Annotated in this window: 42 protein-coding genes and 1 pseudogene (1 of these 43 cut by a window edge); 39 read left to right on the forward strand and 4 right to left on the reverse strand. The window is 28.9% G+C overall.

The features are described 5' to 3' along the window. On the forward strand, positions 1-46 hold the end of the coding sequence (locus L3B96_RS14150) for a TetR/AcrR family transcriptional regulator (RefSeq protein ID WP_017211688.1). Its footprint begins 560 nt before the window's first position; only the last 46 of its 606 coding nucleotides appear in the window; the start codon falls outside the window, past its left edge; the stop codon is at positions 44-46. Positions 47-112: 66 nt separating this feature from the next. On the opposite strand, the gene L3B96_RS14155 is transcribed toward L3B96_RS14150, so the two are convergent. Both L3B96_RS14155 and L3B96_RS14160 read right to left on the reverse strand, forming a co-directional pair. Next, entirely contained in the window at positions 113-502 is a 390-nt protein-coding gene (locus L3B96_RS14155; RefSeq protein WP_238861493.1) for a thioesterase family protein, read from the reverse strand. A 373-nt stretch (positions 503-875) separates the two neighbouring features. Then, positions 876-1,025, reverse strand: coding sequence for a hypothetical protein (locus tag L3B96_RS14160; protein ID WP_017211686.1), 150 nt, complete (start codon positions 1,023-1,025; stop codon positions 876-878). Between the two features lie 431 nt (positions 1,026-1,456). Between L3B96_RS14160 and L3B96_RS14165 the strand changes: the two genes are divergently transcribed. The 14 genes and pseudogenes from L3B96_RS14165 to L3B96_RS14230 all read left to right on the forward strand — a co-directional run bounded on the left by L3B96_RS14165 (position 1,457) and on the right by L3B96_RS14230 (position 18,323). Further along, the gene (locus tag L3B96_RS14165; RefSeq protein WP_238861495.1) at positions 1,457-2,917 is read left to right on the forward strand and encodes a GH25 family lysozyme; all 1,461 of its coding nucleotides are present in this window, start codon (positions 1,457-1,459) and stop codon (positions 2,915-2,917) included. A gap of 411 nt (positions 2,918-3,328) precedes the next feature. Beyond that, positions 3,329-4,030: a hypothetical protein gene (locus tag L3B96_RS14170; protein ID WP_238861497.1), complete on the forward strand. Its 702-nt coding sequence runs from the start codon at positions 3,329-3,331 to the stop codon at positions 4,028-4,030. Between the two features lie 199 nt (positions 4,031-4,229). Then, complete coding sequence (locus L3B96_RS14175; protein WP_238861498.1) at positions 4,230-5,483, forward strand: hypothetical protein; 1,254 nt, start codon at positions 4,230-4,232, stop codon at positions 5,481-5,483. Positions 5,484-5,494: 11 nt separating this feature from the next. Then, positions 5,495-6,181 carry a response regulator transcription factor gene (locus L3B96_RS14180; RefSeq protein WP_017211682.1) on the forward strand — a complete coding sequence of 229 codons (687 nt, stop codon included), beginning with the start codon at positions 5,495-5,497 and terminating at the stop codon, positions 6,179-6,181. Between the two features lie 4 nt (positions 6,182-6,185). After that, on the forward strand, positions 6,186-7,577 hold the full coding sequence (locus L3B96_RS14185; RefSeq protein WP_238861499.1) for a HAMP domain-containing sensor histidine kinase: 1,392 nt from the start codon (positions 6,186-6,188) through the stop codon (positions 7,575-7,577). Between the two features lie 296 nt (positions 7,578-7,873). Continuing rightward, a complete protein-coding gene (locus L3B96_RS14190; protein WP_238861500.1) occupies positions 7,874-8,671 on the forward strand; it encodes a ribonuclease H in 798 nt (265 codons plus the stop codon). 193 nt (positions 8,672-8,864) lie between these two features. After that, positions 8,865-10,676 (forward strand): SEC-C metal-binding domain-containing protein, encoded by a 1,812-nt coding sequence (locus L3B96_RS27460; RefSeq protein ID WP_238861501.1) that lies wholly within the window; start codon positions 8,865-8,867, stop codon positions 10,674-10,676. Positions 10,677-10,941: 265 nt separating this feature from the next. Then, positions 10,942-11,250 (forward strand): GNAT family N-acetyltransferase, encoded by a 309-nt coding sequence (locus L3B96_RS14200; RefSeq protein WP_274603569.1) that lies wholly within the window; start codon positions 10,942-10,944, stop codon positions 11,248-11,250. A 20-nt stretch (positions 11,251-11,270) separates the two neighbouring features. Beyond that, on the forward strand, positions 11,271-12,188 hold the full coding sequence (locus tag L3B96_RS14205; protein WP_238861502.1) for a DUF523 domain-containing protein: 918 nt from the start codon (positions 11,271-11,273) through the stop codon (positions 12,186-12,188). Positions 12,189-12,339: 151 nt separating this feature from the next. After that, positions 12,340-12,882: an NADH peroxidase gene (locus tag L3B96_RS14210; protein WP_012058703.1), complete on the forward strand. Its 543-nt coding sequence runs from the start codon at positions 12,340-12,342 to the stop codon at positions 12,880-12,882. Between the two features lie 419 nt (positions 12,883-13,301). Next, complete coding sequence (locus tag L3B96_RS27465; protein WP_343073096.1) at positions 13,302-15,755, forward strand: EAL domain-containing protein; 2,454 nt, start codon at positions 13,302-13,304, stop codon at positions 15,753-15,755. A 141-nt stretch (positions 15,756-15,896) separates the two neighbouring features. Then, positions 15,897-16,658 carry an EFR1 family ferrodoxin gene (locus L3B96_RS14220; protein ID WP_238861504.1) on the forward strand — a complete coding sequence of 254 codons (762 nt, stop codon included), beginning with the start codon at positions 15,897-15,899 and terminating at the stop codon, positions 16,656-16,658. A gap of 2 nt (positions 16,659-16,660) precedes the next feature. Then, positions 16,661-16,998: pseudogene (locus L3B96_RS14225) on the forward strand (class I SAM-dependent methyltransferase); the annotation flags it as partial. Positions 16,999-17,255: 257 nt separating this feature from the next. Beyond that, entirely contained in the window at positions 17,256-18,323 is a 1,068-nt protein-coding gene (locus tag L3B96_RS14230; RefSeq protein WP_238861505.1) for a galactose ABC transporter substrate-binding protein, read from the forward strand. Positions 18,324-18,454: 131 nt separating this feature from the next. On the opposite strand, the gene larA is transcribed toward L3B96_RS14230, so the two are convergent. After that, complete coding sequence (gene larA, locus L3B96_RS14235; protein WP_012058707.1) at positions 18,455-19,729, reverse strand: nickel-dependent lactate racemase; 1,275 nt, start codon at positions 19,727-19,729, stop codon at positions 18,455-18,457. 296 nt (positions 19,730-20,025) lie between these two features. Here larA and L3B96_RS14240 point away from each other — a divergent pair, with 296 nt between their 5' ends. The 22 genes from L3B96_RS14240 to L3B96_RS14340 all read left to right on the forward strand — a co-directional run bounded on the left by L3B96_RS14240 (position 20,026) and on the right by L3B96_RS14340 (position 46,136). Further along, a complete protein-coding gene (locus L3B96_RS14240; RefSeq protein WP_012058708.1) occupies positions 20,026-20,634 on the forward strand; it encodes a copper homeostasis protein CutC in 609 nt (202 codons plus the stop codon). A gap of 296 nt (positions 20,635-20,930) precedes the next feature. After that, positions 20,931-23,918, forward strand: coding sequence for a sigma 54-interacting transcriptional regulator (locus L3B96_RS14245; protein WP_238861507.1), 2,988 nt, complete (start codon positions 20,931-20,933; stop codon positions 23,916-23,918). 423 nt (positions 23,919-24,341) lie between these two features. After that, complete coding sequence (locus L3B96_RS14250) at positions 24,342-24,818, forward strand: PTS sugar transporter subunit IIA (protein ID WP_012058710.1); 477 nt, start codon at positions 24,342-24,344, stop codon at positions 24,816-24,818. A 51-nt stretch (positions 24,819-24,869) separates the two neighbouring features. Continuing rightward, a complete protein-coding gene (locus L3B96_RS14255; RefSeq protein ID WP_077841045.1) occupies positions 24,870-25,154 on the forward strand; it encodes a PTS sugar transporter subunit IIB in 285 nt (94 codons plus the stop codon). A 221-nt stretch (positions 25,155-25,375) separates the two neighbouring features. Continuing rightward, the gene (locus L3B96_RS14260; protein ID WP_012058712.1) at positions 25,376-26,650 is read left to right on the forward strand and encodes a PTS galactitol transporter subunit IIC; all 1,275 of its coding nucleotides are present in this window, start codon (positions 25,376-25,378) and stop codon (positions 26,648-26,650) included. Positions 26,651-26,855: 205 nt separating this feature from the next. Further along, positions 26,856-28,235, forward strand: a complete 1,380-nt coding sequence (locus L3B96_RS14265; protein ID WP_238861519.1) for a sn-glycerol-1-phosphate dehydrogenase — start codon at positions 26,856-26,858, stop codon at positions 28,233-28,235. 172 nt (positions 28,236-28,407) lie between these two features. Then, complete coding sequence (locus tag L3B96_RS14270; RefSeq protein ID WP_238861508.1) at positions 28,408-29,223, forward strand: HAD-IIA family hydrolase; 816 nt, start codon at positions 28,408-28,410, stop codon at positions 29,221-29,223. A 135-nt stretch (positions 29,224-29,358) separates the two neighbouring features. Next, the gene (locus L3B96_RS14275) at positions 29,359-30,405 is read left to right on the forward strand and encodes a glycerol-3-phosphate dehydrogenase (protein ID WP_238861509.1); all 1,047 of its coding nucleotides are present in this window, start codon (positions 29,359-29,361) and stop codon (positions 30,403-30,405) included. Positions 30,406-30,943: 538 nt separating this feature from the next. After that, complete coding sequence (locus tag L3B96_RS14280) at positions 30,944-32,386, forward strand: ATP-binding protein (RefSeq protein WP_238861510.1); 1,443 nt, start codon at positions 30,944-30,946, stop codon at positions 32,384-32,386. A gap of 81 nt (positions 32,387-32,467) precedes the next feature. Beyond that, a complete protein-coding gene (locus L3B96_RS27280) occupies positions 32,468-32,596 on the forward strand; it encodes a hypothetical protein (protein ID WP_017211662.1) in 129 nt (42 codons plus the stop codon). Positions 32,597-32,777: 181 nt separating this feature from the next. Then, the gene (locus tag L3B96_RS14285) at positions 32,778-33,830 is read left to right on the forward strand and encodes a galactose ABC transporter substrate-binding protein (RefSeq protein WP_238861511.1); all 1,053 of its coding nucleotides are present in this window, start codon (positions 32,778-32,780) and stop codon (positions 33,828-33,830) included. 294 nt (positions 33,831-34,124) lie between these two features. Then, positions 34,125-34,424: a hypothetical protein gene (locus L3B96_RS14290; protein WP_012058718.1), complete on the forward strand. Its 300-nt coding sequence runs from the start codon at positions 34,125-34,127 to the stop codon at positions 34,422-34,424. 378 nt (positions 34,425-34,802) lie between these two features. After that, entirely contained in the window at positions 34,803-36,275 is a 1,473-nt protein-coding gene (locus L3B96_RS14295) for a YdiU family protein (RefSeq protein WP_238861513.1), read from the forward strand. A 299-nt stretch (positions 36,276-36,574) separates the two neighbouring features. Continuing rightward, complete coding sequence (locus tag L3B96_RS14300; protein WP_041897086.1) at positions 36,575-36,997, forward strand: 3D domain-containing protein; 423 nt, start codon at positions 36,575-36,577, stop codon at positions 36,995-36,997. Positions 36,998-37,561: 564 nt separating this feature from the next. Next, entirely contained in the window at positions 37,562-38,227 is a 666-nt protein-coding gene (locus L3B96_RS14305; RefSeq protein ID WP_017211658.1) for an amino acid ABC transporter permease, read from the forward strand. Further along, the gene (locus L3B96_RS14310) at positions 38,208-38,885 is read left to right on the forward strand and encodes an amino acid ABC transporter permease (RefSeq protein WP_012058722.1); all 678 of its coding nucleotides are present in this window, start codon (positions 38,208-38,210) and stop codon (positions 38,883-38,885) included. Before L3B96_RS14305 ends, L3B96_RS14310 begins: the two co-directional genes overlap by 20 nt. 11 nt (positions 38,886-38,896) lie before the next feature. Then, the gene (locus L3B96_RS14315; protein WP_275297178.1) at positions 38,897-39,646 is read left to right on the forward strand and encodes an amino acid ABC transporter ATP-binding protein; all 750 of its coding nucleotides are present in this window, start codon (positions 38,897-38,899) and stop codon (positions 39,644-39,646) included. A 23-nt stretch (positions 39,647-39,669) separates the two neighbouring features. Then, positions 39,670-40,542 (forward strand): cysteine ABC transporter substrate-binding protein, encoded by an 873-nt coding sequence (locus tag L3B96_RS14320; protein WP_238861515.1) that lies wholly within the window; start codon positions 39,670-39,672, stop codon positions 40,540-40,542. 444 nt (positions 40,543-40,986) lie between these two features. Next, positions 40,987-42,057 carry an HD domain-containing phosphohydrolase gene (locus L3B96_RS14325; protein WP_077839251.1) on the forward strand — a complete coding sequence of 357 codons (1,071 nt, stop codon included), beginning with the start codon at positions 40,987-40,989 and terminating at the stop codon, positions 42,055-42,057. Positions 42,058-42,072: 15 nt separating this feature from the next. Beyond that, a complete protein-coding gene (locus tag L3B96_RS14330) occupies positions 42,073-44,928 on the forward strand; it encodes a response regulator (RefSeq protein WP_238861516.1) in 2,856 nt (951 codons plus the stop codon). 51 nt (positions 44,929-44,979) lie between these two features. Then, positions 44,980-45,342, forward strand: coding sequence for a response regulator (locus tag L3B96_RS14335; protein WP_012058727.1), 363 nt, complete (start codon positions 44,980-44,982; stop codon positions 45,340-45,342). A gap of 431 nt (positions 45,343-45,773) precedes the next feature. Continuing rightward, positions 45,774-46,136 carry a TSUP family transporter gene (locus L3B96_RS14340; RefSeq protein WP_012058728.1) on the forward strand — a complete coding sequence of 121 codons (363 nt, stop codon included), beginning with the start codon at positions 45,774-45,776 and terminating at the stop codon, positions 46,134-46,136. A gap of 405 nt (positions 46,137-46,541) precedes the next feature. Here the strand turns inward: L3B96_RS14340 and L3B96_RS14345 are convergent, their stop codons facing one another. Further along, positions 46,542-47,174, reverse strand: a complete 633-nt coding sequence (locus L3B96_RS14345; RefSeq protein ID WP_012058729.1) for an aldehyde dehydrogenase family protein — start codon at positions 47,172-47,174, stop codon at positions 46,542-46,544. 444 nt (positions 47,175-47,618) lie between these two features. On the opposite strand from L3B96_RS14345, the gene L3B96_RS14350 reads away from it, so the two are divergent. Both L3B96_RS14350 and L3B96_RS14355 read left to right on the forward strand, forming a co-directional pair. Next, entirely contained in the window at positions 47,619-48,023 is a 405-nt protein-coding gene (locus tag L3B96_RS14350) for a hypothetical protein (protein WP_238861517.1), read from the forward strand. A gap of 140 nt (positions 48,024-48,163) precedes the next feature. Further along, the gene (locus L3B96_RS14355) at positions 48,164-48,295 is read left to right on the forward strand and encodes a helix-turn-helix domain-containing protein (RefSeq protein WP_238861518.1); all 132 of its coding nucleotides are present in this window, start codon (positions 48,164-48,166) and stop codon (positions 48,293-48,295) included. The last annotated feature ends 71 nt before the right edge of the window (positions 48,296-48,366 follow it).

Here is a 48,366-nt window from a genome sequence, read left to right on the forward strand (position 1 = left end):
TAATTTTAAATATTTATGGAAAAGTATCGGAGTAAGTCCAATTTAAAGCAATTTTAAAGCAATAACTATATTTAAAGAGAGAATCTCTTTAAATATAGTTATTATCATTTATTTAGCAATTTTTAGTTTTTCTCATAAAATCTTCTGAGTTTACAATAAACCTTATATGAGAACCTTTTCCGATAGTACCTTGGTCATCACTTGCTTCCACATCAAAAAATAATTTTTTTCCATCTACTTTTGTAAGGGTAGATTTGCATTTTATATTTGCGCCAATTGGAGATGATTTAATATGTTTGACACTCATGTCAATTCCAACTGTAGTATAGCCACTTGGAAGTTCCTCTATTACTAAACTTTTTGATGCATTTTCCATTAGAGCAATCATAGCAGGGGTTGCATAGACTTCTAGATCACCTGATCCCATTTTTATAGCTGTTTCATTTTCTGTAACTTTAAACTCTTTGACATATGAAGTACCTTCATTTAAATTAAATTCCATCGAACAAATTTCTCCTCTCAATAAATATAGATTCTTTATTAGATATATTACATTAATAATAATTTTATAGTACTAAATATTTTCGTATTTTTCAAGAATAATAAAAATTGGTAAGGATTAAGAAAAAGATTGTGTTTTTTTAAGGTTTATGGTTTTAAGTATAAATCGTTTTAAAGTTAAAAAGGAAAATTTATAAAAATTACATATGAAAAGCAATAAAAAAGTGTGTAAAGAATTAAATTATTTATATTTTAAAGTATATAAGGAAGTGTTAATAAAAAATAACTAGCAGATTAAATTCCACTAGTTATTTTTTCTATATGCACACGTAAATATTTACTATTAATAAGTTGTATATATTAAAAATATAATTTTATCGCCTCAAGTTATCTTCGTAAATATCTTTGTTAGAAGATGGAGGAGTTACACGAACATATGCATATTCAGGAGCTTTATACCCTGGACCATATATCAAAAATTCGATAATTTTCTTAGCAAAAGCCTTAGAGAGTATTTTTTTCATTTAACATCACTCCTTACCTATATGTTACATTAATTATATTGGAATATTCGGAAAATTGCAACATTTTATTAATAAATAATAATTATTATCCAGTATAATACATTTATTTTTGTGGAATAAAAAAGCATAATAGTTTTATTATTCCAGTATTATTATAAATCTATGATGTATATATAAAATTTATTAACTTTTTTACCTAGTAAATTTTATATATACAATTAGAGAATAAATACTGGTATAGTTCCTATCATAGTTGGCTAAATAAAGAAGTTAGTAAGCTATATAAGATGATGTTGACATAAGTTTCCTCTACATCCATAGTAAATCAATTGATTGAAAATTACATTAATTGTATAATTTTAGATGAATTGATTGAAGCGGATTAAAAAATAAGTAAGCACTTAATGAAAATTAAAAGGAGAATGATCCATGTGAATATTAGAAAGAAACTTACTTCATTTATACTGGTTTTATTAACTAGTATAAGTTTTGGACAAGTAGTAAATGTACAAGCTGCAACTACTGATTCAACTGTAGTATCTAGCAATACTGTTAGCAAGATATCAGATGAAATTCCTAATCCAGGTATACCTGAAAATAAGCCAAGTGAATTAAATGTTATTTATAAATATAGTACCCAAGATATTGTAAATAGTAATGATGGAAAAGTTAACATAACATCAACTATTGGGTGGAAAAAAGAGAATGGATACTGGTATTACTATAAATCAGATAATACAAGAGCAACTGGGTGGATAAAACCAGATAACAAGTGGTATTATTTAAAATACGATGGAAGAATGTTAACTGGCTGGTTTAATGTGAATGGAATATGGTATTATTTGGATCAATCAGGCAGTATGGTTACTGGTTGGAGTAAATTAAATAATGTTTGGTATTTCTTAAACGGTTCAGGGGCTATGGTAACAGGACTAAATAAAATTGATAATAAAATTTATATGTTTTATAGTAGTGGTGAAATGGCTACAGGATGGTATAAATCAGGTGATAATTGGTATTACTCTAGCAGTAGTGGAAGCATGGCAACTGGATGGATTAAAGATAATGGAACTTGGTATTATTTATATGATACTGGTGCAATGGCTAAAGGATGGGTTAATATTGATGAAAAGTGGTATTATTTAAAATCTAGTGGAGCAATGTCAACAGGATGGATAAATTCTGGAAGTGATACTTATTATTTAGATAAATCATCTGGAGCTTTAGTTACAAATTCTACAATAGATGGCTATAAAATCGGTTCTGATGGCAAGAAGATAGGGCCAGGAAATCCAGTCAATAATAATTCTGATACTTTATTAAAAGGTATAGATATTAGTCACTACAATGGGGACATAGATTTTAAAAGAGTCAAAACTTCAGGGATCCAATGTGTATACATAAAAGCTACAGAAGGGACAACCTATGTGGATAATTATTTAGGAATTAGTTATAGTGGTGCTCAAAATGCTGGATTAAATACAGGTTTTTATCATTTTTTAGTTGGGACAAGCTCTCCTGAAACACAAGCACGTAATTTTTACAATAACATAAAGGATAAGCAGAATGACCTAAAACCTGCTTTGGATATAGAACAAGATGGATTTGATGTCATGGGTTATGCATTAAGGTTCATAGATGAATTCAAAAAATTAAGTAATATGGACATTTGTATATATACATATTCAGATTTTATAAAAAATAATTTAGATAGTAGATTATCTAAATATACATTATGGGAAGCAAATTATTATAAGAGTCCATTTAACTTACCAGCTAATAGTGTATGGAATTCTAGAGCAGGACATCAATATACAGATAAAGGTGTTATCGATGGAATCTATGGAGATGTAGACTTAGATGAATTTACACAAGATATTCTTAGCAATTAAATGTTTCACCCAAAAAGCAAGCAAAGCAGCTTAAAAGAAAAGCTATCCTTAAAGGATGGCTTTTTTTTATATGCCTCAAAACGAAAAAATTCTTTATTATAATCAATTAATATTATTGCAATAGAATTTTTTTACTAATTAAGAAAGGAATTTACTGAAAGTTTTCACATAATATTGTAACTTTTTTGTAACGCTTTTAGTTTAAAAATCTTTTATACTTTAGGTAAGATATAGAAAACGCTAAAGTATATATTGAGAAAATAATTCTTCATAATAATTCTAAAAATATTACAAGAATTTTAGCCGTAATTGTGAAATGAGCAGTGTGCATTGAAACACATATATTTTTTGAATTTTCAAGTAGATTAATTATATACAAAAAAATAATAAAAATTAGTTAGGAGAATAATTATGATAAATAAAATTCAAAAGAGATTTAAATTATTGTTTTTAGCAGCTATAATATGCGCTATCACTATAAGTTCTGCAAGTATAGTGGGGTGTAGTCCTAAAAAGTCATCTGAAATAGATGCTCAAAATAAAGAAGTGTCAGTTGAGAAAGTTTCAGAAAATAGCAATCAAGCAGAAGGTGAAAAAATATCAGAAGAAGTAGTCAGCATTGAAAAATCTGCTAATAATGAGGATAATAAAGAAATAGTAGCTTCACAAGTAAAAAAGAAAAATGATTCAGTAAAAATAATTGAAGATAGCAAGTCTATGGATGCCTCAAAGTCGGATAATGGAAAGAATAATTTTACAGAATATATGAATCTATTAGGTTTTAGTAAAGATGAACTTATAAGTACATTAAATGAAAAGCCAAATTCTATAGGAGAAGGTGGAGTGGAATTTAAAAAAGCTGGTATTAGAGTTTGGTTTGATCAGAAAAATAATGATAAGGTAGAGCAAATCTTTATTATGAGAAATGATTTGAATTTAAATGGTGTAAAGATTGGTGATAAGATAAGTAGATTTAAAGAAGTTTTTGGAAACCCAGTTAGTGATAAAAGTGGAGATGCACATTTTAAGTATAAAAATATATTTTTGTCTGTAAATTATGATGCAAACACAGGACAAACCTATGCAATATATATTTTAAAGAATGATTTTTAGTAAATTAAAAACTACTTTCTTATTTTAAAATTATAGGATGATAGCTAAAAGCTAAGCATTGAAGCACAGGCATTTAGTGAAAATATAATAAAAACGTATAGTTAACATAAGAGCTAAAAATTATGGATATGAAGTAATTATATATTATGGATAAGGTAATACTAAATAATAACAGAATGAAAAATGGGGTGTATATGTTATGAGAAAATATGCAAGAGTTATAATACTGATTATTTCTTTAGGCAGTATTATAACAGGCTGTGGGAATGTTGTAAACACAACTAGCTTAATTCAGGCCCCTATGCTCGAAAATGTAGAAGAAAATAAAATTAATAAAGAGCTAAAAGAAATTTTAACGCCTGGCAGTGAATTCTTAGTACCTAAGAATTCACAAGAAAAACAAAGTATTTTTATAGATGATGTTGATAAAGACGGTAAAAATGAAGCATTTGTATTATATAGGGATATGAAAGAAAATAGACAAGTTCATCTATTAATGCTTAAAGAAGAAAATGAAAAATGGAATAAAGTACTTGATGTAGCCACTAATTTTAATATTCTTGATTATTTTACTCTTAAAGATCTTGATGGGGATGGGAAAAAAGAAGTGATTTTAGGTACTTCAGTATCAGATTCTGAACTAAGTAAACAGTTATTTATATATGAATTGAATGGAAAAGAATTAGTTAATAAAGTTAATCGTACTTACGAATTGATAGATATATCAGATTGCAATGAAGATAAGAAACCTGATGTTATAATAATTGATGGAGAAATAGGCAAATCAAAAACAGCAGAAATGTTTAATTATGAAAATAATCAATTAAAATCTCACACGTTTGTGGGTCTAAATCCTGAGGGTGTAATTGAAAATGTCGTTAGTGGAAAATTAGCAGATGGAAATAATGCGTTATTCATTGATAGTGCATTAGGGGCCCATTCAATGTTAACTGAAATTGTTACTTGCGATAAGGGAAGATTTATTAAAATTGGAGATGAAAATGATGGTATTTTATTTAAGGCTTACCCATTATATAGTAGAGATATCAACAATGACGGTATTATAGATGTTGGAGGAATGTATATTCCTAAAGGTTTTGAAGATGCAGCGATGGCAGAAATCCCTTTTATTTATACTTACTCTGATTATAAAGAAGATGGAACACATGAAATTGTAGAAGAAAGATATACAGATAGTGTGCAGCATTTCTACATTACAATTCCTTCCAAATGGCATGGTAAAGTTACAATTCAGAAGCTTGATCAAGGTGTTAGACTTATAGATAATGAAAGTCAGGATAATTTATTTGAAGTAAAATGGATAAGCAAAGGTTCATATGGTGAGAACAAAACCAAGCTTGGAGAAACGAAGGATATTATATTTTATGATGATATTAAAGAAGAACAACCTATTTCAAAGGAAAATTTTCATTTACTTAAAGATGAATTTTAATGGAGGAAAATATGGAAACAATTCTTGTTGTTGAGGATGAACTGTCAATTAGAAGTTTTATCTGCCTAAATTTAAGAAAGAAAAAGTACGAAGTTCTAGAAGCTGAGAATGGAGAAGAGGCCTTATCTATTTTTAATAATAGAAAGATTGATATTGTCTTATTAGATTTAATGCTCCCAGGAATTGATGGATTTGAGGTGTGTCAGAAAATTAGAGATATAAGTCAATCTGTTGGGATTATCATGTTAACGGCACGATCTCAGGAAGAAGATAGAGTAAAAGGTCTTGTAGAAGGAGCTGACGATTATTTACTAAAGCCATTTAGCATGGTTGAGCTAGAGGCAAGAATTATTTCTTTAGCGCGAAGATTGAATCATATATATTCAAAGAAAGAAAGCTCAGTTATTAAATCGGGGCCATTTGAGCTTGATGTAATAAATAAAAAAGTATCTCACCTTGGAAAGGATATTAAAGTAACTCCAACAGAATATTGCTTACTTCAATTTTTAATAAATAATAAGAATAAGGTATTTACACGAAATGATATTTTGGATGAAGTTTGGGGAATAAATTATATTGGTGATGAAAAAGTTGTCGATGTAAATATAAGACGTATACGAAGGAAAATAGAGAATGATCCATCAGCTCCAGAGTATTTACGCACGGATTGGGGATATGGGTATTTATGGAAGGAATAAAACTATGAAGCGAAGGATCATTGTTTACTTTATGATAATTAGTTTACTTACATTAAGTCTTGTTATGATAGGGTTTGGAATTGGAATAAGGCAATATTATTATCAGGGAATTGCTAATACATTTCAAAGTCAAGCAGAGGCGATTCCTTCTGTATTGTCAAGAGAAACTGATTTTACTAATAAAAGTTTGGCGGAATTCAGTAGTGAAATTATTAAAAATTATAAGATTAATGGCTCCGAACTACAACTATTAAAAAGAAATGGGAAATTAATTCAATCATCTACAGGTTTTTATGAAGATAAAACTTATTTGATAGATTCTGATGTATTGGATTTGAAAACCACATATAAAATTGAGAAAAATTCATATTCAGGTCAAAAGATTATAGCAGTATATACACCTCTTGTTTTTGACGGGCAAGTATTAGGAATTTTGCGGTATACAACATCCTTAACACAAGTAAATGCTTTAATTATTAATCTGTTGATTTATGGGATTATCATCTGCATTTTTATTGCTGTTATCGTGTTTTTTGTAAGTTTGCGTTTAGGGAATATAATTGTAGAACCATTAAACGATATTATCAATTTTACAAAGAAAATAGCAGAGGGAAAATACAAGGAAAAAATTAAGGATGCTTATCCAAATGAACTTGGAGAAATAGCAAAAACGCTTAACTATATGGGCGATGAAATATTAAAAACCGATCGTTTAAAGAATGATTTTATATCATCAATTTCTCATGAGCTTAGGACACCTTTGACAGGAATTAAGGGATGGATTGAAACTATGCGGAATCCAGACGAATTATCAGATGAGGAATTTAAATTTGGTTTAGGAATTATTAATGATGAATCAGATCGACTTATTAATTTAGTAGAGAATCTATTAGATTTTTCAAGATATCAGTCAGATAGAATTAAACTAATCTTATCTGATGTCAAAATAGACAAAATTATTCGTGAAGTAACCTTCCAGCTTCAAAAGAAAGCAGAAAAAAAGGAAATTAAATTAGTGGTTGAAACGCACCCAGCAATTATTACAGCAGATGGTGATAGATTGAGGCAAGTTATACTAAATGTATTAGATAACGCAATTAAGTTCTCATATAAAAATCGTAAAATCTATGTTATTCAATCAGTTAGCGAAGAGTACATTTTAATTAAAATTAGCGATATAGGTATTGGAATTAAAAAAGAGGATATAAATCATGTTATGGAGTCATTCTATAAAATTGATCCTAAATCTATTGGCGCAGGACTTGGATTGGTCATTTCTAATAATATTATAGATATGCACAATGGGATTCTTAAAATTGATAGTGAATATGGGAAGGGAACAACAGTGACAATTTCACTTCCGTTAGAAAACTTTAAATCCTACGTAAATGCTTAGATTAAATTAATAATTATTAGCTGAAATTTTTAGACAATATAGAAAATTTCAGCTTTAATTTTGTTATAATGATGTATACAGTAGTAAGTTTTATGATATAAAAGAAAAATATAAAGTAGTTATTAAAATAACTACTAAATTTGAATTTGTTGTACTTATGATAAAATATATGTTTCAACAATAAATCTATATTTAAAGCTTTAGTAAGTCAGACACTCAATTAAGGATAGATGTAGAAACTTAATTGTGACATAAATATATTTATAATGAGATATTTGTTTTAAGGAGTAATTTTTATGAAAATGATGCTTTTTACACTAGAAATAGTAGGTGAAGAAAATAATAACTATAAAATTAAAGTCAGTAACGGTACTGAGAACTCCTTAGTAGAATTTAATCCTTTAAAAAAAGAATTACATTTTGTAGATAATAACAACCTAAGTGATTTCTTTAAAGGACAGGAATACCAATTTAGAAAAATGCTACATAATAAGCGGCCAGATACATATTATGTAGGGTTTAATGTAAAAGTAGTCATAAGAGAAGATAAAGATGTAGCTGCTTTTAATGATAGGAGTAAAATCTTAGTTTTAGATAAACGAAATAGTAATTATGATAGTTATGCAATAGAGGAAAGTAAGGCTGAAGAGAGAATCTATAAAATCTACACAGATGCCAGTTATTTAGAGAAGAAAAATCATGGTGGATTTGCTTTTATAATAGAAGATTTGAAAGGAAATTATAATTTATATACAGAAAAAGTGAAAGACATAGGAAGCAGCCAAGCTGAACTTGAAGCAGCAATGAAAGCACTTGAATTATTAAAAGATGTTGAAAAAATAAGAATAATAACTGATAGCCAGTATGTCAGAAAAGGACTCACAGAATGGTTACCTATATGGAAATTGAATGACTTTAAAACTATTAATGGAGAACCAGCTAAGAATATAGAAAAGTGGCTTGATTTTGATAAAGCTTGTAATGGAAAATATATTGAATTTCAGTGGGTAAAAGCACATTCTAACCATTTTGAGAATTCTCTCTGCGACATGTATGCCAAAGATATAGCTAATAAAAATTCAACCAGCTACTAATAGTTGCAAGAAGTTAATACGTTATAAATATTAAAGCTTAGTAATATTATAAGCTCTACTTATCTAATACCCTTAATGGAATTGTAAACATAGAAATTTTATAAAAAATTTGCAGACAAACATAATGTTAGTATATAATTGTGCATGTTGGAATTTTATATAGTAATTATATTATTTAAGAGGAGATTTAGTCGTGCAAGGTAGATGTTATTATTGTAATAAAGAATTAACTGAAAGAACAATTAAAAGACATGCAAAGAGTTGTTCAGTAATGAAAAAATCAATTGAAGAAAAGATGAATTATACTAAAGGGGTAAGAGAGCAATTCATAATATCCATGAAAGATAAGTATAATCCTAGTTTATACTGTATTTATGTTTCGATAGATGCAAAGTTGCAACTTCAGCATTTGGACAAATTTATAAGAGATATATGGGTAGAATGTTGTGGGCATTTAAGTGCTTTTTATATTGATGAAGAAATATATCATGACAATAGTGATGAACAATATGAGATGAATTTTTATTTAAAGGATTTATTAAATATTAATAAAAAGTTCGAATATGAATATGATTTTGGTTCAACTACTTATTTGACTTTAGAAGTTGTAGATATAATACAAGTCCCAAATGAATTTAGCCAAATGGAAGTTATTGCTAGAAATAATCCAGAAGAAGGTAAACTTAATAATTCTCCAAGAGATGGGGGTTGCGGGTATATAGGAAATAAAGATTCGGAAAAAGAATACTTGCCTGGAAATAACAATAAATACAAAGTTAGTAATAAAAAGCCGATACATAACAATGATGCTTTTTCAGATTTTGACGATTCTGAACAAATGATAGAGAATGATTTTTTAAAACATTATAATAAATTTACAAATAGTTTTATACATACGTTTTTCAAGGATACATATTCTTTTGACCTAGAAGAATTGATCAAGCCATATCCTAAAAAAGAAATTTGTAGCCTAGCAGAGAACATTGGTCTTAAATTATCATATAATTTGAATAAAAATCAGGTAATTGAAAAATATATTGATGAATATGAAAAAAATATCAGAAATAAAATGAATGTGATTAATGATGATATGTATAAAATATTATTAAAATACATTAAGAATAATGGAATAATTTCAGTTTCTGATAATGAAGCAGAAAATTATGCGGATAAACATGCTTTTTTTATGAATCAAGGGATGGTATTTCCGTGCTTAAAAGATAGAAAACCAATCTTATTAATGCCTGAACTAATGCAGGCCGTTGTTAAGCAATGTGATACCCTAGAGTTTAGAAAGTTAATGAAGAAAAATAGTGAAATCATGAATATCTTTAGAGGTATGATTAAGTTATATGGTGTTCTTTGTTTTGAAGATGTTAAAGGATTAATGAAAAGATATGACAATGTAGAAGAGCAAATATTGTTATCTATATTAGAAGAAGGATCTTTTTATTATAATAATGAATATTATGGTACAATTGACGATGACGGAAAAATTATATTTGTTAATGTGGAAATAGAGGATTATGAAGAAATATTAAATGATATAGACAATAATTTGGATTATTCTATGATTAGTAAAGATGATCTAATTTCCATGTCTAACGAAGATTATTTGGAAAGAAGTAGTATTGGAAGGAAGTTTTCAAAAGAATTTTCATCGATGTTTTTAGTTGATAAAAAGGATGCTGCTGGAACTATGAACATGTTGGCTTTGGATATACAATATAGAAATTCTGAAGAAATACTTGAAGATATAATAAATGGAATAGATGCAAAACTTGACAAGGAAGATGAAATTAGGGTATTTAATATTGTTAATAAATTTATTAAGAATATACCATTATGGAAATATAAAGGTGCAAATATAAATGAAAAAGAAGGAAATAACACAACAATTGAAAGCAAAAAAGAGATTGGAAGAAATGATCCATGCCCATGTCAAAGTGGAAAGAAATACAAGAAGTGTTGCGGAAAGAATGGAAATGTAATTCAACTATTTTAACGAAATTTAGTTATAAAAATACATGATATATTCAATTTTGTATACTTTGCTTTTAGATAAATATATTGGCATTATTTATAAATAGAATATTAGGAATGAGGGTTTATCAAAGATAGACCCTTATTTTTTTCTTTTGAGAAGTAAAATGTGAATTAAATTAAAAAAAGTCTAAAAATTCGACAATAAAATGTTATTTGACTATGATATAATAATGTTGTGGATATATAAGGTATTACTAAAGGGTTTTTGTAAAATGAATAAAATTATGGAAAGGGTGGTGTTGCGTATTATGATTGATATTAAAAAGGGATTAAACAAATTCTATATTGGAGAAACGGAAGAAAATACTTTAGCAGAAGTAATATTAAGTGATACTAGTAAGGATGTAATAAAAATTGATCATACTTTTGTGGGTGAAAAGTTGAAGGGCAAAGGAGCAGGCAAACTTTTAATAAGGAAAGTTGTAGATTTTGCGATAGAAGAAAATAAGAAGATAATACCAGTATGTGTTTTTGCAAAAAAGGAATTTGATAAAAATAAAGAGTATGAGAGTGTTTTGTATAAAAACGATTAATGGGTTTAAAGAGGTGTTATATGGAGAAAGTACTGAAGAAAAAATTAAAAGTAGGTATAAGTGAATGTTGTTTTGGCGCAAAAGTAAGATACAATGGTAAAGGATTCGATTATGTCAAAAATTTCGGTAGAGAAAATGAGCAATTTGTATTTTATCCTATGTGTCCTGAATGTCTTGCTGGGTTAGGGGTGCCTAGAATACCTATAAGCATAAAAGGTGGTAGTGGACAAGATGTTTTAGAAGGAAAAGCCAAGGTTAAAAATAAAACTGGTGAAGAGCTTACTGAAAAGCTTATAAAAGCATGTAACTTTTGTTTAGAATTATTAAAGAGTGAGGATATATATATCTATATGTACAAAGAGGGAAGTCCAAGTTGCGGAGTATATAGGACTACTCTTAAGGACAAAAGACTTGGAAACCCACCTGGAGTATTAGGAGCGATGTTACTTAAAGAAGGATTCTTTTTAGTATGTGCAGATGATTTAGAAAGCCCAATAAAAAGGTGGGATATAAGAAGAAGATTAAACGCTTTTGTTTGGGCAAGAGAAGTAGAAATAGAGAATAAAAATCAACTCTATAATGTATGGCATACTATCAAATTTTTATGTCAAGAGCTAGATGAGAAGGCGGCCAGAAGTTTAGGAAACAAGTTATCAAATTTAAACGATACTCAAAAGGAAGATATTGAAGAATGCAGAAAAATAATGCTTAATATTATCAGAAGGCCATCAAATTTAAGTAGAATAAAAGCATGGTTATGGAAAAATTATAGTTACTACAGAAAATATAAAGGTATAGAACTTGATATAGTTAAGGAGCCAACAGATCTAAGATCAAATACAATTTTGGCTGAAGAACTAATTAAGTTAGAAAACAAACTATATAATGAAGGATATTCTTTGGGATCGAGTCCAATTCTTTATAGAGGAAAAAGATAGAAATATGCATATTGTGTATAAAAATGTAGAAATAAAGGTTATGAAAGTGCGAAAGAATAGAAGGAAAAAAGGATATAGATGTTGAAATATATATAATAAGGTAATTAGCCTAATAAATATTTATTGAAATGATAGCGAGGAGAGAGAATTTATGAAAAAATTTGTTTGTACAGTGTGTGGTTATATTCATGAAGGAGAAGCAGCACCAGAAAAATGTCCAGTATGTGGTGTAGGATCAGAAAAGTTCATAGAACAAAGTGGTGACTTAGCTTTTGCTGATGAACATGTAATTGGAGTTGCTAAAGGCGTTGAGAAAGAAGTGATCGATGGATTACAGGCGAACTTTATTGGAGAATGCACAGAAGTTGGAATGTACTTAGCTATGTCAAGACAAGCTGATAGAGAAGGGTATCCAGAAGTTGCAGAAGCATATAAGAGAATCGCATTTGAAGAAGCAGAACATGCTGCTAAATTTGCTGAATTACTTGGAGAAGTAGTAGTGGCAGATACAAAAGCTAATTTACAAGCTAGAGTCGATGCAGAACATGGTGCATGTCAAGGTAAGAAGGATTTAGCAACACTTGCTAAGAAATTAAACTTAGATGCAATACATGATACAGTTCATGAAATGTGTAAGGATGAAGCTAGACATGGAAAAGCTTTCAAAGGACTTTTAGATAGATATTTTGCATAAAGAAAATATCCAAAGTTGTTAACAAAAAATATTCATAAAGGTGGATTAGGTAGAAATACTTAATCCGCCTTTATTTATTCTTTCGTCAAAATCGTGTATGTACAGAAACAATACATTAATATATGTTAAACTAATTTTAAGCTCAGAATAGTATAAAATGTAGTTCATATTATTAAAAAAACTGTAGATTATTAAGTTGTCTAAATTATTTAAAATTAATCAATCAAAAGCTTATATTAAAAAAATATGATATAATTATTTTATATCTTTAGTTGTTATTATTTTACAGTTAAATATAGTATATATCACGATAAAACATGCCTAAAGATATATAGTATGAAGTCATTAAGGTAAAAATAAATGTTTTAAAGAGTTAAAATCTAGTATAGATTATTAGTTATGTAAATCGGAGCTTTTTTGTGTCTCATACTGGAGGTGATATTATTAAGACTGCGTTATTTATATTATTATTTTCATGTTGTATTTTTTATTTATTTTTAGGAATATACGGTTATAGAATGGATAAAAAATCAAAAACAAATCAGATATTTATATATATATGTATTTGCTTTGGACTTTGGTCAGGCGGATATGCAATGATGTTAACATCTGATAATATCAATACAGCATTTTTTTGGAGAAATTCTTCGGTTCTAGGGTATTGCTTTTTTAATGGACTTTGGCTATACTTTGCATATTTACTGAATAATGAGGATGATTTTGAGTATATTTCAATAATAAAATTTTTAGCATATGTTCCAACTACACTATTATTTATTGGAAACATTATAGTAGAACCTTATTCAGCAATGACTAAGGAATATTATGGCTGGATTGATGTGGCTCCAGAGTTGTTTCCACAAATTCTATATATAATATGGGCGATAGTAATAGATTTTGCAGGTGTTATAGTATTGTATTTAAGAGGAAAATATTCTAAGAAGAATAGAGTAAAAAAGCAAAACAAAATTATTTTAATAACTTGTACAGTAAGTATCATTATAGGAATAATTACAGATTTTATTTTGCCTTTACTAGGAGTAACTATTTTTCCATCAGCAGTATTAACGGGAACCATAGCTTTAGGTGGTATTTATTATGCAATAAACAAGCATAGATTGATGTTGACGACTCCAAAGTATATATCAGAATATATTTTTAACACTGTAAATGAGCCGATTTTTATTTTAAATGAGAACTTCATTATTCAAAATTGTAATGATGCATCATTAAGTGTAACTAATTATAAAATTGAAGAAGTAGAAGGAAAAATATTTAGTGAATTACTGGATAATGTTGATTTTGACTTAAGTAGTATAACGAAAAATTCTTGTGCAAAAAATATAGAAGTTAACTTGGAAACGAAATATGGAAATAACATTACATGTGAATTGTCAGGTACAATTATATATGATGAATATAGCGATATATTAGGAATATTAATATTACTACATGATATTTCGGAAAGAAAAAAAATATTAGAAATGGAAAAGAACTGTACTTTAAAATTAGAAGAAGCTAATATGATGCTTAAAAATCAAATTCAAGATAAAATAAGAGCTGAGGAGAAACTTCGTCATTTTGTCTATTATGATCCTCTTACAGAACTTCCTAATAGAAAAATGATGCTAGAAAACCTTAATATGCTTTTAGAAATTAAAAATAATAGTTTCGCAATACTTTTCATAGATTTAGATGGATTTAAAAGTATAAATGATAATTATGGACATCAAGTTGGTGACAAAGTTCTCAAAAATGTTGCGGACACATTAAAAGGTATAATAAGTAATGTTGATATAATAAGCAGAATTGGTGGAGATGAATTTGTAATTATAACAACTGATATAAAATCCACTACTTATGTTAAGGAAATTGCTGAAAGAATTCAAAAAGCATTGAAAATTCCTTTTATTTATAATGAGGAAGATTTATGTGTTGGAGCCAGTATTGGCATAAGTATATTTCCTGAACATGGTAAAGATGCAGATACATTGATTAGAAAAGCAGATGTAGCCATGTATGAAGTTAAGAAAAAAGGTGGGTATGATTATGCCTTGTATTCATCGAAAATAAATGATGAATTTCTTAATAAAATGAATATCAAAGAGAAATTAAATAAAGCCATGGAAAATAATGAATTTATAATTTACTATCAACCAATTATAAGTTTAAGATCAATGAAAGTGCTATATTCAGAAGCTCTAATTAGATGGAAACAAGGTGATAAAATTATTTCTCCTATAGAGTTTATTCCAATTGCAAAAAGTGTGGGTGAAATAATATCAATTGATAATTGGGTATTAGAAAATGCCTGTAAGCAATGTGAAATATGGCATGAGCTCGGAGGAAGTGAATTTAGTATTTCAGTTAATGTTTCTTATTCGCAATTAAAGCAATCTGAGTTCATACCAATGGTTGAAAATATATTAAATCATTATTCGTTTCCGGCAAGATGTTTAAATATGGAGATTACTGAAGATGAGGCTATGGAGGATTCTGGTACAATCATAGGAATACTAGAAAAGTTAAGAAAAATAGGAGTTAGAGTATCTTTAGATGACTTTGGTACAGGCTACTCATCCCTTAGCTATGTCAATAGATTACCTATTGATATGATAAAAATTGACAAGTCACTTGTATGGAACTTGGAAAAGGATTATAAAAGTGTAATGATTGTTAGATCAATAATAACTTTAGGACATAGTCTGAATCTTAAGATTATTGCAGAAGGAATTGAAACTCAAGAACAATTTAGGATTCTAAATGAACTTAACTGTGATTATATTCAAGGTTACTTAATAGGAAAACCAATGGAAGCATTGGAGTTTGAGCATAGATTTATTAAAAAGGAAACTGAAACTATGAAATCATAAAAATTAGAAGTATTTTACTAAAAGATAATATAGATATAAGAGCTATCCGCATGCTAAAAATGGATAGCTTCTTAATTTGTATAAGATGTATATTTGAGTTGTAAAATTCAAGTTGTAGAATATTTATTAAGGAGATTTTAAATGGAGACAACTATTTATTATTTTACTGGTACAGGAAATTCACTGAAGATAGCTAAAGATTTATGTGAAAATATCACCAATTGTCGATTGATACGCATATGCAAACGTAATATGAATATAAATGAAGTGACTTCTGAAAGAATAGGATTTGTTTTTCCTGTTTACTATAGAGGGCTTCCTAAAATGGTTGCAAATTTTATAAAAAACTTAGATGTTAATTTAGGCAAATACTTTTTTGCGGTAGCTAATTTTGGGAGTTATGCTGCATTAACCTTTGAGCAAATTGATATCCTGTTAAGAAATAAAGGAAAATCACTTTCTGCAAATTTTAGTGTTGAGATGCCTGGAAATATGTGGTTTATGTATTATCCTCATCCTAAAGAAGATTTCATTAATCGAATGAATAATCAATCAAGGATAACAATTAATATTGCAAGAATGATTAATAATAATTATGAAAATAATATTCCTGTCATAAAAAACAGATATAAAGAAGAAAAGATGTATGAAGATTTTAACCCAAATAACATTGATGAAAATTTCTGGGTTAGCGAGAAATGTATAGGCTGCGGAATTTGTTCTAATGTATGTCCAGCTGAAAATATAGAAATTATAGAAGCAAAACCTTCATGGGAACACCGATGTGAGCAATGTCTGGCGTGCATCCACTTATGTCCGCAGACAGCAATTGAGTTTAAGAAAGATTCAATAAATAAAGAAAGATATAAAAATATATTTGTTAAAACCAAGGATCTCTTTTAAAATCTAGTTTATGGATATATAAGTATATTTTTCCGGATGGATATGTTCTATCTGTTTCAGAATTGATCTGCTCAATTTCAGATAAACATTTCAATGTAAGTGATGTAGAAAATCTTAGATTGCATTATGAAAAAAACTAGAACATTGGGCAAGTAATTTTGAAAATGCTTTGCCTGAAATAAGAAAGACTAAGGATGAAACATTTATAAGAATGTGGAGATTATATTTAAATGCCTGTGCAGCATCTTTTAATAGTGGAAATGTTCATATACACCAATTTCTATTTGGTAAAGGAGTAAATAATAATTTACATTGGACTAGAGAGTATATGTATAAATAATATTATCTAAAAGTTTTGGCCATATTTTATTAATGAATTCTTTTGTTAGCATCATTCATTATAGGATATGGCTATATATATGTTGAAATTCACAATGCACATTTCACAAGTCACAATTACGGCTAAAATTTTTGCAATATTTTTAGAATCCTTTTATTTCTAAATGATTAATTTTGAATAAATTTTATATTTATATGCAACCTAATCAAGAGTAGATATATAATTTTGAGTATTTATATCTAATGGGAGGCATTATAATGAAAATATTAAATAAAAGAATTGCGATAATATTGCTAACTTTAACTATTTTTTTATTGATATCTATAACTCAAGTTAAAACAATAGCAAGTTTGGATCTTAACACTAGTAGAGTGTCTAATATAGCAGTAATATTTTTCGTAACTGATGATCCATTTACTATGAAAGTTATTGAAAGCTTAAAAAATATAGAAAATGAGAATCAAAATAGAGTGAAATTTACTTTTTTAAATCCGAAGAACAATATAGCAATACAAGATGAAATATTAGATGCTGCTTTACAAACAAAATATGATTTATTTATATTATATTTACCAGACAGAAGAGAAAATGTTGTAGAAGGTGCCATTAACAAGATTAAGCAAAAGAATAAGCCTTTAATACTAATGAATATTATACCTGAAGTAGCATCAAGAGCTTCTAAATTATATGAGAAAGTTGTTTTTGTAACTCCTGATTCGAAAAAAGCTGGCATTGCTCAAGGTAAAATCATTGCTGATTTTTGGAATAAAAATAAAAGCAGTTTAGATGCAAATGGTGATAATATATTACAGTATGTTTTGTTGCAAGGTCCATCTGATGACCCACAGCCCATTGATAGAAGTAAATATGCGATATCAACACTTAATGATTCTGGAATAAAGACACAAGAACTTGCTAGAGTAAATGCTAATTGGTCTAAGGATCTAGCTAAAAGTTCCATTGATAATTTGTTCCTTAAATATAATGGGAGAATTGAAGCAATAATTTCAAACAATGATGCTATGGCAATAGGCGCTATTGAGGCATTGCAAAAATATGGTTATAACAAGGATAATAAGTCAAAAAATATAGCCGTTGTTGGAATTGATGGCTTACAAGAAGCAAAAGATTTAATTGATAAAGGAATCATGACTGGAACTGTTATTCAAGATCCAAGGATTGAAGCTGAAGTTTTATATAAAGTTGGAATGAATTTAATTAAAAATTTAAGCCCAACAGAAAATACAGATTACAAAGTTGTTGAAGGAGAAATCATAATACCATTTCCATATGATACATATATACGTAACATTAGTGAATCATAAGTAGTAAAACTTCTTTTTATGATATTTATATCTGAGATTGTTAGCGAAAATGCTTTGAAGTAATATTTAAAAAGCTGGTACTTTTGTTTAAAAAATACCAGCTTTTTAATATTGTTATAAGCTATTGATTATTATTTGACAACCACACCTACACCATTTGGAATAACTACAACATCAGCATCTTTACCTTTTATGTCATATGCAATGTTTAATGCTTCGTCAAAAGTATAAGCATGTTTCATATGCATGCTCTTAATCATATTCGGATCGCACATATCTGTAACAACGATTACAGTGTAATTACATAGAATTCGTGTTAAAATTTGAATCTCCCATTGATCAGGAATTGTTTCATTTCTAGGAACTTTTAATATTTGTTCAAGAAGTTCTTCAGGAGATTTTGAATTTGCTATAGTTTCATAAAAAGATTGACCACCATGTCCATCGTTACAAGCGGCTATCATAATAATTACTCCGTCTTTCTTGCATGTAGCTTCTGCAGCTGTCATACCCTTTACAGCTTGGTATATATTTTGATCTAGTGGATATCCACCATTGCTTGAAATTGCAATGTCAGCTTGTATACTTTTTACACTGGAAAGCTCCATAACAAATTTGCAACCTTCTTCGTGAGCAAGTTTACTATCACCAGCAAAAGCATTTATAATATTCTTATCTTCATCTATAACTACATTTAGTATAAATGCAAGATTTGCTTTTTCAGCAGCATAGAGCATATCTTTGTGTATAGGATTATCTTTTATAATTCCAGTCCTTGCATGATTGCTGTTAATAAATTCAGAACAGTGATTTGCCATTATGGTTTTTGCTGAAGCTATTCCAGGTAATATGCTTTTTCTTCCACCAGAAAATCCAGCAAAAAAATGTGGTTCTATAAAACCTTCTGCTATTAGGAGCTCGGTTTCCATCGCTAATTTATTTAGGAATAACTCACCACCAGAAGGTAGTGTTCCCACATTTATTAAACTATTTTCATCTGTTGAAATATGGTTTATAATCTCCTCGTTATCAACGATGGTTTGTCCGAATTTATTTATCATTTCTTCTCTAGTTGTTGCTCTGTGAAAGCCTGTGGCTATAAGAATTTTTATGTTTATATTGGGATTAACGTTTCTTATTCTTTGTAATAAAATTGGCATGGTAATTTTACTAGGAACAGGTCGTGTATGATCACTAGTTATAATAACCATATTATTTTTACCAATTACTAATTCCTCTAAAGATTTACTACCTATGCAATTATCAAGAGCTTTATTCACTATATCATTTTGTGAAATATCAGCTTTATAGGTATTTGCCTTGGAAACTAAAATGCCCTTTAGATTTTTATCATCAATGTTTATTTTTAAAGATTTTGTTGAGTATGGAATCTCGATCGAAGCCATAAAATAACCTCCCTAAATAAAAATAATTGTATTTACACTCAAATTATAACATACATTTCTATAATTGGTAAGGCCAATTTAAATGTTTTCATAAGTTAGATAAAAATTCATTATAAATATTTTTTTAGGAATTTATATATGTATTTATTTAAGTGACCGAGAAATGTTAAGATATATACAAGTTCTACGTATAGACTAGTAGAATAAAAAATTAATTTATTAGTTAATTATGGTTATACATAGGGATTAATTTATAAGTTTATAAAAAACTCGAGTAAGAAAATAGGAGGCAAGTTATGAAAATATTTGAAGCATGTGTGGGGAATTATAATGAGGCAATTTTAGCTGCCGAAAGAGGAGCTAATAGACTAGAACTTTGTGATAATTTGATGGAGGGGGGAACAACTCCAAGTTACGGAACAATAAGAAAAATTGTTGAGGATATAGATATACCAGTTATGGTTATTATAAGGCCACGCGGTGGAAATTTCACTTACACAAAAGAAGAACTAGAAATAATGAAATACGATGTGAAGATGTGCAAAGAACTTGGAGTTCACGGGGTGGTAATTGGTTCTGTAAAAGATTCTAAGGTAGATAAAGAAATAATAGAGGAGTTAGTTAATTTGGCAAAGCCTATGACAATAACTTTTCATATGGCATTTGACGAAGTTGAGGATAAAAAGATAGCCGTAGATGAAATAATTAAATTAGGAATAGATAGAATACTTACTAAGGGCGGATGTGAAAATGCTATGGCTGGAAAAGAGTGTTTAAAAGATTTAGTTAAATATGCAGACGGTAGAATTTCAATAATGCCAGGAAAAGGCGTTAATAAGGAAAATAGAGATTTTCTCTTGGAATATACAGGTGCAGTTGAAATACATGGTACTAGAGTAGTTTAGTATTATAAATAACTATACAAAAAGCAGAGCTTTTTTAACAATACTGCATTTAAGTCGGAATATTTTTGTAAATTTAATGTATTATGGCAAAATAAGTAAACCTAAATATATGGAAAAAGTAGTAAAATGATTTATAATATAATTGTTACTAACGATTATTCATAGAGTTTTAAATAATATATATGTTGCAATGCACAATTCACAATTATGGCTAAAATTCTTGAAATATTTTTAGAATTATGATGAAGAATTATTTTTGTAACATATATAATTACACTAATACTGGGGGGAGAATTTTGCTGGAAAATAAAATACTCGATTTAATTGAAAATGAGGATAAAAGAAAGCCATTAACCGACAGTGATATTGCTAAATTAGTAAATACGACTAGAGAATATATAACTCAATTTAGAACAGAAAAAAATATAAATAATTCTCGCCAAAGAAAAGAAGCAATTCTATATAGTGATATAAAAGAAATAATTATTGAAGATAAAGATATTTCAGATAGGCAGTTATGCAAAAGACTATCTATTCTTGGATATGATATTTCTAGATATTCAGTATCGCAGATTAAAAAAAGTATAATTTCAGAAGTTTTTCCGCAGAATGCTGCTGAAAAATCAAATTTAAATAAAGATCAACCGAAAAATTTTATAACAGTTAAATCAGTAGTTGATAAAGATGGGACTGAAATTAATAATAGCTCCAATATAGATAATTCAAATAAGGGCGATAAAAGTAACACTAATTATTTAAGAAATATTATAGGATATCACGGCTCGTTAAAAAATGCAATTAGTCAAGCAGAAGCAGCAGTGTTATATCCACCTCATGGGCTCCATACTCTTTTACTTGGAGCTTCTGGTGTTGGAAAAAGTTTTTTTGCAGAGGCTATGTATAATTTTGCTATTAGTTCTTCGCATTTTGATAAGAATGCACCATTTGTACTTTTTAACTGTGCTGATTATGTAGATAATCCACAATTACTTCTTTCTCAATTGTTTGGTTACAGTAAAGGTGCTTTTACTGGCGCCATCACGGATAAAGTTGGATTAGTGGAGAAAGCAAACAATGGGATACTATTCTTAGATGAAGTCCATAGATTACCAAGCGAAGGTCAGGAAATATTGTTTTATCTGTTGGATAAGGGAAAGTACAGAAGGCTTGGCGAAACTGAAAATAGTAGGACAGCAAATGTAATGATAATTGCAGCAACAACAGAAGATCCAAAATCATCCTTGCTACTAACATTCAGAAGAAGAATTCCAATGATAATTGAACTTCCGTCTATTAACAACAGGCCCGTTAATGAAAAATATGTTTTGATTAAAAGTTTTTTTTCACAAGAATCAGCTAGAGTTGGAAAGGAAATTACCATACGATATGAAGTCATTAGATCGTTACTATTATACAATTGTCCAGGGAACATAGGACAGCTGCGAAGTGATATACAAGTTGCATGTGCAAGAGGTTTTTGTAATTCCTTAAGTAATAATTCAAATGAAGTTGCTATTGATATAAAAGATTTGCCTAAGCATGTTCCTCTAGAAATATTAAGTGTTAAGGATAGAGAACTAGTGTCAGAAGATATTTTTAATGAAGATTTGGTTGTTAATCCTAATGATGTTGTGACACAGAAATCCAAAGATGATAGATATATGTTACCTGATGGAATATATAGTAATATAGAGGAAAAGTATTATAAACTTGAAAAGCAGGGGTTAAGTAAAGATGAAATTAATAAAATATTGTGGAGCAAAGTGGAATTCAATTTAAGTAAGTTTGCAAAAAATATAGAATCAAATATGTTTTTTCCAAAGGAAGAACTAAAAAATATAATAGATGAAAAAATATTAAATGTGGTTGAAAAAGTAACTGATATTGCAAAACAATATATAGAAAATATCCAGGAAAATTTTTATTATTGTGTAGCAATGCATTTGAATTCAACTTATGAACGACTAAAACAGGGAAGAATAGTAAGGAATCCTGAATCAGATTATATAAAGAAGGAATATTACAATGAATACAGAATTGCAAAAATATTAACTAAAGAAATAAATAATAGCTTAGATATTGAACTTCCAGAAGACGAAATAGGCTTTATTGCCATGTACCTAAAAACGTTTTCTGAGGTGGATAAAAATGTAAGTAGAGTGGCTGTTATTGTATTAAGCCATGGACATGTTGCTTGTGGTATGGTCGATGTAGCAAATAAACTATTAGGTACAAATCTTGCAGTTGGAATTGAAATGTCACTAGATGAAAATCCTCAAACTTTACTTGAAAGAGCTATAGAAGTGGTTAAAAGAGTTAATGAAGGTAAAGGATGCTTGATATTGGTTGATATGGGATCACTGGTTACATTTGGGGAAATAATAACAAAAGAAACAGGAATTCCAACTCGAGTTATTGGTAGGGTAGATACTGTAATGGTATTAGAAGCAGTTAGAAGATCATTAATGGAGAATAGTAACTTATACGAAATTTCTAAAGCTCTTGATGGAGACAAGGCTTACGTTGGGAAAGTTAAAGGGGCGAATAAATATACTAAAACTATAATTACAATATGTATAACAGGTGAAGGGACCGCGTTAAAAATAAAAAAGTATCTTGAAGATGTAGTACTAGGAAATACAAATAAGAACTTAAGAATTATATCAGTTGGAATTATAAATAAAGATAATGCTCAAAATGAAATAATTAAAATTAGTAGAGATCATGATATAGCTGCAATAGTCGGAACTATAGATCCTGAATTAGAAAGTATTCCATTTATATCTTTTCAGGATATTTTAAAAGAATCAGGTAAATTAAGATTAAAAGAATTCCTTGGAATAAATAAGAAACAGTTTAATCCTTTAATAAATGTAATTGATGAGGAATTAATAAAAGTTAATAATGATAGCTTTACCAAAAGTGATTTAATAGATGAGATGTGTAGTCTTCTTATATCAAAAGGAAGAGTTAGTGAGAATTTTACAATGAGTGTGTATAAGCGAGAAATGCTTGGAGGAACCTTGTTTGAAGGAACATTTGGAATACCTCATGGCCTATCAGAATTCGTTGAAAAATCATCTATAGCTATTTTTAAACTTAATAATCCTATTTTATGGGATTATAATTGTATGGTAGACGTTGTGATTATGTTGGCACTTAAAGAAAATGATGGAAAAGTGGTTAGACAATTATTTGATACCTTATCAAAGACAGAAGTAGCTAATAAATTAAGAAAATCAAATTCTCCAAAAGAGATTTCAGACATATTATTAAAAATCTAATAACTATTTTAAGTTACAAGGTAAAAAGTAAAAATTTTATCTTGTAACTTTATATTTTTAAATATATATTACCTTTTCAGCATAGTTTTGGCACGGCGATTGCTTTAGAAATATTGTGAAGATGTAATCAAATATAAAAAAGTATAAAGAAACAACATCAAGTGAAGAAGAAGTATGATTACTAGAAATATTAAAGAAATTTTATACAAAAAAGGAGGTAGTTTAATGACTTGAAGCATTTAGAAACTATTGAGAAGAAATTTAGCGTTAAATAACCTTGAAGCTAAATTTAAAGTTGGGTTTAAAAATATATATTATTACCTTTTCAACATAGTTTTGGCATGATAATTGCTTTGTAAATATTATGAAGATGTAATCATGGATGAAAACGTATAAAATACTTACAAAAAAGGAGGAAGTTAAATGACTAGAAGTATTAAAGAATTTTTAAGAAGAGATTTAGTAGTAAATAATCTTGAAGCTAGATCAGCAGAGGATGTATTTAAGAAGATGTCTCCAATATTATTAGAAGCAGGATTTGTAGAAGATTCCTTTTTTAATGGGTTAGTAAATAGAGAAAGTAAATTTCCTACAGGTTTATTACTTGGAAAATACAATGTTGCAATACCCCATACAGATGCCATACATGTTAAGAAACCAGCAATAGCCATTGCAACACTAAAAAATCCAGTGAAATTTAATAGCATGGATGGAAATGGAAGTGTAGATGTTAATATAGTATTTACTATGGCTTTAAATGAACCTCATAGTCAGATAGTAATGTTACAGCAATTAATGTTTTTAATCCAGAATGAAAGCATTCTCGAAAATATGCTTCAAGCAAAAAATAGCGACGAGGTGTATGATATCGTTTCAAGCTTTAATTGTAATTGCGAATAATTAATGAGCAATTATTTAAATTATATGATTTTATTTTAAGGAGGCAAAAAAATGGACAAACAAAAATTAATATTAGTAGCTTGTGGTACAGGAATTGCAACTTCAACAGTTGTATGTAAAAAGGTGGAAGACTTGATTAAAACTAATGGGATTAATGCGAGAATTATACAATGCAAGATTTCAGAGGTGGTAGGTTATGAAGATCAAGCAGATCTTTTAGTAACAACTACAATTTCATCACGAAATTATAAATTCCCTGTAATTAATGCTATGAACTATCTAACTAACATTAATCCAGGAAAAGTTGACCAAGGAATTATAGATGCTTTGAAATAAAAAAAGATAGGCCACTTTAAAGGTGGACCTATATAAAAAATTTAATTGGACTACTAATTATTATAGCACATAAAATTATGTATTTGAAGCTTAGGACAACACATCTTAATTAATAGTATTTTTTGTTCAAAAACTAAATCATATATACAAATTTATGATATGAACACTTAATTGAGAATTTATAAAAGTAAATAAAATTTGATAATATAGGGGGAAAGAAAATGTTATTAAATGTAGTGCAATACATTTTGAACTTAGGACCAACTGTTATGCTGCCATTAACAATTACTATCATTGGTATTATATTTGGACAAGGATTTAAAAAAGCATTTAGATCAGGTATTACAATTGGTATCGGCTTTGTTGGTATAAATTTGGTTGTTGGATTGCTTACAACAAATCTTGGTGGCGCAGCACAACAAATGGTTACTAGATATGGATTACAGCTAAGCATAATAGATGTAGGCTGGCCAGCAGCAGCTGCAATAAGCTGGGCATCTCCTATAGCAGCAATAATGATTCCAATAGCTATGCTAGTAAATTTAGTAATGTTAGCTACAAAGACAACAAATGTAGTTGATATTGATATATGGAATTATTGGCACTTTACTGCAGCTGGTGCAAGTGTATACGTATTAACTAATGGTAACTGGTTACTTGCTATTTTGGCTGGTATTTTATACGAGGTTGCTGTTATTAAAATTGCAGATAAGACAGCTCCAATGGTTCAAGAATTCTTTGGACTTGAGGGAGTATCATTGCCAACCGGTTCAACTGCAGCTTGTGGTCTTATAGGAATTCCTATTGTTAGTGTAGTAAAAAGAATTCCAGGCATAAAAAATTTAAAAGCAGACCCAGAAACTATTCAAAAAAGATTCGGCGTTTTTGGAGAACCTATGATGATGGGACTTATTCTTGGTATTGTACTTGGAATTCTTGCTGGCTATGGTGTAGATAAAATCTTGCAAATAGGTATTTCAATGGCTGGTGTCATGTTCTTAATGCCTAGAATGGTTAGAATACTTATGGAAGGTTTAATTCCTGTTTCAGAATCAGTTAGAGAATTCTTACAAAAGAAAAATTTTGGGAAAGATAGAAATCTTACAATTGGTTTGGATGCAGCAGTAGCTGTTGGACATCCAGCAGTTATTGCAACAGCACTTGTATTAGTTCCTATTACATTATTCTTAGCAGTAATATTACCTGGAAATCAAGTTCTACCTTTTGGAGATTTAGCTACAATATGTTTTTATGTTGCCTTTATAGTTGGTGCAGCAAAAGGTAATATAGTTCACTCAGTTATATCAGGTACAATTGTTATGGCATTAGGATTACTAATGGCAACAAATATTTCGGGATTCCATACTCAAATGGCTCAAATGGCTCAATTTACAATGCCGGCAGGAACATCAACTATTTCAAGTTTAGATATGGGAGGAAATTTCTTAAACTGGATAGTAATTAAGATATTCCAATTATTCACAGGAAGTCTATAAAGTGAAACTTAGCTTCAGAGGGAGTTTTAACCTTCACTGAAGGTTAGTTGAAGTTATCTAGGGTCGTGCCACTGTTATCTCTCACTTTAATAGAAGATGGGAGTGTTACAGTGGCTAGACATCAGATAAGATTAAATAACCTAATTTGTTAAAGAGTGCTTATTAGTACTCTTTAATACCATTGGCTATTTACAAAGAAAGGATGATGGTTATAGTGGAAGTAACAAATTTAAAAGTAGAAGAACTTATTGGAATGGATTTTAAGTGTGAATGTGGAAAAAGGCACAGTGTAGAAATTAATTCTGTAAAAATAGGAAGTAATATAATAGAACGGCTTCCAGAATTCCTAAAAGAGTTTAGGAATAAAAAAATATTAATTATACAGGATGTCCACACATATGATATAGCAGGAAAAAGAGTTGAAGAAACATTAAATAATGATTTTTTATTAAAGAAATATGTGTTTCCACAGGAACACTTATTGCCTGATGTATATGCTCTTGGAAGAGTTTTAATAGAAATAGAAGATGATACAGAACTTATACTTGGTGTAGGCTCAGGCGTTATAAATGACATTTGCAGGTATGTCGCTTACAGAGCACATGTGCATTATGCCATAGTATGTACTGCACCATCTATGGATGGATATGCATCTGTAGTATCGCCTTTAATTACAGATGGATTCAAAGAATCTCATAAAGCAGCCTATGCTTATGGAATATATGCGGATATTGACATTATGAAGAATGCTCCAATGTATTTACTTTGTTCAGGACTTGGGGACGTATTAGGTAAATATACTGCTCTCGCAGACTGGTCAATTACAAACCTCTTAACAGGGGAGTATTATTGTAAGACTATTGCGGATATGGTTCAATCTACAGTAAATAAGTGTGTTGCTGCTGCACCAAGGATTCCAGAAAGGGATGATGAAGTAGTAAAAAATATAACAGATGCGCTAGTATTGTCGGGAATAACTATAGGAATGTCAGGTTCTTCAAGACCTGCATCAGGTTCTGAGCATCATATTGCTCATGGATGGGAAATAATGTTTCATACAAGAAATAGTGAAGAAAAATGGGTACATGGAAATTTTGTTGGAGTAGGTACAGTTGTAATGGCTATGTTATTTGAAGCATTAAAGGATATAGATATAGAAAGTGTTATGGCTAAGAAAAGCTTCAGATACTACGATATGAATAAATGGAGACAAAATATTGAAAGCGTATTTGGTAAAGTGGCAGTTAATGTAATTAACTATAAAAAGGATGCAATTGAATTGGATCCTGATAGGAGACAAGAAAATGCAGAAAAGATAGCAGCAAACTGGAAAGAAATTCTTGATATTGGACATACTCTAGTTCCAAGTTCTGAGAAAGTAAAGAAAATACTACAGGATGGTGGATGTGTATGGCATCCAGAAGAGATTGGAATAGATAAGAATTTATTTATTAAGACTTTTATTGCTGCAAAGGACATAAGAACAAGATATGGCGTTGTGCATTTAATCGATAATCTTGGATTAACAGATGAAATTGCTAATTTAATTGCTGATAAATTGTATAAGGCACAATCAAAAAAATAACAAATTCATCTGCCAAGCCTATTTTCCATCATGCTTCTTCAGCAGATTACCTAATAGACTTGCTATGAGACCAATCAAAAATAGGCTTGGCATTTTGGACTCGTTATTTTCTTTCATGTGCCTAAATCCAACAACATATAAGACAATTATATGTTTTAATGTGGAGGTAAAAATGAATGATTTAAAAGATATTAAATGTTTTCTATTAGATATGGACGGGACTTTCTATCTTGGAAATACAATTATTGATGGAGCTCTAGACTTTCTAGACATTTTAAAAAGTCAACAAAAGAAATTTATATTCTTAACAAATAACTCTTCGAAAAATAAATCAACTTATAAGCAAAAACTTTCAGCATTTGGCTGTTATGTTGATGAAGAACAGATTTACACATCTGGTGAAGCAACCATATGGTATATGAAGAAAAACTGCATAGGTAACAAGATATATCTCATGGGTACAGAACCACTTATGGCAGAATTTGAAAAGGCTGGCTTTATACTAGTTAAGGACAAAAATGACAAACCGGATTATGTAGTTCTTGGGTTTGACACTACACTAACTTATGAAAAAATATGGACAGCTTGTGATTATATAAGAGATGGAGTACCATTTATAGCTACTCATCCAGATTTCAATTGCCCAATTGAAAATAGCAAATATATGCCCGATACTGGCTCTATGATAAGAATGTTTGAATCATCCACAGGTATTTCTCCTGTGGTTATAGGGAAGCCATATGGATATATAGTAGAGGCTATTATTGAAAAGTATGGGCTTAAAAAAGAAGAAGTGGCAATTGTAGGAGATAGACTTTACACTGACATTAAAACTGGAGTGAATGCAGGAATAACTAGCGTTCTTGTATTAAGTGGTGAGACATCAGAAGCTATGTATAGAGAATCTGACATAACTGCAGATTATGTATTTTCATCAATTAAATATATTGGTGAAGAGCTGATGCAGTTTTATGAAAGCTTTATTTAAGACCTTGATGATTAGAAGAATTTTATCTAGTCATTGTATGTTAAAAAAGTATTGAAAATTCATGGAAAGTAATTGTATTCTATGAGTTTTGAAAAATTAAAAAGAAGTTAATATTCAAAATTAGGAGGCAATATTATGAGCATTATAACAATTATTGGAGCAGGTCAAATGGCATCTGCACTAACTTTTCCAGCAACCGAAAATAATAATAAGATAAGACTTGTGGGTACACCATTAGATAGAGAAATCATAAATACAGCAAAGGCTACAGGTTTTCATTCCACATTAAAACGCCAATTACCTGAAACAGGAATTGAATACTATCAAATTGAAGATGTAAATGAAGCAATAGATGGAGCAGAGCTTATTATTTGCGGAGTCAGCAGCTTTGGGGTGGACTGGTTTGCAGACAATATATTACCTATTATACCTGAAGAGATTCCTATTCTTTCAATAACAAAAGGAATGATTACTAGTAATGATGGCAAAATGATAAATTATCCTCACTACTTTTTAAGTAAACTTCCTTCTAATAAAAAACTATCTATTAGCGCTGTTGGCGGACCATGTACTAGTTATGAACTTGCAGATAAAGATAATTCTGAAGTTGTATTTTGTGGGGATGATATAAATTTACTTAGAAAGTTTAAGAGTTTATTTGAAACATCATACTATCATATTAGCTTATCTACAGATATTATAGGTGTTGAATGTGCAGTAGCGCTAAAGAATGCTTATGCTTTAGGTGTATCACTAGCTATTGGATTAGCTATTGGAGCTGATGGCTCTGGAAAAGAGCATTATAATTCTCAGGCTGCACTTTTTGGACAAAGCATAAAGGAAGCTAAACGCCTTTTGAAAATAGTGGGGGGAGGAGAAGAAAACATTATATATTTTGGCGGCGACTTATATGTAACTGTATTTGGTGGACGTACACGTAGAATAGGAACTTTATTAGGACAAGGATTTTCATTTAAGGAAGCTATGGAACAATTAAAAGGAGTTACATTAGAATCAGTAGTTATTGCTACTCGTGCTGCGAAGTATGTGCATTGTTTAGTAGAAAAAGGAGTAGTTAAACTTAGTGATTTTCCAATGATAACTCATATTGATGAGATTATAAATTCAGATGGCAAGGTTAATATTCCATGGAAAGCATTCGAGTCTGAAAAAATATTATAATTTATCATTAACTAGCTGAAAATTTGGAATGTAAAGTTTAATAACTTTAATTAAAATTTTAAAGTTAAATTACCATGATTAGAAAATGAGTATGTAGTAAATATTATTTGATATCATATTTTGAGTACAGTATTAGATTTGAATTTAGTGCTGTACTTTTTATAAGCTTCTTCAACAATATATGATATAATCTTTAAAGGATAAGTTGACCATTTTCCTATTTTTATAAAATTGTTATTCCAGTTAAAGAGAGTTAGTGTTATAATTACATAAGAAAATTGTGTAAAAAAGTGAATTAATATACATGTATGTATATTAATTTCTTTTTGTTTACTATATTTCATAGTAACTCATAAAATTTTATTTCGTTAAAATCAAAATGCCATTTAATTTAAGATAAGTTTCTATGTTAATAACACTAATACATATTTGATATTATTAATACATAAAGTTTTTTTAATTAGTAAAGTAGTTAGGAATCTTATTTTAATGAGTATATATTGAGTTACTGATTTTCTTTTTCAGGGGGTAGCAATATATGTTTCAACGCGAATGCGATCAAGAAGCAAGTTATATTATAGAATCAAAAAAGAAATGTCTTGAGTTAGGGTTGGACTCAAATAATCCTAAAATGCCTAAGAATATTATGTCTGAATTGGAATTAGGACAAAAAAGAGATGCCTATGACGAAATTCTAGAAGTTGTCAAATTTTTTAGTAATAAGATGATAAAATTATTAGAAGGCACGCCTGTATTGATAACAATTACAGATGAAGATGGATATTTGCTAGATGTTCTTGGAGATAAATCTATTAGGGAAACAATGTCTCAATTTGGAGTTAAGCCAGGTATACAATTTCGAGAAGAGGAAATGGGTACAAATGTAGTTAGTTTAACACTTAAGCAAAACCATCCAATACAACTAATAGGAAGCAATCACTATCATAAATGCTTTCAAGACAGTGCATGTTATGGAGTTCCATTTCATTATTCAGATGATGGTAATTTATTAGGAAGTATATGTATTATGACTGCGATTATACTTCATAATCCATTTTTTTTAATGACATTAACTACTGTAGTTGATGCAATAGAGCGTGAACTATTGCTAAGAAAGCAAAATCTAAAGATAACTGAACAAAAAGAATTATTATATGAATCAGAAAAGAGACAAAGAGAGTTTCTTGAAAAAGATTTAGCAATGAAGGATGAATTTATAACTTTAATCACACATGAATTTAAAACGCCAATAAATGTTATTTATTCAGCTATACAATTGATTGAACATGTGTATATTAGTGAAATTCCTGAATCAGTGAATAAACTTATTGGAAGCATAAAACGCAATACATTTAGACAATTGAGACTTGTGAATAATTTGTTAGATATTACAAAATTAAAATCGGATCAGTTTAAATTGAATTTGAAATATTTGGATATTGTGTTTTTAACAAGATTAATTACAGAATCAATAAAAGTTTATGCGGATCAAAAGAGAATTAACCTTTATTTTAAAACTAATATTAATAATAAAAATATTTCAATAGATGATGAAAAATACGAACGTATAATCTTAAATTTATTATCAAACGCTATAAAATTCACACCTGAAGGAGGCTCAATAACTGTTGAGCTTAAAGAAAATAGCAATGATAAAACAGTAGATATATCTGTAACTGACACGGGGGTTGGCATACCAAAAGAGAAACATAAGGTAATATTCCATAGATTTGGACAAGTTGAAAATAATCTTTCGAGGTTAGCAGAAGGTAGTGGTATTGGATTAGCTCTTGTAAAGATGTTAGTAATTATATTAGAAGGAGAAATAGAAGTTGAGAGTGAAGTCGGATGTGGAAGTAAGTTTACTATAACTTTACCTATTAAAGAGGAGATAGTTAATGAAGAAAGTAAAATATCACAAAGATATGATAACAGGTTAATAAATGCCATTAATGTTGAATTTTCTGATATATATTTCTAATAATATTTAGATAGTATTTCATTTTTGATCATGAATATAAAAATTAGAAAAGGTATAAACTAAAAAATGAGGTGAGAAAAAATGACAAACTATAAATTTATTACAAATAATAATGAAAATGATTCGTCAAATACCACAAATACATCTATGCCAGCAAAAAATAGGAAAAGACATAAACCTGTAAGAGGAATTCCTAGAACTGAAATGTAATAAATGGCAACTATAAGTTTGTAGAATGAAAAAAGTGCGGTACTAAAAATATGTTTTGGTACTGCACTTTTTAAGTTTATATAATTATAACCTAATTACTTTAAATTAAGAATATTTTTTATATTAAAACACATGATAAATTTAAATATTATAACTCGGCGAAAAAAATGGAGGATCTATAATGAGCATCTTAAAAAAAATAATAACATTTATAATTTCAGCTTTATTAATAATTACATCATTAGATACTTCAACAAAAAATGTATGTGCTATCCCTAATTTAAGTAGAAATACCCCTATTAAAATAGCAGTATTTTCGGATAACTCTAGCGCTATGTATATTTCTCTTCTTAAAGAAAATTTAGAACGTATTGAAAAAGAAAATGAAGACAAAGTCAAGTTTACGTTTTTTGATGCTAAAGACAATCAGGCTAAACAAAATGAAAGCATAGAGAAAGCTCTTTCGCAAGACTTTGATCTTTTTATTATAAGTATAATCTCTCCCAATTTAAAAGATGTAGAAAGTACTTTGCGCAAAATAATGGAAAAAGATATTCCTATAATTTTGAATCCTGATCCAGTACAAGAAATAATAAACTTTGTTAAACCATATAAACGTTTTGTTGTTGTCGGTGCTGATTTTGAACAATCAGGTACTATGGAAGGGAGTATTCTTGTTAATGAATGGAGATCCAATAAGCAGATAATAGATAAAAATCACGATGATGCATTGCAGTATATTATGCTAAAAGGTAGAATCGGAAGCCCTCTAACATCGTTAAGGACAAAATACTCAATTTTAGCGCTTAATGATGCTGGAATAAAAACAGAGGAACTTGCTTCTCCATCATGTGAATGGATGGAAGATTGTGCCAAAAGTGCTGTGGAGTCATTATTTCTTAAATATGGTGACAAAATTGAAGCAATAGTTTCAAATAATGATGCGATGGCAATAGGAGCGGTTGAAGCTTTGCAGAAATATGGATACAACAAAGGCGGTAAATCTAAAACAATTCCAGTTGTAGGTATTGACGGCATGCCAACTGCTAAAGATTTGATAAAAAAAGGTTTTATGTCGGGAACTGTTGTTGTAGAACCTAGCGATCTTGCTGAAGCTCTTTATTCTATCGGTATGAATTTGGCTTATGGTAAATCACCCCTTGAAAACACTAAATATAAATTTGATGAAACTGGATTTAGAGTTCATTTAAAGTATAATGAATTCATAAAGTAGTTGAAGTAATGAGAGTTTAATTAGCATTAAAATAATTAATAATGCGAAGTGCTTTGTGAAATCTAAACAATTCAAGATTTTTGCATTTTAAATGGAATTAATATTATTTAAATTTAGAATTGGTAAAATATTTTTATAAAAGAATTGCTTATAGAATTAGCTGCCTTGGTATATTGTGATTTAAATTTAGGAAATTAAAATTAAATTTTTATTTTAATAGAAGAATTTAATGAATAATTATCATATTCTAATATATAATAAACAATCTAGATAAGAAAAAGGGGTGCAGCTAAATTGACAAAAATATATGATGTTGTATTAAATGCTCCATTTGGTAGTCAGCAGGGCAGAATTACTTTTGTAATAAATGGTGAATCTTTAACAGGAGCAATTGATGGAATGGGATTTAAAAGCAAATTCAATAACGGAAGAATTCATGGAAACAATTTTGAATTTTCTGGAGAAATAAAAATTCTATTGGCCAAGTTAAAATATTCTGCTAAAGGTATTTTAAATGGTAATCTATTGTCAGCATCTGTTGATACAAAATATGGAACATTCTCTGTAACAGGAAGTCTTATATCTCAATCTTAATGTCAATTTAAACAAGATAAATATAAGAGATAATAAAAATATTTGAAATGCAAAATGATGAAAAATACGTTTAGATAATATAAATCTTTGTTAGACAGTAAATTTATTAAATTAGATTTACTGTCTATATTAATTATTAGGATAATTAGTAGAAGTTGAATTTATATTGAATAAATAGTATTCGGCAATTATTTGAAAAGTGAAAAGTATTATTGCTGTGATTATTTACAAGAGTATAATAATTGGACATAAGCAGATAATAAAAAGGGCTGTAATTATGTAAATATGATAGAAATTAAGAAAAATACTTTTGGTTATATATCGTTTTTAATTATAAAATAAAAGAAATAAAATACAAAAGAAGAAAGGAGAGATATAATGCAAGATATAAAAATAAAATCAGAAACTGGATGGAAATTAGATAATACTTATGCTGATTTGCCAAAAACACTTTTTAGCAAGCAAAATCCAACACCTGTAAAGGCGCCTAAATTAGTTATTCTTAATCAGCCGCTTGCAGAATCATTAGGGCTGAAGGCAGAATTTCTTCACGATAGTGACAATGTAGCAATCTTTGCTGGAAATAAAATAGAAGAAGGCAGTTTACCTATTGCACAAGCTTATGCAGGACATCAATTTGGCTATTTTAATATGTTAGGTGATGGCAGAGCTATATTACTTGGTGAACAAATTACGCCAAGTGGTGAAAAAATTGATATTCAGCTAAAGGGATCAGGCAGAACACCGTACTCTAGAGGTGGTGATGGAAGAGCAGCGCTTGGACCAATGTTGCGTGAATATATTATTAGTGAAGCAATGCAAGGTCTTGGAATTCCAACAACTCGGAGTCTAGCAGTAGTGACAACTGGAGAACCTGTAATTAGAGAAAACGTGCTCTCAGGTGCTATTCTAACTCGGGTAGCTTCAAGCCATATTAGAGTTGCTACCTTTCAGTATGCTGCAAAGTGGGGAACTATAGAGGAGCTCAAAGCTCTAGCTGATTATACTATTAAACGTCATTTTTCTGATATTGATAACTTAGAGAATCCTTATATTTTTTTACTCCAAGAAGTTATTAAACGGCAAGCTTCATTGATATCAAAATGGCAATTAGTCGGTTTTATTCATGGAGTTATGAATACTGACAACATGGCTATTAGTGGAGAGACTATAGATTATGGACCTTGTGCCTTTATGGATACATATGATCTGGAAACAGTATTTAGTTCTATTGATAGAGAAGGAAGATATTCATATGGAAATCAACCACCTATAGCTGAATGGAATTTAGCTAGATTTGCTGAAACTTTGTTGCCATTACTTCATAACAATCATGAAAAATCAGTAGAAATTGCACAAAATGAACTTTCAAAGTTTGCGGATTTATATCACGATAATTGGCTTAGAGGAATGATATCAAAACTCGGAATATTCAATAAAGAATCACAAGATGAAGCTCTTATTGAAAATTTGCTAAGTATTATGTATAAATATAAGGCAGATTATACTAATACATTTAGTGCTTTAACTTTAGATAAGTATTCTGATATGGAGTTATTTAAGTCTAAAGAATTTGATAAATGGCATGAATTATGGAATGCAAGATTAAATAGACAGAAGGAATCTAAAGAGTCTTCAAATATGTTGATGAAAAATTCAAATCCTTATGTGATACCACGTAATTATAGAGTTGAGGAAGCATTGGCGGCTGCTGAAGAAGGCGATTATACTGTTATGAATAAACTATTACATGTTTTATCTAATCCTTATGCATATTCAGATAATCAATCTGAATATGAAAAATTGCCTCAAAAATCTTGCGGCTCGTATCGAACTTATTGTGGAACTTAATTTTAAATAATAATATTAATAAATTTTTAATAAAATAAAAAATACCTAAAAAAGGGCGAGACATAATATAGCCCTTTTTTCATTTTGTGAAATATACATAAATCATTGGGCTTATGTATTTAAGATAATAAAAATATTAGAATTATTATGTAAAACTAAAACTAATTTTAATAAAAAATCATATAAAAAATTTAAAAAGTAATAAAAAAGACATAAAATTTATACGTTTACACTTAACAACTAATGAAATTTATGGTATAATAAAAAACGTATTCTGGAAATTGAAAAGGAGAGATTTGATGTCAAAAAGTTATCAATGGATAAAAGTTGCAAAAAAATCAATCGTTTTTTCTGTAGCTTTGAGTATTTATTTAGGTATTGGAACTGCTTTTTCAGCTAATTTAGCTAAAGCAGCTACGACACAAAATAAAGATATAATCTGCTCAACAACAGCGTACACAGCGGAGTCAGGAAGTGTGACAGCAAGCGGAAAAATAGCAAAGAGAAATGCAAGTGGGATAAGTACAGTAGCGGTGGATCCAAGCGTAATTCCTTTTGGAACATATTTATATATAGAAGGTTATGGATATGCAATAGCTGCAGATAGTGGAAGTGCTATAAAAGGCAATTCTATTGATGTTTATTTTGATAGCGATAGTGAATGTGATAATTGGGGTAGGAAAACTGTTAAGGTTACGGTATTTGGAAAATCCGACAATTAAAGAGAAATGAAAATGTTTAACTAATCTAAATAAGTGTTAAAATAATTGATAATCGCAATTCTAATAATTAAATCCAAGAAGTAACTAATTCAGATTGAGTTAGACAAGCTTGTTTAGAGATCAGTAATACTTAAATTTATAAAGAGAATATTCAATTATTATAATATCTAAAAGGAAGTGTTTCTAAATATAGGGACACTTTTTTTATTGTCTAGGAAAGTATAGAATTTTTTGATTTTGAGAGCCAGTGATACCAATGGTTATAAGGATATTGACCTGTAAAAAATGGTATAAAGAAAGAGCGTGGCGCAGCCACTTTTGTTCTTTGAAAAGAGGAAAATTAATATAGTACTATTGATAAAATATCAATAATATCTTAATTATTTTGAAGATATATCAATAAAATGTTCTTTATAAAGATAAAAAATAAAAATAATGCACTTTATATTAACTAATTAATAATATAAAGTAATAAGATTGACAAACTAGTAAATAGTTGTTAGTATAAAAGTATTCCTACAAGAATTGTATGAATTAAAAAAAGAATTAAAAGGTGATAATTAAATGAATATTGACTGGAATTTCGTAGTGACCAATTTGCCTTTGTATGAGAAAGCTGCATGGCTCACATTAAAGTTAGCTATTGTAGGAATACTTTTATCATTGGTAATAGGATTACTATGCGGAATAATATTATACTTTAAAGTAAGAGTTTTGGATAAAATCGTACAAGCTTATATTGAGCTTTCGAGAAATACTCCACTACTTGTACAGATATTTTTTCTGTATTTTGGTTTGCCTAAATTAGGATTTAAAATGGGCGAAGCTACTTGTGCTATAATTGGTTTAGCATTTCTTGGTGGTAGCTATATGGCTGAAGCTTTTAGAAGCGGAGTTGAAGCTGTAAGTAAAACACAAATTGAATCTGGCATAAGTATTGGTCTTTCAAATGGTCAACTTATTAGATATGTCATAATTCCACAAGCTTTTTCAGTAAGTATGCCTTCAATAAGTGCAAATTGCATATTTTTATTGAAAGAAACTTCTGTGCTTGGAGCTATATCAATAATGGATCTCACAAATTTAACAAAAGATTTAATAGGAATGTACTATAGAACTTTTGAATCATTATCATTGCTAGTTTTGATTTATCTTATCATGATTCTACCTTTATCATTTCTAATGTCTTGGATAGAAAGGAAGGTTCGATATGCAGAATTCGGCAATTAGTGTTATTTTTCAAGAAAACAATATTAAGCGTTTATTTGAAGGTCTGTTTGTAACAGCAGAAATTGCTTTTATATCTATTATTATAGGATCTATACTAGGAATACTTATAGGTCTGAGTAGGACTACAAAATCGAAGGCGATACTTTTTATTAACAGAGTTTACCTAGAAGCTTTTAGAATAATACCAACGTTGGTTTGGTTATTTGTATTCTACTTTGGAGTTACTACAGCATTAAATATAAACCTTAGTGGAGAAGTTGTTTCTGTTATTGTATTCAGTCTTTGGGGCGCAGCAGAAATGGGAGATATAGTAAGAGGATCTCTTCAATCATTACCAAAACATCAGATTGAATCTGGGAAGGCTTTAGGTTTAAATTATTATCAAATATATAGATATGTACTTATGCCTCAAGCTATAAGAAGAATGATACCTGGAACCATCAATTTAGCGACAAGAATGATTAAAACTACTTCGCTTGTAGTTTTAATAGGTGTTATAGATGTAGTTAAGATGGGTCAGCAGATTATTGAAAGTTCAAGATTTCAATTTCCTACTGCTTCTTTCTGGATTTATGGTTTTATATTCTTCTTGTACTTTATAATATGTTATCCACTATCAAAAATATCGAAAAGACTAGAATCAAAGTGGAATAATTAGGAGGAACATACATGGATAAGAATAATAATCCTGTCTTGCTTGAAATACAGGATGTTCACAAAAAATACGATGAAAAAGAAATATTAAAAGGTATTGACTTAAGTCTTCATAAAGGAGAAGTATTAGTTATTTTAGGACCTTCAGGCTGCGGAAAAAGTACTTTTTTGAGATGTCTCAATGGACTAGAAAAAATTCAAGGTGGAGATATTAAATTTAAGGAACAAAGTTTTACAGATAAAAATGCCGATTGGCAAAAGATTCACGAGAAAATAGGAATGGTTTTTCAAAACTATGAATTATTTCCTCATATGACAGTTATTGAAAACATACTTTTAGGTCCTTTAAAGGTTCAGAAAAGAGAGAAATCTGAGGCACTTGCTCAAGCAGAACAACTTTTAAATAAGGTTGGATTACTTGACAGGAAAGATTCATATCCACGTCAACTTTCAGGGGGCCAAAAGCAAAGAATAGCTATAGTTAGGGCATTATGTATGAATCCAGAAATAATACTTTTTGATGAAGTAACAGCATCTCTTGACCCAGAAATGGTAAGGGAAGTACTAGATGTTATATTAGGATTAGCTAAGCAAGGCATGACTATGGTAATTGTGACACATGAAATGGGATTTGCTCAATCGGTGGCAGATAGGATAATATTTATGGATGAGGGTAAAATATGTGAAGAATCGGATCCAAACGAATTCTTTACTAATCCAAAGACAGAACGTGCTAAGCACTTTCTAAATATATTTCAATTTTAATTATTAATAAGGGGATGACAAATATGAAAAGCGTAAAAAAAATAGTAGCAGCTTTACTTTTAAGTACAGTAGTAGTTGGAAGTTTTGTTGGCTGTGGTAATTCGGCACAAACTAATAATGGTGATTCCAATAAAGCATCATCTAGTTCTTTAGAAGATATAAAGAAACGTGGAACTATAAAGATTGGTGTGTTTAGTGATAAAGCTCCATTTGGATATGTTGACTCAGAAGGAAAAAACCAAGGATTTGATGTATATGTTGCAAAGAGATTTGCTAAAGATTTACTTGGAGATGAGTCAAAAGTTGAATTTGTTTTAGTTGATGCAGCAAGTAGAGTTTCTTATTTAGAATCTAAAAAAGTTGATATAATTATGGCTAACTTTACTGTTACTGATGAGAGAAAAGAAAAAGTTGATTTTGCAAATCCTTATATGAAAGTATCACTTGGTGTGGTTTCACCAGATGGCGCTAAAATTACTTCAGAAGATCAACTTAAAGGCAAAAAGGTTATTGTAGCTAAGGGAACAACTGCTGAAACTTATATGACTAAAAATCATCCGGATGTTGAACTAGTAAAATATGAACAATATTCAGAAATATTCCAAGCATTAAAAGATAAACGTGGTGACGCTATATTAAGTGATAACACAGAAGTTATTGCATGGGCTAAAGACAATCCTGGATTCTCTGTTGGTATACCATCACTTGGAAGTACAGATACCATTGCTCCAGCTGTTACTAAAGGTAATACAGAACTTAGAGATTGGATTAATACTGAACTTGAAAACTTAGGTAAAGAGAACTTTGTTCACAAAGCTTATGATGAAACATTAAAATCAGTGTATGGTGCTGAATTTGAAGATAGCCTTGTAGTTGAAGGCGGAAAAATACAATAAGATTTTTTAAAGGATGAGGATGCAATGCAATCTTCATCCTTTATTTTTATACACTCGAATTATGCACTGTAATCAATGTTTAAGAAGTATTATGCTCAGCTAGTATTTTAAAGCGCTTAATTAAAGTTTTATAAGAAAGTTATGGTTTGTAAAGAGAATAAAAAAGAAGATACATTCGCCTGGGATTTTGTTCTTGTTTTGAGGATCTGAATATACGAGTACGAAGTTTGTATTCATGGGCATTAAATCGATTAATATCGATATTTTTTAGGTAGTCAAATGTGTAAGATTATGCTAATATTTAAATATGAATACCTATTTGGGAAAGTTTTTTCTTTTAAGTATAGTTAATAAAAATCCAAATAGATTTTAGTATGAATTTGCTTTCTTTAGAAGTTGTGTTGTAAGCAAACTTATATTTAATTATTTCATTCGGAGGTGTATATGAGAGTTGTTAGTGTTTCCAGCCTAAAGGGAGATGAAATACTAGGAAAACAGATTTTTGATGAATCTGGTAGAATTTTACTTAGCGTTGGAGTTAGGCTGAAACCTTATTATATCGAAAAAATTAAAGAACTTGGTATTTATTCGGTATATATTGATGATGATATATCAAAAAATCTTGATATTGAAGAAAGTATTTCTGATAAGACACGGCAAATGAGCAAACATGCAGTAAAAAAAATGATAGATGGATATTGCCGTGAAGGAAAAACTGATAATAACAGCGTTATGAATTCTGTAAACTCAGTTATTGAAGATATACTATCAAATAAAGATGTTTTAATAAATGTTGCAGAAATAAGTGCTAGTGATAATAATATATATTCTCATTCTGTAAATGTATGCGTATTAGCTACAATAATAGGGACTCATATGGGATACAGCATGTCTAAATTGAAAGATATAGCTGCAGGTGCACTTTTGCATGATATTGGTAAAATAAGAATTATGAACGATAAAAAAATTTCGTCTGAATTTAAAGATAAAAATGAATTCAATAGATATATGGAATTAATGCATCCTAAGATCGGGTATGATTTTCTAGGGGATCAGCATGTTTGGAATGCATATGTTAAAGTTGCTGTTTTAATGCATCATGAAAGAAATGATGGAAGTGGATATCCTTTGCAGCTAAAAGGAGATGAAATAAATCAATTGGCGAAAATTGTATCAATTTGTGATACGTTTGACAATATGATATCCGGTAGAGAAGAAAATGAACGAAAAACTGTGTATGAAGCAATTGAATATCTAATAGGTATGAGTAATATTTATTTTGATGAAGAAATAGTGAGAAAATTTACTATGAATATAGCAGCTTTTCCTACAGGAAGTGGTGTTATCCTAAATTCAAATGAAAAGGGATTAGTTGTAAAACAAAATAACTCAATGCCAATGCGCCCTGTAGTAAAGGTGCTGTATGATGAAACAGGAAGTTTACTATCTGAGCCTTATGAAGTCGATCTACTGAAAGAATTAACACTTTTTATTACAAAGACTAGTGAAATTTAATTTTAGGAGGATAATATGAAGAATCAAAACAATGATGAAATAAATATCTATTCTAATGATTTCCTAAAATTAATGAATAGTATTCATGTGAGATTTTTAGAGGTGAATTCTATAAACTATAATGAGCTATTAAGAAAATCATTAGAGGAAATTGGAGAATTTTTTGATTTAGATAGAATATATATATATCATTTTTCTAAAGACCCTACTTTTATGAAAATAGAATGTCAATGGAATAAAAAGTTTATAAAACCAAAAAGGGAAATTATAGAGGATGAAGTAGTTTACGCTTTTCCATGGCTAATTCGTCAAATTAAAAGTAAAGATTTTATTGCTTTAAATAATATAACTGAATTTCCGGTTGAAGCAACATTTGAATTAGAAGCTTTTAATACAGAGGGAATAAAATCGTCTCTTATACTTCCATTAAAAGATAAAAACAAATTAATAGGTTTTATAGGATTTGAAACCTTATCGGAATCAATAATATGGCAATCGGAACAGATAAAAATATTAAATAATATTTCAAAGTTTTTAGAATTCATAAAAGCTAGGATTACAAAATTAAAAGAATACGAATCGCTTCTTAATGGTCAGACTATTTTACTTGATAATGCTGCATCACAGATTTGGGCACTAAGCAATGTTACTTCATATGCTACTGTTAATGAGGCTCATGCAGAATTTTTTGGTAAGAAAAAGAGCGATTTAGAATATAAGGACCTATATGACATATTTGATATTAATACTGCAAATAAGTTGTCTGAAAATAATTGGGAATTATTTAGGAATGATGAGCCAGCAGAGAAAGAGCTTAAAATTAAGAATTGGAAAGGCGAGGAAAGGCTTCTTCAGGTTAAAAGTAAACCTATTAAAGATGAATCAGGTAGCATTAAATATCTTGTTTGTACAGCACAGGATATTACGGAACAAAGAATTGCAGAAGCTGAATTATATAAAGCAAAAGTAGAGGCTGAATCTGCAAATATAGCAAAGAGTCAGTTTCTTGCAAATATGTCACATGAAATAAGAACTCCAATGAATGGAATATTTGGATTTTTAGAATTATTGGAATCGTCAAATCTCTCATTGGAACAAAGAGAATTTGTACGCGAAGCAAAATCTGCTTCAGATATTTTATTAAATATTATTAATGATATATTGGACTTTTCAAAAATTGAGGCTAAAAAATTAGTACTAGAAAACATAAGCTTTAATTTGAGAACTGTTATAGAAGATGCTGTTTCACTTTTTGTTCCTAAAACTTTGGAAAAAGGAATTCAGCTTTATACAATAATTGATCCAACTATTCCAGATGAGGTTATAGGTGATCCGTCTAGACTTAAGCAAATATTAAATAATCTTTTGAGCAATGGTGTCAAATTTACTGATGCGGGTGAAATTGCACTTAAGGTTGACTATTTTGAGGAAGAAAATGATATCGCACTTCTTACATTTGAAGTGAGGGATACCGGAATTGGAATTAGTGGGAAGGATATACAAAAACTTTTTAAATCTTTTAACCAAGCAGATGCGTCTACAACGAGAAAATATGGAGGAACTGGACTTGGACTTTCTATATGCCGAGAACTGGTTAATATGATGGATGGTGAAATAACTGTTGATAGTGTATTGGATAAAGGATCTACTTTTAGATTTTGTGTAAGATTAAAAATATCTAAAAGGGCTTCTGAACATATCTCTATTTTCGAAAAGGTTAATGACGTGAATATTTTGATTGTTGACAATGATGAAAATAGTAGAAAGATTACAAGTTCTTACCTGAAAGGAACTGGATTACATATAATTGAGGTTGATGGTGCTGGTGAAGCAATTTCAACAATTATTTCTAATAATGATACAAAAAATAAAATAAGTATTGTAATCATTGAGTGCGAGATACCAGGAATGAATTGTTATGAACTTGCACGAACGTTAAAAAATATACCAATAGCCAAAAATATCAAGTTAATACTGTTAATGTCGAGGTATAAAGGAGACTTTAAGGCAGCAATGGAGTATGGCTTTTCGTCTTATTTGACCAAGCCACTAAAAAGAGATGATTTACTTGACTGTATTGCTGTAAATTTAGGCTTGAAGAAAGAAGATGAAGAACATTTTGAAGACTCGAATAAAAATGTAGTTAAAAACATTTATAATTTATCAGAAATTAGAATTTTACTGGCAGAAGATAATGAAGTTAACAGAAAAATTTTTATAAGCATGCTTAAATCTCGTGGTATTACTTGCGATGTGGCATTAGATGGTAAAGAGGCATTAAGAAAAGTATCGGAAGAAGATTATGATATTGTATTCATGGATTGTCAGATGCCAGTAATGGATGGATATGAAGCTACTGCTGAAATAAGAAGAATTGAAGAAAATAGAAAGCACACAAAGATTGTTGCAGTAACTGCTAATGCAATGGAAGGTGATTCGGAAAAGTGTATTAAATCTGGAATGGATAATTACATTACTAAACCTATTAATTTTGGTATTGTATTTAAGATGATTGAAGAAAGTATTATAAATAAAAAACATAATACTATAGACTATTCAAGAATAATAGATAACTATATTAATGAATTTTCTAGAGATACCGGTCTTGATATAGAAGATGCATTAGAAATATTTGAAGACTACATAAGGTGTTTACCTGATTTGTTAAATGGAATTAATGATGCCATTAATACTAAGGACTTAAAGAAACTAGCAAAGTTTGCTCATGAGTTAAAAGGTTCATCTGGAACACTAAGAATAAATTCTGTTCACGAATTAGCTAAAATGCTTGATAAAAAAGCTTTAGAAGAAAAGTTAGATGAATGTAATGAGATTTTTGGACAAATAAAAGATTTGTTTTATAAAATATAATTTAATAATAGCAGTCAAATTCTGAAAAATGAGGATGAAGGAGTTTTTAATATGAAGAAGATTTTGATAGTTGATGATTCATCGTATATGCGAATGTTTATACGAAAAATTATTCAAAAAAGGGGAACTTATATGATCTTAGAAGCATCAGGTAAAGATGATGCAATAGAAACATATAAGATTGAAAGTCCTGATATTATAATTTTAGATTTAAATATGTCTGAAGTTAGAAAAGATGGCATTGATGTTTTAAGCCAAATAATGAGTATTGATCCTGAAGCAGTAGTAATTATTATATCTGCAGTAGGATATGATGATGTCAAAGATGAATGCTTAGCCTTAGGAGCTAAGAGTTATATAAAGAAGCCATTTGATACTCAAACTTTAATAAAAACACTAGAAGAATACAAATAAAATTTTAATACAAAAATAGAAAAATCGTTATTTATACTGAAAAGATATATATGATTAGTAGATTAGTTGAGATTAAAGAATGCAGTTATTGATAGAAAATGTATTCTTTAATTTTTTATTAATAAGGAATAAATTTAGGTGTTTATAAACAACCTAACATTATATAATTAAATAATTCTAAAAAGTGAATTGGGAATCTTATTTTATTATAATCAATAGAATATGTGTTGTAATAATAAATGTACATTTAAAGATATGGTAAGCTAAGTATTTAACTAATATTAGCATATAGAAAATCGATTGCAATATACTATTATAAATAGCTATAAATTAATTTATTAAAAGTAAATATATTCTATGAAATGACAATGAATAAATGTTATTTTAAAATTAAAGTAAGAATTTATTTGATATTATTGGAGGATGATGTGATGTTAGATATTATAATTTACATAGCAATAGGGGCCGCAGCAGGTATTTTAAGTGGTTTGTTTGGAATTGGTGGTGGAATAATTATAATTCCTGCATTGATGTATTTAAAAGGATTTTCGCAGCTCACAGCTCAGGGGACATCTCTTGTTGCAATGCTTCCACCTGTTGGCTTACTTGCATTCATGGAATATTATAAGAAAGGTAATACAAATATAACTGCTGGTATAATTATTTGTGTTACTATGCTAATTAGTGCAAAATTTGGAGGCCAGCTTGCTAATATTCTTCCAGCAAGTATAATGAAAAAAGCTTTTGGAATATTTATTATTTTGGTTGGAATAAAAACTTTTATAGGTAAATAATGAAAAATAGTTAATTAGTAAAAAATAATAGTCTATATTATTAAAATAACCATTAATTTATTATAAGTTAGTGGTTATTTTTTATATGTTAATAATTTAATTGCTGTATTTTCAATTATAAATAGTCTAAAAACATAGTGCTTAACTTAAGCAAAATATTAACGATTGATCAGGTATCTCTGCATATTGGTGCAGTTTTGATATATTAGATGATAAATTAAGAAAAATAAAAAAGCCCCAATTGGGGGTGCTTTAATTAAACAAAATGAGTGAAAATACAATGGATGTGATAAATATTTAAATGAATGTGGTTTGGAATATATACCATCATATAGTCACTCAAAGCTATAGATCGAATTAAATTTATTTAAGTGTATGCCTTTCAACAATTTAAATACCATCTAACTAAAGAGCTATTTTTCTAGTATCTTGATTATCTATTGCAGAAATAAGAGTTATTCTTTCGTGTGAAATCAAGATATCAGTGCTTTCAACGCTAGGTTTTTTTACTGTTACTACAAGATTTCTTGGGCCACCTACTGCCTCTATAGCTCTATTTATAAGTTTAATAGTATAAGAAAATACTTCTTTTACATCTTCATTTGATGAAAATACAACTGCATGTCCAGCTTTAAGCATTAGAATGCTGTTTCTAATTATTGTTTCGATAGGATTAGATGCTTCAACAATAACGCCATTTACAGTATAAGAATTATCACCGTTAATTATAGAGAACCTAGATTCAAGATAGTTATCATTTAAACATTTATCTAATGCATTAGTATTATTGTAAAGAATATTACTGTAGGAGCTAGCACCATTCTCTTTACAAGTCATTAAGCTAACTTCTTCTAAGTGCAATTCTAATTCTTTAATTACTGAATCTACTATTTCATTCTTTTTTTGTTCACTGTATTGCTTATATTTTTCACAAGCAACATGAGCTAATTTAATGGCATCCTCCATGGTGTCAAAAACTCCACAATCTCCTTGTCTATCGATTATAACTGCATATTGAATTGGTTTTTTTACTATCATAGTATTTATCCCCCTTATATTTATAGATTTTAATTTTTTACTATGATTTCTACTAACATAGAAGTAGAAGAAGTTAAATAATTAACGTTAATTATTTAACAATAAGATTTAAAAAAATATAGATATTTATATTACTATCTTATTAAGTATTATAACAATATGTTACTAATTATTCAAGTGGTTGTTGTGAATTTTCTGAATTTTATTTTATATTGTTAAAAAACTAGCTAATTATAAGTTCGATTTGAAGAATATGTATAAATTATCATAATAAAAAATAATTATTTAACAATCTTAAAAGTATATATAGATACATAATATAGTTTGTTTTTTTATAGATATTTATTTATATAACATAAGTAATCAATATTTCTACTAAGTAATAATTGACAAAAACATCAAACAATATACAATTATCTTATTAGGATATAGGGGGAATTATAAATGAAAAAAATAGTTAGTAGATTAATATTTGGTTTCGTATTATTTTCAATAATTGGATATAGCGGCATTCCAGAGAAGGTGAAAAATGAATATATTAATAGTAATAAGTATGCAGGAATACATATAAAAGAAATAAAAGAGAGATCAGTTCTAAATAATTCAGGAGAAGAAATAGGAAAAAGAGGAGAAGTTACATATAATCCTGATAAAATGACAGATGAAGCTTTGATAAATTTTTATAATGATAAGATTAAGAACACTGGGTATAACTATTATACTTTAATAAATGAAAAAGATAAAACTCAGGGTATTGTTTCAATTGCATGTGTAAATGTATTAACATATTCAGAAATAGATGACAATGGATATATAGTAAAAGCAAATAAAAATTTTGAAGTCAAATAGGATTATATAAATTATAACTTTTGACTTCATATATAAGTTAATTAAAAGAAGGCACTAAAATGATCTCTAAGACTTGAAGTGCACCCCAAATGTTAGACATATGATATAATCATATTTAATATTTGGAGGTGCATTTTTTCATGTGGAGGAAATATTCAGTAGAATTTAAAATGGAAGTAATAGAAGTATGGAAAGAACATAAACTTACAATGGCTGAGATTATGAGTAAATATAAAATTTCAGATCAAACCGTACAAAGATGGGTTAAATAATACGACTGTCAAGGAATAGATGGATTAGTAACAAAAATAACAAAGATGAATTACACTGGTGAATTTAAACA

It is taken from the genome of Clostridium sp. YIM B02569, from assembly GCF_022320765.1.
In the GTDB taxonomy this organism is placed as follows: domain Bacteria; phylum Bacillota; class Clostridia; order Clostridiales; family Clostridiaceae; genus Clostridium; species Clostridium beijerinckii.

Excerpts from the sequence above, each read along its gene's own strand:
- L3B96_RS14295 (WP_238861513.1), top strand. The coding sequence starts at position 34,803 with ATGCAAGATATAAAAATAAAATCAGAAACTGGATGGAAATTAGATAAT.
- L3B96_RS14345 (WP_012058729.1), bottom strand. The coding sequence starts at position 47,174 with ATGATAGTAAAAAAACCAATTCAATATGCAGTTATAATCGATAGACAA.
- L3B96_RS14200 (WP_274603569.1), top strand. The coding sequence starts at position 10,942 with ATGGAAAGGGTGGTGTTGCGTATTATGATTGATATTAAAAAGGGATTA.
- L3B96_RS14310 (WP_012058722.1), top strand. The coding sequence starts at position 38,208 with ATGCAGAATTCGGCAATTAGTGTTATTTTTCAAGAAAACAATATTAAG.
- L3B96_RS14280 (WP_238861510.1), top strand. The coding sequence starts at position 30,944 with ATGTTTCAACGCGAATGCGATCAAGAAGCAAGTTATATTATAGAATCA.
- L3B96_RS14190 (WP_238861500.1), top strand. The coding sequence starts at position 7,874 with ATGAAAATGATGCTTTTTACACTAGAAATAGTAGGTGAAGAAAATAAT.
- L3B96_RS14270 (WP_238861508.1), top strand. The coding sequence starts at position 28,408 with ATGAATGATTTAAAAGATATTAAATGTTTTCTATTAGATATGGACGGG.
- L3B96_RS14260 (WP_012058712.1), top strand. The coding sequence starts at position 25,376 with ATGTTATTAAATGTAGTGCAATACATTTTGAACTTAGGACCAACTGTT.
- L3B96_RS14220 (WP_238861504.1), top strand. The coding sequence starts at position 15,897 with ATGGAGACAACTATTTATTATTTTACTGGTACAGGAAATTCACTGAAG.
- L3B96_RS14285 (WP_238861511.1), top strand. The coding sequence starts at position 32,778 with ATGAGCATCTTAAAAAAAATAATAACATTTATAATTTCAGCTTTATTA.
- L3B96_RS14230 (WP_238861505.1), top strand. The coding sequence starts at position 17,256 with ATGAAAATATTAAATAAAAGAATTGCGATAATATTGCTAACTTTAACT.
- L3B96_RS14240 (WP_012058708.1), top strand. The coding sequence starts at position 20,026 with ATGAAAATATTTGAAGCATGTGTGGGGAATTATAATGAGGCAATTTTA.
- L3B96_RS14170 (WP_238861497.1), top strand. The coding sequence starts at position 3,329 with ATGATAAATAAAATTCAAAAGAGATTTAAATTATTGTTTTTAGCAGCT.
- L3B96_RS14355 (WP_238861518.1), top strand. The coding sequence starts at position 48,164 with ATGTGGAGGAAATATTCAGTAGAATTTAAAATGGAAGTAATAGAAGTA.
- L3B96_RS14275 (WP_238861509.1), top strand. The coding sequence starts at position 29,359 with ATGAGCATTATAACAATTATTGGAGCAGGTCAAATGGCATCTGCACTA.
- L3B96_RS14250 (WP_012058710.1), top strand. The coding sequence starts at position 24,342 with ATGACTAGAAGTATTAAAGAATTTTTAAGAAGAGATTTAGTAGTAAAT.
- L3B96_RS14320 (WP_238861515.1), top strand. The coding sequence starts at position 39,670 with ATGAAAAGCGTAAAAAAAATAGTAGCAGCTTTACTTTTAAGTACAGTA.
- L3B96_RS14205 (WP_238861502.1), top strand. The coding sequence starts at position 11,271 with ATGGAGAAAGTACTGAAGAAAAAATTAAAAGTAGGTATAAGTGAATGT.
- L3B96_RS14265 (WP_238861519.1), top strand. The coding sequence starts at position 26,856 with ATGGTTATAGTGGAAGTAACAAATTTAAAAGTAGAAGAACTTATTGGA.
- L3B96_RS14350 (WP_238861517.1), top strand. The coding sequence starts at position 47,619 with ATGAAAAAAATAGTTAGTAGATTAATATTTGGTTTCGTATTATTTTCA.
- L3B96_RS14305 (WP_017211658.1), top strand. The coding sequence starts at position 37,562 with ATGAATATTGACTGGAATTTCGTAGTGACCAATTTGCCTTTGTATGAG.
- L3B96_RS14175 (WP_238861498.1), top strand. The coding sequence starts at position 4,230 with ATGAGAAAATATGCAAGAGTTATAATACTGATTATTTCTTTAGGCAGT.
- L3B96_RS14340 (WP_012058728.1), top strand. The coding sequence starts at position 45,774 with ATGTTAGATATTATAATTTACATAGCAATAGGGGCCGCAGCAGGTATT.
- L3B96_RS14155 (WP_238861493.1), bottom strand. The coding sequence starts at position 502 with ATGGAATTTAATTTAAATGAAGGTACTTCATATGTCAAAGAGTTTAAA.
- L3B96_RS14325 (WP_077839251.1), top strand. The coding sequence starts at position 40,987 with ATGAGAGTTGTTAGTGTTTCCAGCCTAAAGGGAGATGAAATACTAGGA.
- L3B96_RS14330 (WP_238861516.1), top strand. The coding sequence starts at position 42,073 with ATGAAGAATCAAAACAATGATGAAATAAATATCTATTCTAATGATTTC.
- L3B96_RS14180 (WP_017211682.1), top strand. The coding sequence starts at position 5,495 with ATGGAAACAATTCTTGTTGTTGAGGATGAACTGTCAATTAGAAGTTTT.
- larA (WP_012058707.1), bottom strand. The coding sequence starts at position 19,729 with ATGGCTTCGATCGAGATTCCATACTCAACAAAATCTTTAAAAATAAAC.
- L3B96_RS14160 (WP_017211686.1), bottom strand. The coding sequence starts at position 1,025 with ATGAAAAAAATACTCTCTAAGGCTTTTGCTAAGAAAATTATCGAATTT.
- L3B96_RS27280 (WP_017211662.1), top strand. The coding sequence starts at position 32,468 with ATGACAAACTATAAATTTATTACAAATAATAATGAAAATGATTCGTCA.
- L3B96_RS14300 (WP_041897086.1), top strand. The coding sequence starts at position 36,575 with ATGTCAAAAAGTTATCAATGGATAAAAGTTGCAAAAAAATCAATCGTT.
- L3B96_RS14315 (WP_275297178.1), top strand. The coding sequence starts at position 38,897 with ATGGATAAGAATAATAATCCTGTCTTGCTTGAAATACAGGATGTTCAC.
- L3B96_RS14210 (WP_012058703.1), top strand. The coding sequence starts at position 12,340 with ATGAAAAAATTTGTTTGTACAGTGTGTGGTTATATTCATGAAGGAGAA.
- L3B96_RS14255 (WP_077841045.1), top strand. The coding sequence starts at position 24,870 with ATGGACAAACAAAAATTAATATTAGTAGCTTGTGGTACAGGAATTGCA.
- L3B96_RS14185 (WP_238861499.1), top strand. The coding sequence starts at position 6,186 with ATGAAGCGAAGGATCATTGTTTACTTTATGATAATTAGTTTACTTACA.
- L3B96_RS14335 (WP_012058727.1), top strand. The coding sequence starts at position 44,980 with ATGAAGAAGATTTTGATAGTTGATGATTCATCGTATATGCGAATGTTT.